This window comes from Paenibacillus sp. FSL R7-0652 (genome assembly GCF_038595045.1).
GTDB lineage: Bacteria > Bacillota > Bacilli > Paenibacillales > Paenibacillaceae > Paenibacillus.
In genome coordinates this window covers 2028089-2085759 of the sequence record NZ_CP152001.1, presented here as the reverse complement: position 1 = coordinate 2085759, position 57671 = coordinate 2028089, and the positions used below count along the sequence as shown (strand labels likewise).

Sequence of the window (57671 nt, the reverse complement as noted above, 5' to 3'; positions counted from 1 at the left end):
GGTACCATGTGCCCAGCTGAATATTCCGCTCAGGTTCATGTTTTAATTCTTCCAGCGAAGTGGGTGGAATTTTCGCCTGTTCCAAAATCCAATTTGCCGTATCCGGCATGAGCTGCATTAATCCGATTGCACCGCGCTTGGATTCTTTGCTCGTTTTGAAATTGGTCTCCACCCTGATAATGGAAGCAACCAGAAACGGATCAACCTCATAGCTTTGAGACTGTGCCCGGATCTCTTCCTTATATTCAATGGGATAAAACCATGCCATCCAGTTCGTATTTAGAAATAACACAAGTACAAAGGAAACAAACATAATCAGCAGTACACGTTTTTTACGCAATATTCTCATAACAGACCCTTACGCGTTAAAAATGATTCAAGCTGCTTCTCTGTCTCGGACCATGAACCGCTGTTATCAATGACAATATCCGCACGCTCTCTTTTGCGTTCAATATCCATCTGTGCGGCAATTCGTGCTTCTGCATCAGCCTTGCTCATCTGATCGCGGTTCATCAGCCGTTCCAGCTGTACAGCTCGGGGTACATACACGACCATAATTTCCGTAAAACCATCCTCAAGCCCCGACTCGTACAGCAGCGGAATATCCGACACCACCAGCTTGTCCGGATGTTTCAATTCGTATGCAGCCGCTCTCTCACGCATTTCCTTCCGGATCGCCGGATGAGTAATGGCCTCAAGCGCTTTTCGTTCCTCAGGGTGCTGAAAAACGATACTCCCCAACTTTTTCCGATCCAGCGTTCCATCCTCATGCAGTATGGCTTGTCCAAACCGCTGAACAGCGGCAGCCAAAACGGGATGCCCAGGCTCCATGACTTCCCGGGCGATAACATCTGCATCGATGAGCAGTGCTCCCTTACTGGCGAGATAGGCGGAAACACTGCTTTTGCCTGTCGCGATTCCGCCCGTTAAGCCTATATTCATCGTCTCACCTCATAACAGCTTTATTACTCCTCAAAACAACTTGAATATTCCCATAATCATTAACAGCAGGGCCGGCAGAATCGAAAGCTTCTGCATCCAGCGCTGTGCTGCGAACCGAAGTCCTACATGCATACCGAGCGACAGAAACGCACCGCTGAACAACGCAATGACCAGAGCCGTCCACAGCGTAGGAAAACCGAGCAATGCCGCTCCAAGCCCAGCACCGAACGCATCTAGTGACAGCGCAATCCCCAGCCACATCGCTTCCTGCGCAGAGATACTTCCTGAGTTATCGATATCCGCCTTCGAAGGGCTGCGCAGAATCTGTATGACCACGCCAAGTTTACGCAATTCCAATGTAAATACCATGCGCTCCACCGATCCATCCGTTGGAGAAGGCTGCACTTCCAGAACCATTAATTGATTCCTGCCTCTGGCTGCAAGCCCAGGATCCGCTGCTGCATTTTCCTGAAGCAGTCTCTCCTTCGACACCGCACTCTCCGCTTCCTCACGTTCTTTGCCCCGTCTAAGAATCAGCTGCAGTAGAGACCACGCACCGATCACAATCAGAATGACAGCTCCAACAACGGAAGCTGCGCCCGGTGTCACGACATGGGACAATAACACCCCCACCTGCATGGACAAAGCGATAACCAATCCCGAACACAGTGAAATAATAGCAATAGATAAGAGCGGAATCTTGGTCCTCCGAAGCCCGTATGTAATTCCAACTCCGAAACCATCTAAACTCACTGCAAAAGCAAGCGCCAGTAATGAAATAAAATGATGCAGCACCCCGGATTCCTCCCCTGTGCGGTACGTGCCAACTGATGATGTCAGTATGGGTATATGCCCGCTTATTTCTGCCATATCAGTATATGGAGGGAGGAATCCAAGGGTGCTATGATTTCATCATTTCATTCATTCAGTTGAAGTTGGAGAGTGGAGATGGCTGACATTTCGGGCAAAAATGCGTCCCGCGTCCACCTACGACACTTTTTTCAATCAACGTGCCGCAGGTGTGGCATGGCTCCGCTTTGCGGCCATAGATTTTCAGCTGATGCTGGAACATGCCCATCTCGCCCTGCCCGTTAACATATGACTTGATGGAAGAGCCTCCTGCATTCACAGCATCCTGCAGCGTAGCCACGATCGCTTCATGAAGCACCGTTAACTGTGCTTCGGTTAATGTCTTTGCAATCGTCTCGGGATGAATACCTGCGCGGAAGAGAGCCTCGTCCACATAAATATTCCCGATGCCTACAACATATGCCTGATTCAGCAGGACCGCTTTGATTTTGGTTGTGCGTTGGCCCACCGCAGCACGGAACGCATCCACGGTAAAAGCCTCATCCAGCGGCTCAAGCCCAAGCTTCATTAGAGGTTTGGATACCAGTTCCTCCCCTGCGGTGAACAGATGCATCGTTCCAAACTGACGTACATCCTTGTAACGCAATTCGGTGCCATCAGTGAAGTGGAAGATGACATGGGTATGTTTCTCCACCTCTTCATTCTGATGGTACACACCGTAACGTCCTTCCATCCGCAGATGGGAGACCAGCACAAGCCCGTCCAGCAAAATACGTAAAAACTTGCCCCGGCGCTCAACACCAATCACGGTGTGTCCTGCCAGTTCCAATGCAAATGCTTCTATATCGTCAGGCCGCTGAATAATCCGCGGCAAATGAACGGTAACATGATCAATCGTTTTGCCTACAATAAGCTGATTCAAAGTTCTTCTGACTGTTTCGACTTCCGGTAGTTCCGGCATGATGTTCTCACCTCCATTATATTATAACGGAAGATGACGCTCAGCGGGACCCCTTCTTATCTATTTTGCCTCGTACCAGTTCTCACCAAAGCTAACTTCTGCTTTCAGAGGTACCGACAGCGGAAGCGCCTTTTCCATCACCGAAGGCACAAGTTCCTTCATCAGCTCCAGTTCATCCGCCGGCACTTCAAACACAAGCTCATCGTGTACCTGAAGCAGCATGCGGCTCTGAAGCTTGCGTTCACGCAGCGCCTCGTCCATCTGGACCATGGCCAGCTTGATGATATCGGCTGCCGTTCCCTGGATCGGTGTGTTCATCGCTGTGCGTTCCGCGAAGGATCGCAGATTAAAGTTGCTTGCGTTGATCTCAGGCAAATAACGACGGCGTTCCAGCATCGTTTTCACATAACCGTCCCGGCGTGCATCCTTCACGATTTCATCCATATAACGGCGTACACCTTGGAAGATATCAAAATACTGATCGATGAACTGTGCCGCTTCTTTCCGCGTAATATTCAAGTTTTGGGAAAGACCGTAATCACTAATTCCGTATACGATCCCGAAGTTAACCGCCTTGGCGGAACGGCGCATGTCGCTATCCACTTCCTCCGGCTTGACGCCAAATACATCGGAAGCAGTTTTCGTATGGATATCCATATCATGTACAAAAGCTTCCTTGAGACGTTCATCATCTGAAATATGAGCCAGCACACGCAGCTCAATCTGGGAGTAGTCGGCTGCCAGAATAGACCAGCCCGGCTCGGACGGTACAAATACCTTCCGAATTTTGCGTCCTTCCTCCATACGGATCGGTATATTCTGCAAGTTCGGGAACTGACTGCTCAGGCGTCCAGTTGCAGCAATCGTCTGGCGATAGAACGTATGCACCTTGCCGTCCCGGTCCGATATCTCTTTGAGCAGACCTTCCACATATGTCGACTGCAGCTTGGCGAGCTGACGATACTGCAGAATATGCTGCACCACATCATTATAAGGAGCCAGCTTCTCAAGTACTTCAGCATCGGTGGAGTAGCCGGTTTTCGTTTTCTTCACCACAGGCAGCCCCAGCTTATCAAACAAAATCTCACCCAGCTGTCTCGGTGAATTCAGATTAAACTCGGTACCAGACAGCTTGTAGATTTCAGCCATCAGTCTGCCAATCTGTTCTTCAAACTCGCTGCCGAGGGCCTGCAGGTCAGCAGTATTGGCCTTGATTCCCTGCTTCTCCATGTCAGCGAGAATACGGGACAACGGCATCTCCAGCTCGTGAAATAGAGAATTCATCTCGTCGCTTTCCAGTGCCTGCTCCTGAAGCGGGATAATTGCGGCCAGCGCAGCAGCTTTCCGGCACAGGAAATCGCCTAGAACATCGGCCTCCGGAACTTTGTATTTGGCTCCTTTACCCAGAACGGTATCGTCTTCCGCCAGGGAAGGTAACCCATACTTGGACGTCAGCCCGCTGATCGTCTGATTGGACTCCGTTGGGTCAAGCAGATAGGCGGCCAGCTGCACATCAAAAGCCGCACCAGCAAATTCAATGCCATGCGCATGCAGAGCCAAATCTACGCGATGCAGATCATATCCACGCTTCGGCTGGTCTGCACTTGCGAGCCACTGCCGTACAGGGGCGGCTGCATTGGACTGCAGCAGTTCTGGCGATATAAATGTATATTGCTCCCCAGCACCTACAGCAAGCCCAACTAATTTCGCCTGATGCGGATTGTCCCCATGTGTTTCCACATGAAGTACATCGATCGAACCCAGTATATCAATCAGTTCAGCTATGTTTTCTTCTGTCGCAATTGTGGATTCAACTGCTGCAGCCGGAACAGCCTCCTGCTCGGAGGCAATGCTGCCGCTGAAAGACAAACGCTCCAGCAAAGATTTAAATTCCAGCTTAGCGAGCGCCGGTCCCGCACTTGCTTCCTTCAGTCCATCAAACTGCATATCTTCCCATGTCTGTTCCAGCGGAACCTCGCGATGAATCGTCGCCAGCTGTTTGCTCATGCGAGCATCCTCCGCGTGAGCTTCAATCTTCTCCTTCATCTTGCCTTTCAGCTCGCCTGTGCCGTTCAGCACCTCTTCCACCGATCCGAACTGGTGCAGCAGCTTTAAGGCAGTCTTCTCTCCCACACCCGGAATGCCCGGGATATTATCGGAAGCATCGCCCATCAGACCTTTCAGATCAATAATCTGCAGTGGCGTCAGGCCGTAACGTTCCTTGATCTGGGCAGGATCATACAGCTCAATCTCGGTAACCCCTTTGCGCGTTAATCCGATATGCACATGCTCGGAAGCAAGCTGCAGCATATCTTTGTCACCCGATACAACGAGCACCTGTCTGCCTGCTTCATCCGCACGTTTCGTCAGCGTTCCGATGATATCATCTGCTTCGTAACCTGCCAGTTCAAACTGTGCAATCCCCATTCCCTGCAGCAGTTCTTTGAGCAGTGGAAACTGTTCGGACAGCTCAGGTGGTGTTTTCTCCCGTCCACCTTTGTATTCCTGATATCCTTCATGACGGAACGTCACTTTGCCCGCATCAAACGCCACCATCACATGTGTAGGCTTGTGTTCCTCCAGCAATCGCAGCAGCATCGTCGTAAAGCCGTATACCGCGTTGGTGTGCAGACCTTTCGAATTCGTCAGGGGTGGCATTGCAAAAAATGCCCGATAAATAATGCTATTTCCATCTATAAGAATAAACTTGTCCATTCCAGCACCTCGCGTATCATATGGTCAGACTGTACTTATCATACCTACTCCCATGATACCATACCCGCCACTTACATCAAAAAACTGCACACCCCTTTTCCACCACTTTTCTTCCGCAAAAAAAGAACTTCCTTCCCAGTCAGCCTGTGCACAGGCCAGCCGGAAGAAAGTTCTCCTCATTTCGATCAATATGATCTTATCTGATATGTCTGTTATTCCTTGCTTGTGCAGCAGGGCCTGCCCAGAACAACTTATTGGTTCAGGTCCGGACGCTGACCCGTAACCAGATACACCGTGCTCTCGCCAATGTTCGTCGCATGGTCACCAATACGCTCAATGTAACGTCCTACCATCATCAGCAGCATAGCCTGTGACGCCTGTGTCGGATGATCGCTCATCAGCGTATAGAGATCCCGAATCATATTGCTGTACAGCTGATCGACCTGGTCATCGGTTTGTGCCATTTTATAAGCCAGATCCGTGTTTTCCTTGAGATACGATTCAATGGACTCATCAATCATGGATTTCACAACTTCGGCCATCCGCGGAATATCCACGAGCGGCTTAATCAGCTCTTGTCCTTCCATCCGAAGAGTCACTTTAGCCACATCCAGGGCCAGATCGCCCATACGTTCCAAGTCGCTGGAGATTTTGAAGGCTACAATAATGCGTCTTAAATCCTTAGCCACCGGCTGCTGCGTAATGATCAGCTTTGAACCCAGCTCCATAATTTTGTCTTCAAGGGCATTGAGATTCGCGTCATTTTTGATGATGACTTGAGCTTTCTCCGCATCCATTGTCTGTAAACTCTCAATCGCACCATCCAGGGCCTCTCCTACATGTTCACCCATCTGTTTAAGCAGGGTGCGCAGCTCTTCCAGCTCCTGATCAAATTCTTTTCTGCGAATCATAGGTTTCAAGTCCTCCTTCTCCATCATCTCCGGGTAAGCCGGGATCGTTCCTGTTCAGCTCGCCTTAACCGAACCTGCCGGAGATATAATCCTCGGTCCGGGAATCTTGCGGTGTGGAGAATAACGTCTCCGTATCAGCTGCCTCCACCACTTCACCATTCAGAAAAAACACGGTACGTCCAGATACACGCGCAGCCTGGTGCATGTTATGTGTAACCATCACGATGGTATATTTATGATGCAGCTCTTTGACCAATTCCTCGATTTTCAGCGTGGAGATCGGGTCCAGCGCCGAAGTCGCCTCGTCCATCAGCAGCACATCCGGCTGTACAGCGAGTGCACGTGCAATGCACAGACGCTGTTGCTGTCCGCCAGACAGACTTAATGCCGATTTTTTCAGGACATCCTTCACCTCATCCCACAGTGCCGCATGAACCAGACTCTGTTCTACGAGTTTATCCAGTTCTGCCTTTTGGGTTACACCGTGCAGACGCGGTCCGTACGCTACGTTATCATAGATGGATTTGGGAAACGGATTCGGCTGCTGAAATACCATGCCTACCCGTTTGCGCAGCGTCTCCACTTCAATCTCGTTACTATAGATATCCGAACCGTTCAGCATAACTTGTCCTTCCACACGAACACCCGGAATCATGTCATTCATCCGGTTCAATGTGCGGAGCAGTGTAGATTTACCGCAGCCTGAAGGTCCGATAAACGCCGTAACGGTTTTCTCCGGCAGATCCATCGATATATTTTTAAGCGCGTGATGCGTGTCGTAGTATAGATTAAGCCGATCAATGTGAATGAGGTCTTTCATAGATGCTCACTTCTCCTTCGCTGCAGGGATCATTGGATTCCCTTTACGTTGAGACCGGCAGCCATCCGGCATGCGAATCGGCTCGGTCATCTTTAATATCCTACCTTAACATTGTAAAAACAGTACCACCTTCATGTTAACGGAATGTAAAAACACCTGAAGAAGACCCAGGCCGCCGTAAGTCCCAGGTCTACTTGCTGTTTGACATTGTTATGCTGCTGCACCAGTCTGCCATTTCCTCTGGACGTGCTGCAAATCATGTTCATAATCATTGCGCAGTCATCGCCTGCAGCTTCAGGCGAATATTCTCCGCGATGTTCCCAGCTTCCCCGCCTTCAGCAGCGATAGTTTCGACGATACAGGATAATGCATGTACCGCATGATTCAGCGTACCGAAAGCAGCTGCTCCTTCCTGCACATACACCGCACTCTCATCGATCTCGGTCCCGCTTGCCTGGATCAGAGATACCGTCTGCTGGGTTAAGCTTTCAATCTCCTGAAGCAGGGAGGACATGTTCTCAGCGACTTCGCGCGTTTGTTTTGCAAGCGCCCGGATTTCTCCGGCAACGATCTGGAATCCCCGTCCATATTCTCCGGCGTGAGCAGCCTCAATCGACGCATTTAGTGCCAGCAGCCCGCTCTGATCGGCCAACGTCCGAATGGAACGTGCCATTCCTGCACCCGTTTTGATGGATTCAAGCATCTGACTGGCATGTCTGCCCTGATCCCCCATATGTTCATGAACCCGACGATAGGATGACTCGACCTGATGGAGACGGCTTTCTCCTTCATTGGATAATACAATAACCTGTCCGGCTTCCCGTACGGTCTCATTAGCCGCCTGAATCAGCTTGGTTACGGCTTGGTGAATACGGGAAATCTCCTGTCCGCTCTCTGTCACTGTACGTATGCGATCTGTGGATGCGGCCTGCTGCAGCTTCCGGGAGATGGACATCACATCACGCATGGTCAGTACCCCGAGCAAGCGATCCTGCTCCGTTACGAGCAGGCAGTCATAGAAGTGCTCCTCATCCCGCCGGAGCGCGGCATCAATAATGGCTGCTGGTTCCGTATGTATATCCACAATAACTGGTGACGCGTTGGCAGCATTCGTAATCGGTTTACGATAAAATAAATCTGCGGCAAATCTTCCGTTAAGCAAACGATATAAAGTTTCCCGCATCAATAATCCTGTCGGCTTCATATATTCATCACACAATACAATGCACGGATGCTCCCGGCCGTCACTCAGCATAGCTGCTGCTTCTCCACAGGTCGTATCCGCTCTGGCCGCTGGTACCTCGCGGCAGTATTCATATAAAGAAACGATGTTCTCATCCCTGATATCATTTGTCGATGTCTCCCATTGCATTTCAGATACAATAGAGCATTGTTCCTGCTCCTGCTCTTGATCTTTATTTTGTATATCATCCAGAATTTCAGGTCTTTCCTCTAACAGCATGGGCATAATTACGTATTCTCCTTTACGTGTTAACTCCGCCCTAAGGTGGGATTATAGGTACAAAGTATCACTTGGATAGTTTCATCCTACTCCCTATTGATAAAGAAAAATCTCCCTTTATGTAAAATGAACGTAAAAATAAAACTCCCCGATCATTTAGCTAGAATGATGGGGAGTTTTTCTTTTGACAACCAATTTATAACCTACACCGCGAATCGAATCAATGTGGACCGATTCGGGATCAAGCTCCAGCTTCTTGCGTAATGAACTGACGTGTACATCTACGGTCCGCTGACCTCCAATATAATCAAAACCCCAGACGGCGTTCATCAAGTCATCCCGGGTCAGTACAACTCCTGGTTTCTTGGCGAGATATAACAGAACCTCGAACTCTTTCGGACGCAGGCTGATCGATTGTCCGCCCAAAGTCACTTCATATTTCAAAGGATAAATTTCAAGTTCACCTAGAATAATGCGCGAACCGTCTTTATCCTCAGGCTGCGGCAGATCTTCACCATTGGAATAACGTCTGAGTACCGCATCTACCCTTGCCAGAAGCTCGGATACCCCAAAAGGTTTCGTAATGTAATCATCCGCACCCGATTTCAGCCCCTGCACAACCTCGGCTTCACCGTTCTTGGCCGTAAGGATAATTACAGGTGTACTCACCCCTTGAACGCGCAGTTTGTTCAGAATATCCAGACCATTCATACCCGGGAGCATCAGATCCAGTAAAATCAAATCGAAATCCTGGGACAACGCCCGGTCATATCCTGCTGACCCATGGTCCTCTGCCGTTACGTCATACCCTTCCTGTGTCAGGTTGTACGTAAGTAATCTCGATAATGTCGGTTCATCTTCTATAACCAGCAAACGCTGCGCCATGATACCCCTTCTCTCTTCATAGGTTGTCTGTTGCCACAACACTTTTTCTATCATAGCACTTATTTGTTAACGCTGTGTAAAGCTAATGACTCATTTTACATTTTGCTCCTATACGCCTACATTTTTTTCTTATTGAAGTAAACTATAATTCTTTTTTGACCGGAGTAAACTAGATTTCTTCCTCCTGGATCAATGGCAGCATGACCCGGAATGTGCTTCCCATGCCCAGCTCACTTTCAACTGACAATTTGCCATGATGCAGCTCGACCAGGTGTTTTACAATGGAAAGTCCCAGACCTGTGCCTCCGGAATTACGGGATCTGCCTTTATCTACCCGGTAGAATCGTTCGAAGATGCGCGGCAAATCTTTTTTCGGTATACCAATCCCGGTATCGGACACCGCAAAAATAACCTGTTCTTCCTCACTCGTCTGATCCATCTTCACCTGAAGTTTTACTCTTCCGCCCTCCGGTGTATAGTTGATGCCATTGGATAACAAATTAATGAAAATTTGCTTCATCTTATCCTCATCCGCTTCGATATACAGTTCCTCCGGCACGTTCATTTCCAGGCGAATCTGCTTTTTCTCTGCAACCTTGGACAGAGTTCCCAGCACCATTTCAAAAAAGGACTGCACATGCACCGGCGAACATTCCAAAGGTGCACGTTTCGATTCAATCTTGGACAGCTCCAGAATATCTCCAATCAACCGGTTTAACCGATCACCTTCGTCATAGATAATCTGCAGGAAAGAACGTTCCGTTTCTTTATCCTGCACACCGCCACTGAGCAGCGTTTCAGCAAACCCCTTCACCGCTGCCACAGGTGTTTTCAGCTCATGAGAGACGTTAGCCACAAACTCGCTGCGCATCGACTCCAATCTGCGAATCGCTGTGACATCCTGCAGCAGAAATAACATCCCGCGATATCCGCCATTGTCTTCCGACATGGGTACACCATCCAGACGAATTAACCGTTCTTCGGGATTAAATATACTTACTTCTTCATGCATACGCTCCTGAACAGCAACACTCTCTTCAATCGTACGTGTCAGCTCGTAATGCCGTTTGAGTTCCGTATAAGGTTTGCCAGTGACTTTCATCGCCTGTATGCCAAGCATGCGCTCTGCTTCCCGATTGACCAAAGCAATCGATTGTGCGGCATCAATCATGACGATCCCGCCGGTCATATTCGCCAAGACACTTTGAAGCAGTGCTTCATTGTCTCGAATCGTTTTGAGCTGGGACTGCAGACTGTCTGCCATGCCGTTAATCGCCAGACCGAGCTGGCCGATCTCATCCCTGCGCGTCACCTTCACTCGGGCATCGTACTCCAGTTTCGTAATCCGGTGTGCAACTTTGGTGATATGCTCAATCGGTGAAGTTAATCCCCGTGCTACCCGGTAACTGACAAATGCCACAATCAGGAAAAGCAGTCCGAGTGCGGCAAACATAATCATCCAACCGCGTTGAAGTCCTTGATCCACCGCCTGCAGACTCATGGACAGCCGAATATATCCGTCGAATTTGCCGCTTGGCATTTCAATCATGTCACTTTGGTCGGAATTTACAGGCAGCGCTACATACAGCATGTCCTGTCCCAACGTCTCGCTGTATCGGATGGACTGCCCAAAGCTCCCCTCCACAGCCGTCCGGATCTCTTCACGATTCAGGTGATTATCCATCGCTGCCGGGTCACTTTCGGAATCACCGATGACGATCCCATCTTTGTTGATAAACGTTACCCGCGAGTCTGTCAGACGGTCCAGTTCCAAAGCCCGATCCGAGTAATACTTGCGCGTCTCTGCAGATGTCGGATCGGAAGCATCATGAAATGGAAACGTTGCTTTCAGCAAGTTAATCTCGCGCACCATCGTCTGCTCCAATGCGGCAATGTGCGTCGTTTTGAAAACTCTGCCCATCGTATATCCGGCCACAATAACGGACAGGCCAATCAGCACCATCATAATCAGGGCCAGGCGAATGCGAAACGGTCTCATTAATCTCTTCCTTCTGGTATATTTTAATAAAGGTGGACACTTCGTTTTTTCAGGTTTTTTCTGTCCTCTCCGTTCATATGTAATGAATAAAATTCATTCAAATGATGAAAAAACAATGATTTATTAATTTAGTTCAGTGCGGTCACCGCGTGTTGTTGGATGTGAAATGACCAGGAATTCTACGTCTTGTTCACTTTGATTTTGCATTTGATGCGGCGCTCCCGGCGGAATTTCTATGCCTTCATGTGCTTCCAGCACATATGTTTCTCCGTCAAGCTCCATACACGCCTCACCACTGAGGATAAAAAAGAATTGGCGGCTCTTTGTATGTACATGTCTTGTCTCTGACGTGCCTGCAGGCATGCGCTCATGAATGACACTGAGAGTCTCACCTTGAACCAGATGCCAGCCATCACACTGAGCTCCCCATATATAGTGCGGTGCTTCTTGTTTGCTTATTTTCATATGAGTGCCTCCCGAATATGTTATCGGGTCTATCATATCACATATGTTCAGATATCTTCCCATGGACAACAGCAAACACCAGCGCTGCCTTCAACCTGATTCCATGCCTTTAAAGATCATACTTTGTATAAAATATCACAGATGTATCAACGCTGATACAGACTTTTGTAAATCATCTATTATCCTGCTTCCAGCTCTTCTCTCAACTCCGCCTCCTATTTTTTAAAAAAAAGGGAATGACAAAAAGACAGAACGCTGCTGCATGTAAGCGTTCTGTCTTCTGCATCAGCCCAGTCACTGCATATGTTCAGCAGTTTCTTTGGACTTACGGCCTAACCGTTCACCACTTCGCCGCCGTTCACATGCATAACCTGTCCGCTGACATAGGACGAGTCATCGGAAGCAAGATATACATAGGCTGGTGCCAATTCATCCGGCTGACCTGGGCGTTTCATTGGCTGTGACGCACCAAATTCACTAACTTTCTTCTCATCAAATGTTGAAGGAATTAACGGTGTCCAGATTGGGCCGGGAGCTACGGCATTTACACGGATACCTTTCTCGATCAGATTCATGGATAGTGAGCGGGTGAATGAGGTAATTGCCCCTTTGGTAGACGAATAATCCAGCAGGGTCGGGCTTCCACGATAAGCGGTAATGGATGTTGTATTAATAATCGTACTGCCCTGTTTTAAGTGAGGCAGTGCTGCCTGTGTCACGTAAAACATGCCGAAAATATTCGTACGGAACGTTTTTTCCAGCTGCTCTGGCGTAATATCCTCCAGATGCTGCTGCGGATGCTGTTCTGCCGCATTGTTTACAATGATGTCGAGTTTACCAAGTTCATCCACCGTCTGCTGCACACTTTTCTTGGCAAAGTTCACATCGCCGATGTCACCTGCGATCAGAATACATTTGCGGCCTTCCTGCTCCACCTGACGTTTCGTTTCTTTCGCATCCTCATGCTCACTCAAATATACAATCGCCACATCGGCGCCTTCTTTCGCATACGTAACGGCAACAGCTCGTCCAATCCCGCTGTCCCCTCCTGTAATTAAGGCCACCTTGTCCAGCAATTTGCCAGCCGCCTTGTACTGCGGTTTCTCAAATTCCGGTTTAGGGGTCATTTCGGACTCGATCCCTGGACGCTGATCCTGATGCTGTGCAGGCATCGTTTTTTGATTTTGCTGGGTTGTGCTCGACATTATACATTCTCCTTTCGAAATGAACATGCTGAAATGAAAAAGACTCGGACCTGAGCAGCATTCTTCCTTATCTTTCGTTCGTCATAAGTCTCATTCTGTAGGATGGCAAGAACCGACTAGAATATTCTTCTGCGGTTTGAAAACCAGATCATCCATAAGCTGCTTCTAATCGTTATTTACCACTTTAATGGAAAACTAAACGATAGAATCTTTACAAGGTTAAATCATGGTCAAAATCATAAATGTTCCGTTTTTTTTCAATTCCACCTTTTTCATGCTTCAAAGTGTATTCCTAAGCAGGTGGGGCTGATGTACAATGGAAAATATACTTGACGATTATATTCTAAATTGACATGGAGATCTGAACATGGAATCGCATATTAATTCATACATTACACTCGTGACCACTTCAGCAGTATTGAATCTGTTCCTGTGTATGTATACCTATTTCAGAAGAGCTCATTTTCCAAATGCCAGCATTTTTATACTGTACACCGCCTCCTTGTCGGTCTATACCTTCGGCTACGCCATTGGTCTTGCCAGCAATACGCTGGAACAGATGAAGTTCTGGAATATCGTACAGTACATCGGCATGCCGGTCTCTGCCCCGCTCGGTCTGATTTTGATGATTCGATACACTGGAAGGAAATTATCCAAATGGCTGACGTCAGCGCTGTTCATCATTCCTTCCATAACCGTTCTCCTGGTTACTACGAATGATTGGCATCACCTTTATTACAAAAGAGTGTGGCTGCGTGAGGACAGCACAATTCCTGTCATGGCAATGGATATCGGGCAGTGGTATGTCGTGCATGGTGCATTTACATTTTCTTGTCTGTTATGTGCTGGCCTTATTTTAATTGCACAATGGCGGCACACCAAAAAAATGTATCGTCGGCAGCTGCTTACATTAATTGTTTCACAGATTATTCCGATGGTTGCGGCATTTGTATACTTAATCGGCGTGACTCCGCTTGGTCTGGACCCTGTGCCTGTACTGATGTGTGTTACATCGTCTATGTATATTTGGGCTATTCTTTCCTCCAGGCTTCTGACCATTGTGCCCATCGCCAAAGAGAGCATTTTCGAAAGCATGCGTGAAGGAGTTATTGTGCTGGACAGCTCGTATCGTCTCGTGGACTTCAATAAGTCCCTGCGGCTGATGCTGCCTGAGATCGAAACAACGATGATTGGACAACCTCTGAATGACATCTGGCTTAAGCTCGCAGGAGGAACTTTTCCTGTTGAATACGGACGGGAAGGACTGCAGACCGACCTTTACTGGCAGCTGGATGGTGAAACGGTCTGTTACCAAGTCAGGACGTCGTATGTGTTCAATCACAATGCTGAAGTTGTAGGCATTCTTATTATGGTCATTGATATTACCGAACAGCGCTTTTTACAAGAACAGCTGAAGCAGCTTGCTTATTTCGACGGTTTGACCAAGATATACAATCGGACTCAATTTTTGAACAAAGGAAGGGAACTGCTTCAGGAGGCACAGCTCAGCCTTAAACCCATCTCATTTATACTCTTCGATATCGATCACTTCAAACGGATCAACGACACCTACGGACATGATGCGGGGGACCAAGCCTTGATTCACGTCGTATCTGTGTGCAATCGCTATTTGAGCAGCGATATGTTGTTTGCCCGTTACGGTGGAGAAGAGTTTGTGATCGCCCTGCCAAACATGCCTCTTGTGGAAGCTCATGGTCTCGCAGAACAGCTGCGAATCGCATTACTGCATCAACCGCTGGATCTGCAAAATCAGTCCATTACACTGACATCCAGCTTCGGGGTGGCTCAGTGCAGTCATGAAACGGATACATTGGAATCTTTGCTGCGTAATGCCGACCATGCCCTGTATGAGTCCAAACGGGATGGGCGAAATGCGGTGCGGGTTCATGCCGAGACTGTCAGTCAGCGTTGATTCTGTGAGGTGCAGGCGGTTTAGGCAGGTTCAAAGAGTCAAAGAGATATTCTCCACTGCAGCAAGGTTTGGAAAGCATAACAAACAGACAGCCCCTTCAGGCTGTCTGTTTGTTACGCTTTCTGTTTCGTTGTTTGATTAGGAACTGCTGGTACGCCTGCTCCGTAAAATATTGAACTAACTTCATATTTGCGGAGCTGCACACTTATCTGCTTCATAGACTAGGCTGTCCACTTATCCTTAAGAGTGCAAACGCTTCAGCTTAAATTAACAATGAAGCAGCCTACGCACAAACAACCTCACTGCTTCACTTTGGAAACTGCTCTTAAGCTTGCTTTCAGTCAGCTTCTTAGAAAATTTGTCTTTCCACCATCAGATACACCATAATAAGCAGGAATACCGCAAGCAGCGTGCTGAACATACGGATTTTGCTTTGATATGGAGTTACATCCTTATTATTTTTCACACCTTCTGCGGCAAGACGCAGCGGTTTCCCCATAATTCCGCCAATCGCTGCAATAGCCAGAAGCAGTACCACAACAACAGCCATCCAGATATGGGAGTAATCACCCTTGGTCATCAGATAACCACCTGTAAGAAGCTGGATAACAAGTGCATACTGCGCAATTTTGTTCAACGAACGAAGTGACGCAAATGCTCCCTCCTGTGCTGGCAAGCTTAATGTGCGAATTTTGCCGACCACGAAAGGCAGGATCAGATAGAATCCCATGGCCAGTGCTCCGACGATATGGAGCAGATACATAATCATTGTCAAAATTTTCAACCTCCTCAACATTTTCGCTGTGCTGTATATCACATTTTATTATACTGGGGAACTTATCCAAAGAAAAGAAAACCTCCGCGTTTACGGAGGTTTTCTTAATTTACTTGTTCAAAAAGTCTTCAAACTTAAATATTGACGATCGAAATGACATTTCGTACCGAGTCTGCAGAGGTATCAAGCGCTGCTTTCTCTTCGGCAGTCAGCTCCAGTTCGAAGATCTTCTCGATGCCGCTGCCCCCCAAGATGGTCGGCACACCCAGAAACAAATCATTATATCCGTACTCGCCTTCAAGATAAGCGATAACTGGAATAATGCGTTTCTTGTCTTTCAAGATGGCCTCGGTCATCTGAACCAGTGAAGCCGCGGGAGCGTAATAAGCACTGCCGTTACCCAGCAGGTTCACAATCTCACCACCGCCTATGCGGGTACGCTGCACAATCGCTTCAATGCGATCCGCCGGGATCAGAGTATCGATTGGAATACCGCCTACACTCGAATAACGAACGAGCGGTACCATATCGTCACCGTGACCACCAAGTACAAAGCCGCGTACATCCTCTACCGATACATTCAACTCCTGCGCAATAAACGTGCAGTAACGAGCCGTATCAAGCACACCCGACTGTCCAATCACGCGGTTTTTCGGAAAACCGAGCGTCTGATACGCTGCATACGTCATGGCATCCACCGGGTTGCTTAGAATAATGACAATAGAATCAGGGCAATATGTTTTCACATTTTCACACACGGACTTCACGATACCTGCATTCGTATTCACCAGATCATCACGGCTCATGCCCGGCTTGCGGGCAATGCCGGCGGTAATGATCACAATGTCCGAACCGGCTGTATCCTCGTAGTTGGAAGTTCCGACGATATGACTGTCGAACCCTTGCACAGGACTTGCCTCCAGCAGATCGAGTGCTTTACCCTTGGTCGGATTCTCCAGTTGAGGAATATCTACCAGTACAACATCCCCGAGTTCCTTCTGGGCAAGCATCAGTGCAGTTGTAGCACCAGTAAAGCCGGCACCAACGACTGTGATTTTTTTGCGCTGAATAGTCACGATTCACATCTCCCCTTACAGGTTTTTGTTACAGGTTGCTAATGATTTGATCTGCGAATTCGGAACATTTCACTTCCGTTGCGCCGTCCATCAGACGTGCAAAGTCATAGGTTACCGTTTTATTGTTGATGGATGTTTCCATGCCTTTATAGATCAGGTTAGCCGCTTCCTGCCAGCCCAGGTGCTCAAGCAGCATTACGCCGGAGAGGATTACCGAACCAGGGTTCACGACATCTTTATCTGCGTATTTAGGTGCAGTACCGTGTGTTGCTTCGAAGATAGCATGTCCAGTTACATAGTTGATGTTCGCACCAGGTGCGATACCAATTCCGCCAACTTGTGCTGCGAGAGCATCGGACAGATAGTCACCGTTCAGGTTCAATGTAGCGATAACATCAAATTCACCCGGACGAGTCAATACTTGCTGCAAAGCGATATCAGCAATAGCATCTTTAACGATGATTTTGCCAGCATCCTCAGCTGCTTTTTGAGCCGCATTAGCTGCATCTGTACCGTCTTTTTCTTTGATTACATCGTATTGTGCCCAAGTGAATACTTTGTCGCCAAATTCTGCTTCAGCCACTTCGTAACCCCAGTTTTTGAAGGCACCTTCAGTGAATTTCATGATATTACCTTTGTGTACCAAAGTAACGGTTTTGCGGTTATGGTCAACAGCATATTGTACCGCTGCACGAACCAAACGTTTCGAACCTTCCTCAGATACAGGTTTGATACCGATACCGGAAGTTTCAGGGAAACGAATTTTGTTAACACCCATCTCCTGCTGCAGGAACTGGATCACTTTTTTCACTTCCGCAGAACCTTCAGCGTACTCGATACCTGCATAGATGTCCTCTGTGTTTTCACGGAAAATAACCATGTCAACCAGCTCAGGACGTTTAACCGGAGAAGGTACACCATTGAAATAACGTACAGGACGCAGGCAAGTGTACAGGTCAAGTTCTTGACGCAGTGCCACGTTCAGGGAACGGATACCGCCGCCGATTGGCGTAGTCAGAGGTCCTTTGATGGCTACGATGTACTCACGAATCGCTTCGAGCGTATCGTTCGGCAGCCACTCTCCGTATGTATTGAATGCTTTTTCACCAGCAAACACTTCATACCAAGCAATTTTTTTAGTACCGTTATATGCTTTCTCTACCGCTGCATCCAGAACGCGTACAGATGCTTTCCAGATGTCACGGCCTGTACCGTCACCTTCGATAAATGGAATGATTGGATTATTAGGTACTTGAAGCGTACCGTTGTCAATTTGAATTTTTTCGCCTTCAGTTGGGAGTGCAAATTTTTCCAATTTCATAATTACAATTCCTCCTAAGTTTTGGTTTCACAGTATGAAGCATACCACATTTTTGCAGGAAGGAAGGGCTGTCTCTACTCGGCAGTACAGCCTCATATTCACAAGCCCCTCACCTCATCTATATGATTATACTGTTTTTGCTGTCGTTTAGCGAAGATCGATAGAAACATACTTTTGATCCGTTGGACCTGTGTACTCGGCACGCGGACGAATGATGCGGTTATCTGCAAGCTGCTCCAGAATGTGCGCTGTCCAACCGGACACACGGCTGATCGCAAAGATCGGTGTGAACAATTCCTGATCAATCTTCAGCTGCGTATATACTGAAGCGGAATAGAAGTCGACATTGGGCTTCAATCCTTTTTGACCTGTCACGATTTCCTCAATCTTCACGGACATCTCATACAAACGGGTATCGTTGTTCATCTCACCCAGTTCTTTGGACATCTTCTGCAAATGCTTCGCACGCGGGTCACCGTTCTTGTACACGCGGTGTCCGAAGCCCATGATTTTCTCACGGTTATTCAATTTCTCCTGAATAGCCGCTTCCAGACGATCCGGTGTACCGATCTCGTCCAGCATTTTCATAACAGCTTCGTTTGCGCCACCATGCAGCGGCCCTTTAAGTGCACCGATCGCAGAAGTTACGCCTGAGTAAATATCAGATAGGGTCGCTACCGTAACGCGGGCAGCAAATGTTGAAGCATTCAGCTCGTGATCCGCATGCAGAACAAGTGCCTGATCAAGTGCTTTTACCGCCGTTTCGGAAGGTTCTTCTCCTGTCATCATGTATAAAAAGTTCTCAGCGATGGAAGCGCCTTCTTTTGGAGCGACAGGCTCCTGCCCCTTACGAATACGTGAGATCGCCGCTACAATTGTTGGCAATTGCGCCTGCAGCTTCACTGCTTTGTTTTCGTTCGCGGCTTCTGTCATCTCGTCGGCTTGCTCATCATAGAGCGCAAGTGCGGAGACTGCAGAGCGTAGAGCTGCCATCGTGCTGATGTTTTTTGGATACAACTTGATTTGGGCGATCAATTCGCTTGGAATCGGCGCGTAATCGCTCAGACTTTTACGAAGTGACTTCAATTCATCTGCTGTCGGCAACTTGCCAAACCAGAGCAGATAAGCAACTTCTTCAAAACTCGCATGTTCAGCCAAATCATCGATATCGTATCCACGGTATGTAAGCACACCGTCTACAATAGAGCTGATCGAAGAGGTTGTTGCAACGATGCCTTCCAGACCTTTGGTAGCTGTCATATTACATCTCTCCTTTAATAAGCGAAATCAGGAATCATTCTAAGTCATATCAGTGCCGAAATGCACCTAACCTCTTTTGTAAACCGTTTCATTTTAAAAATGACCTAAGTTGTCAAAATTCGGTTTTCTTATCTGTCAATCGGTATTTACTTATATCATCATACTGGATTTTGTCGTTTATGTGAACATGATGAGAGTTCATTCGCACATCAAACATATTTATCGGAGTGATAAAGCATTTTTGAAAACCTTTACACAAGCAGGGTTTACATTTAATGTGTATTCAACAATTCATTCGGCAGCCGTAGTGGATTGCTATAATTAGGCAGCTTCAGGCATACGCTAGGCAGACGATCCTCCATAAACCATACGGTGTACTGCTGCAGCAAGTTCGTTTTGCGTTTCAAAAGCTTATGATTGCTCTATATTAATTAAGATAAGCTCTTGACTGAATAAAGGAGAGTTGATAATTGGATCGAATCATTCTCAAACGTCTGCTTCGCGGTCTATGGGTTATTATCGCTGCCCTTCTGATCGCCGCAGCCATATATCTGCTGTTCCCGCTGTTATATCCTTTTGTCATTGCCTGGATTATTGCTTATGCCATGAATCCGCTCGTGAAGCTGCTCCAGAACAGACTACGTTTCCCGCGCTGGCTTGCAGTCACCTTGTCACTGATATTATATTTTGGTGCAATTGCTGTCATCTTGTCTGCTGCCGTCACCCGCATGGTTAAGGAAGTCATCTCGCTAACCACCAGCTTCGATCTGCATGTAGACGAAATCAAAGAAACGTTTGTACGCTGGACACAGAACGATACCATTCAAAGTTTGATTACGCAGATTAACGATTTCTACAAAGAAAACCCGAACTATCAAGAAACCATTAACAGCAATATCAGCAAAACAACGGAGACCGTCGGAACAGCGGTAAGCGACCTTGTCACTGGTTTTTTCAACCTGATTCTAAACCTGCTGACCTCCCTGCCTAATATGGGTGCAGTTCTCATCGTGGTGCTGTTATCTACATTCTTCATTAGCAAAAGCTGGACACGGCACAGCATAACGGTCTCCGGCTGGGTTCCGTCCGCTGTTCGCAAACCGATCTCTGATATCTGGAATGATCTCCAAAAAGCACTCTTTGGTTATGCACGCGCACAGCTTATCATGATCTCGATTACAGCTCTTTTCGTCATGATTGGACTGCTGATCCTGCAGGTCAACTCCGCCTTCACAATCGCGCTGCTCATCGGTCTGGTCGATCTGCTTCCTTATCTCGGGGTTGGGCTGATTATGGTGCCTTGGGCTGCATATTTGTTCATGAACGGAGATCTCTACCTCGGCATCGGCATTAGTGTCATCTATCTCATCCTGCTCATTGCCCGGCAGATCATTGAACCGAAGGTCCTTGCCAGCAGTGTTGGCCTTGACCCCCTTGCTACGTTAGTGGGTATGTTTGTTGGTTTGAAGCTGTTTGGAGTGCTCGGGCTGATTATCGGTCCGGTGAGTCTGGTTATCCTAGACGCTTTTAACCGCGCTAATGTGCTGCGCGATTTGAGAACCTACATCATCAACGGCAGAGTCCGATGAGGGCCAATGAGCCTGATTCAGGGGTTAGACATGTTCGGTAATACGCAGACTGCGCCAAAAAAGCTCCGTTCCGGCAAAACAGATCTGCGGAACGGAGCTTTTGGTGTGAAGATGCATGTTTTCTAATACCAGAGATTCATGCTTGGAGTTCGTGCATGACTTCTAAACATGCATTTTATAGATGCATCAATGTTCACTTCGGACGCCGGTAAAACGTAATGCTGCCATTTCTCATCTTTTTTTCCAACCAGCCCAGGAAGAACAGCCGGTATACCGGACGTGTTAACGGAAAAACCAATGTAAAACCAATCAGATCGGTCACAAAACCAGGTATTAACAGCAGGAAACCACCGACAAATACAAAAAGACCATCGACCATTTTACGGCCAGGCACCTTACCACGTTCCATCTCCATCTTGGCATCCATTAATACCTTTCGCCCTTCAAACTGCAGCATGGCTATACCAATCAAGGACGTGAGTATCATGAGAAGCAGTGTTTTTCCGGCCCCGATCCAGTCACTCATCAGAATGAAACCAAACAACTCAATGACCGGAATAATTAATAGTAATGCCCACATCCATTTTCGCATTGCTAGGTTACTCCTTTCCTGAAAGCCACACTTTTGCGAGCACGCTGTAAAGCTCAGGAGCTGTTTTATCCAGCCTGACTGGCTTCCAGTCTGTATTCACCCATACATGCTGGGTAGAACCGGTCACCAATCGTTCACCCGGAAGGGATTCGTTATGAGACCATACCCGCTCCCCGGCGTCGAGCGGAACATCAGGTGCTTCAGCCATACGTCTTATGTCATACTCGTAACTCAAACGCAGGCCGCTAAAGGCGGCAATTCGAGTAAAGATGATAATCTCGTCATCATACCGTGCAGGTTTGTGATACTTCACATCCAACCCGGTTACAGGAAGCAGTAATCCCTGTTCCTCCATTTTACGATATGTATACCCCATTTGGCGAATCATCTCCGTACGGCCGATCTCAAACCAGTTCAGGTAGTTCGCATGGTAGACAACTCCCATCTGATCGCTTTCCTGATAACGCACACGTAGACGGGCCGTATACCAATCACCACTGCTCTCTTTTTGCACCTAATCCGCCTCCTTAGCTCTACCATTCATACGCATGAAGTCGCAGAATCGTGTCATGAAGATGGAAAAAAAGCAACGGGACATCTAGCCCCATTGCTTCTCTCCTGTTACTTTCCAAAACACTCGAACTTAAGCGTTGTTCGGGATTTGGCTTACTTTGATCAGGTTCGTAGAACCCGAACGGCCCAGAGGTACACCCGCTGTAATCACAACCAGGTCTCCTTCTTTGACCAGACCGGATTTCACGCCGCCTTCAATTGCATTTTCAAACAAAGCATCCGTAGAATCAACCAGTCTACCTTTAACTGGTGTTACACCCCAAGCAAGTGCCAGACGACGGGACGTTCTGTCTTCTGTCGTCACGGCAATGATCGGTGCTTCTGGACGGTATTTAGAGATCATACGTGCCGTATGTCCGGATTCCGTGGAAGTAATGATCGCTTTTGCGTTTAAATCTTGAGCGGAAAGAGCAACGGATTGGCTGATCGCTTCGGTTACAGTCGTTTGCTGTGCAACACGTTGTTTCAAGTACAGCTCTTGGTAAGGCAGAGCGGATTCCGCTTTTTCAGCAATACGGGACATGGTCAGTACAGATTCCACCGGGTATTTACCAGCAGCTGTCTCACCAGACAGCATGATTGCGTCAGTGCCGTCAAAGATCGCATTTGCTACGTCACTTGCTTCTGCACGAGTCGGACGCGGGTTGCGCTGCATGGAATCCAGCATTTGTGTAGCTGTAATAACCGGTTTACCTGCAACGTTACATTTTTCGATCATGCGTTTCTGTACCAGAGGTACTTCTTCAGCAGGAATCTCTACACCCAGGTCTCCACGAGCAACCATCAGGCCGTCAGACACTTCAAGGATTTCGTCCAGGTTGTCAACACCTTGCTGGTTTTCAATTTTGGAGATAATTTGAATGTGACCTGCGTTGTGTTTCTCAAGCAATTCACGAATTTCAAGAACGTCGCTGGCTTTACGTACAAAAGAAGCCGCGATGAAATCGATTCCCTGCTCAATACCAAACACGATATCGTTAGCGTCTTTTTCAGTGATACCCGGCAGCGAGATCGCAACACCCGGTACGTTAACACCTTTTTTGCTTTTGATTGTACCGCCGTTAACGATACGGCATTTGATTTCAGTGCCCTGAACTTCTACCACAGTCAGTCCGATCAGACCGTCGTCGATCAAAATGGTCGATCCAGCTTCAACATCCTTAGGAAGGTCTGCATACGTAATGGAAAGACGATCTTTGGTTCCCAGAATTTCTTCTGTAGTCAAAGTGATGTACTCATCCTGTACCAGTTCAATCGGCTCCACTTCGAGTTTACCTGTCCGAATTTCCGGTCCTTTGGTGTCCAGCAGGATTGCTACGGTTTTGTTCAGCTCTTCACATGCTTGGCGAATCGCTACGATCCGTCCGCCGTGCTCATCGAAATCACCGTGGGAGAAGTTCAGACGGGCTACGTTCATGCCAGCCATAATCAGTTTCTTGGTATTCTCCAGGGATTCACTGGATGGACCAATCGTACATACAATTTTCGTTTTGCGCATTTTGGGTTTCCTCCGATTTTAAAGGTCTATCTTTATATCTCTATTTTTCTTTTTCCAACTATTTAATTTACTATACTTTCGATCATTTGTATAGGAAATTCGTCACATTATTCTGCATTTCCCGACAAATTTCTCACAGGCTCTGCTTGGAGCGGCTGTTCTGATGCTTCTACCTGAATGGAATCTGACCCCGTTTGTGAGGCTGCTTCGTCCATAGACTCGCTCTCTACCGCAGATTCTGCCGCAGGGGCTGGTGCTTCAAACGTCACGGAACCGATTTTGCGGAATTTCTCATAACGATCCTGTTTCAGCTGTTCTGCACTCCATCCCTGCATCTCATGCAGATGTCGAACGAGAGCTTCGAAAATTGCTGATGCAGCTCCATCATAGTCCCGGTGGGCCCCGCCGCGCGGTTCGGGAATAATCTCTTCGATGACTTCCATCTCCAGCAGGTCTTTCGCCGTAATTTTCATCGCTTCCGCTGCCTGATCTGCCTTGGATGCATCTTTCCAAAGAATCGAAGCCGCGCCATTAGGAGAAATCGCCGAATAAATGGCATGTTCAAGCATGAGCACACGGTTACCTACAGCCATAGCCAGTGCACCGCCGCTTCCACCTTCGCCGATGACAACAACGATGACAGGAACCGAGAGTTTGGCCATCTCCATCAGGTTCCGGGCAATCGCTTCCGATTGTCCTCTCTCTTCTGCAGTATTACCCGGATACGCTCCTTTAGTATCAACAAACGTAATAATCGGACGTCCAAATTTGTCTGCCTGTTTCATCAGACGCAGCCCTTTACGGAAACCTTCGGGATGAGCACTCCCAAAGAAGCGAGCGATGTTATCCTTCGTATCTTTTCCGCGCTGCTGTCCGATAACCGTTACGGTTTGTCCATTCAGCTTGGCAAGTCCGCCAATAACCGCGAGATCGTCGCCAAACATACGATCACCGTGCAGTTCGATAAAGTCAGTGAAGATCAGCTGGATCAGATCCAGGGCGGTTGGACGCTGCTGGTGACGAGCCAAATGCATTTTTTGAGCTGCCGTAATCCCTGTGTAAATCTCTTCTTCCAGTCTATGATAACGTTCCTCCAGACGGGCGATCTCTTCGGTAAAATCGATCCCTTTTTCCTGTCCGAACTGAACGAGTTCTTCAATTTTTTTGCGCATCTCAATCAGAGGCGCTTCATATGGCAAACCACCCGCCATTTAGACCCCTCCCTTTTCACTGTGCATATCGAGAAGCTTGCCAAGGGTTGTCCGAAGTTCTTTCCGGTGAACAACCATATCCAGCTGGCCATGCTGGAGGTTGAATTCTGCGGTTTGGAAATCATCCGGCAGCTTCTGACGAATGGTCTGTTCAATAACAATTCTGCCTGCAAAACCGAATACAGCGCCAGGTTCAGCGATAATAATATCGCCAAGGCTCGCGAAACTAGCCGAGACTCCGCCTGTCGTCGGATCGGTAATAACGGAAATGTAAAGCCCGCCCTGTTCGTCCAAACGGGCCAAAGCTGCACTTGTTTTCGCCATCTGCATCAGACTCAGGATGCTCTCCTGCATCCGAGCGCCGCCAGAAGTAGAGAAAATAATCAAAGGAAGTTTCTTCTCTATGGCATGTTCAACCGCACGGGTAATCTTCTCCCCTACAACGGAGCCCATGCTGCCTGTGAAGAAATCAAAGCTCATCACAGCGACAACGACAGGCAGCCCTTCAATCGTGCCTTCTCCTGTAATTACGGCTTCCTTTAAACCCGATTTCAGGCGCTGCTGCTCCAGTTTGTTACTGTATCCCGGAAAGCCGAGCGGGTCTACCGATACCATATCGGCATCATGCTCAACAAAACCGTCTTCGTCCAAAACCATCGCAATACGTTCCATCGCATTGAGGCGCATATGGTATCCGCACGCAGGACATACCTTCAGGTTTTTCTCCAATTCCTTGCTATATTGAATCGTGCCGCATTTGCTGCACTTGTTCATCAGCCCTTCGGGAATTTCACGTTTTGGGCGCTCCACGGCTTCCTGACGTTCACCTGGAACCGCACGCTCGGAAGGTATGGTAGCGTACTTCCGTTTCTTTTGAAATATATCTTTGAACACAACTACACCTCTCCAGCCATTGATTTGATGGCCGCAGTTTGCAGTCGGCTGCATACAACAGCCTGATCTGCATGCTGCGGTGAACCGCTTACGCTTATAACTCATGCAATGCCGTAGAACCTGCCCGACATCCACAACTAAAAAAGCCGTCGGCACAAGGCAAAAATCAGCGGTTTCTCTCCGCACAATTGATGCAGCCTGCAATAACCGATTAACAAAAAAAGAAGGAAGGACAGCAGCATACACACATGCAAGTCGATTCCTCTCTCCGCTTCCGCGGTCAGTCCCTTATGTACCGATGGTACTTTTTTGTCATCTGCCAAGGCACTTCAATATCGAGTGAATCAGGAATGCAAAATAGAATTTAACACTTCCTGAACCTCTTCCAACTCCCCAGAAGGGACGCGAATCTCATATTGCTGCTTGGATAAACTGATGGGACGGGTCTGTACCAGAAAACCTTCTTCCGAAAGCTTGGTCTTGATCTTGTCCGCAACCTTTGCTGTCGGCGCAATGTAAATCACCGTCCACATGCCATGTCCGCCCCCTAAGCTAATGTTCAGAGCCCGTATATTGGACTAATGATACCATACCTCCGTTTTTTTCTGCAAGGAAGGGTTGGGGACCTTTAGGGAGAAAATCGGATTATTCGAGACATTGGTCCGTATCCGGCAGGCTAGATGGTTATAGGAATGTGATTTAATTCGCAGACATAATTAAAAGGGAAGGAACCCTGCGGGGCAGCCACGGCCGCCCCTGATTCTCTTGGGCAGGTTGATAGGATAACCGCTAAATACTGAGCTTAATTACTGTATTTTACAGGTCGGAGGGGTATTTCTTGGCTTTAATATTTTTGTGAGCAATCCGGGCAGAGGCTGCAGCCGCAAGACCTGCGACCAGATCATCCAGAAAGACGTGAACAGCCGAATGGTGTTCATTCAGATCATGAATAACGCCTATTTTTTCTTTGTCAAGGTAACCAAAACTGGTTAAACCAATCATGCCATACACATGGGTTATCCCCAAAGCCAGAGTCTCGTCCACTCCGTACAGGGACTCATCTGCTTCCATAATAGCCTGCAGCGGCTGAGGCAGAAGCTTTTTTTCAGCCAGTTCGTCAAGTGCAATGCCGGTATACAGCGTATACTGTACCTCTCTTTTTTGCAAAACGGATTTTACGCTGGTTACACAGTCGTCCATGGTCAGTTCCGGGTGGTACCCCTTTTGCAGACGATATACAATTGCTGCGATGGCATCAATCTGTACACCCCGCCGAGCCAGCATGGCTTCCACGATCTCATATGACATATCTCGACCTCCCGCATCAATCCCCCGAGGACCTCAAGGTCCTACGGTGTTCTCAAGTGTATGCAGCAGTCTCCCAAAATGTTCATAAAATGTGTGAATGTACACCTTCAAGCCGAAACAACTGGTTCTGTTACCATATCTATTCCATCAAGTGCAGGTAAAAAAAGAATGTCCGTCGTTCCAGATCTTGAACGGCGGACATCCGGGCTGAAGGCGGGGGCATCACCTGCTTCAGCTCTTATTTGATTTTGACTGTCCCTTCACCGAGCATCTTCTCCATTTCGGAGAACAGTGCTGGTGAAGGTTTGATCCGGTAGGCGTCGCTCAGGGCGAGCAGCTTCTGATGCTGCTCGTAGAAGAGCACGGTCGCCACCGGGCCGGGATGCTGCTGAAGCAGCTCTTTGAGACGCACCAGCAGCTCGGGTTTTTCGGCCTGCGGGGTGAGCTTCACGAACACCCGCTGCTCGGCCCCGCGCGGCGTGCTGCCCGGCCCCGCGCTGCCAGCCGCAGGCGCTGCACTGCGCGTGCGTGCGCCAGCTGCGGCGGTGCCTGTACCTGCCCCGCTGCGCTGCGCTGCGGTTCCCGCGCCCACCGGCCGCTGCGGCGAAGCCGCCTGCGCCGGGCGCGAAGCGCCGCCGTCGCCGGGCCTGCCGCGGCGCTCGCGGCGCGCGCACGCTGCTGTTCCAGTGCCGCCGGTGTCAGCGGCGCCACTTCCTCAGCCAGCAGCTTGAACCCTTCGTCCTGCTGCTGCACCTTGGCCCGCACGACAAGCAGTTCACCTTTCCCGACATGCTGTTGGCTTCGCCGCCATACCTCGGGAAAGAGAACCACTTCACAGCGTTCGACTTGGTCTTCCAGCTCCATGAACGCCATAGATTTGCCCTGTTTCGTCGTAATCGACTTCACGGACACCACCATCCCTGCGGCGACGGCCATCGTATCGTCAGCCGCCTCCGTCAATTCCATGATCCGGTCAGCTCCACTCGATCCTAGTAGATCTTCGTAATCATCCAGTGGATGACCGGACAGATACAGACCGAGCAGTTCACGTTCCAGCTCCAACTGCTGGCTCGCCGAGAACGGCGGGATTTCAGGATATTCAATCTCCCAGTTGGGCGTCTCAACAAAATCAAACAGCTGAATCTGCAGATCCTCACGTTCCTTGCGCCATTTCAGGGCTGCTTCTACCGTCTCATCCAGCATAGCCAGCAGCTGCGCACGGTGACCGGGCAGACTGTCAAACGCACCTGCCTGAATCAGCGATTCAATAACACGTTTGTTGCACACCCTCAGATCTACTCGCCGACAAAAATCGAGCAAGCTGTCGAAAGGTTTTTCCTGCCTTACAGCCATAATGCTTTCCATAGCCTGCGTACCCACATTTTTCACGGCAGCGAGCCCAAAACGAATTGCTCCGGAAGACAATAAGATATCGGCCTGATCTCCGCCTCCTGCTGCATTCGCAGCAGCGGCATCCTGACCATTTTCAGAAAGTAATTCAGTTTCCTCATGCTGCTTCTGTCCATGGGTCTGATCGTGGTTCTGCTTATGCACGTCATCCTGCTCCTGATGGGCCTGCACTTTGTCGGAGGCAGAAACGCTTACCAGACCCGGGTCTGACGGGTGCTTCGACGCTTTGGAGTCAGGCAAAGTCGACGACGCCTGCCAACCGTCCCCGTTCCCTTCATTTACGCTGACAAATACATCATCCCGCATAAATTCGCCATCATTCGGCATGGGTCCAGGATCATCCGGTAAAGGTGCCTCACCATACTCAGCATGTTCATCATCATTAAGATTGGAGACACCGTAACTCGTTTCATGCCCTTCCGCGGACCTTTCTCCAGTCCCTGTTTCCACACCCTCAGCGCCGTTCTGGTTATCTTTCTCCGTCTTACCTGATCTGCTGCTTTCACCCATCTCCTTCACAGCAGACAAGCCAAAAACAGGTGTAAATAAAATGCCGCTCTCATTCACATCCGGCGGAAGCACATCAATCTGCATGTGACGGCATTCGACAACATATTCTGCAACCTTCCGATGGCTGCCCATAACAGCGGTAAGCATAGAGGCCATGAAATGAACGGGATAATGCGCCTTCAGATATGCAGTTTGGAATGCAAGCACACCATATGCCGCTGCGTGAGCACGCGGAAAGCCGTAATTGGCAAATTTGACGATCATATCGTAAACAAGATCTGCTTCAGCTTCGCTGTATCCCTGTTTCAGACTGCCCTGAACAAAGTGGCCTCGTTCCAGATCGAGTACTTCTCTTTTTTTCTTGGAAACGGCTCGACGAAGCAAATCCGCTTCTCCCAGAGAAAAACCTGCCATACGGGATGCGATCTGCATGATCTGCTCCTGATAGACGATAATACCGTACGTATCTTTCAGAATTGGCTCCAAATCACCGTGTGGATAATCCACTTCAATCTGCCCGTGTTTGCCTTGAATATACTTCGAAATAAACTCCATCGGACCTGGACGATACAGCGCCAGTACGGAAATAATATCTTCAAACACACTTGGCTTCATTTCCTTCAACACCCGGCGCATACCTGCTGACTCCAACTGGAATACACCCATCGTATCGCCGCGTCCCAGCATCTCATAAGTGAGTGAGTCATCGTCAGCAATTCGTGCGAAGTCGGGGATTGCTTCACGCTCCCCTATCCAGCGCAGACAGCGTTCTATAATGGAGAGGGTGCGTAGGCCGAGAAAGTCCATCTTAAGCAGCCCGATCGATTCCAGATTTTCCATGGAGTACTGCGTCAAAGCTGTTCCTTCGCTGCCTTCCTGCAGTGGAACGGCATCCGTCAGCGGATCTCGTGAAATGACGACACCCGCAGCATGCGTGGAAGCATGACGAGGCATGCCTTCCACCTTCATTGCCATATCGAGAAGCTCACGTGTCTTGGGTTTGGTCTCATACAGCGCCTTCAGCTCCGGCGCAGCTTCCATTGCTCGTTCAATGTTAATGCCCAGCTGTGCAGGAATCAGTTTCGCAGCCTTGTCCACTTCCCCATAAGGCACATTCAGCGCCCGCCCAACATCTCGGACTGCAGCCCGGGCTGCCATTGTTCCAAACGTAATAATCTGGGCAACATGGGCTTTGCCGTATTTATCTGCCACGTAATCAATAACCTCGTCACGCCGCTCATCACTGAAGTCGATATCAATATCGGGCATCGATATCCGCTCAGGATTCAGAAATCGTTCGAAGAGCAGATTATATTTCATCGGGTCAACATCCGTGATACGCAGTGTATACGCAACGAGACTGCCTGCAGATGAGCCCCGTCCGGGGCCCGTCACAATGCCCTGACTATGGGCATAAGCGATAAAATCCCACACGATCAGGAAATAATCCGAGAACCCCATACTGTCGATAACGCGCAGCTCATAGTCCAGCCGCTGCTCCAGCTCTGCTCGAAGCGCTGCGTCATTCCAGCGGTCCGTCTCTGCGTAACGTGCGGTCATGCCCTCTTGACACAGCTGACGCAAATATGCGGATGGTGTCAAGCCATCAGGCATCGGTCGGTATTCGGGCAAAATGGATTTGCCGAATTCCAGCTTCAGCTCGCAGGCATCCGCAATACGCACCGTATTAGCAACAGCTTCCGGCACATGAGGGAACAGACGGGCCATTTGTTCTCCGCTCTTCAAATACAGCTGGTTCGTTCCGATCCGCAAACGCGTTTCATCATCTACTGTTTTGCCTGTACCGATACAGATCAGCACATCCTGCAGTTCTGCATCCTCTTCAGACAGATAATGGGCGTCATTTGTCGCCACAAGCGGGATTTCCAGCTCCGCTGCCAGCTTGATCAGCTGGGGGTTGACTCTTTTTTGCTCCGCCAGCCCGTGATCCTGCAGTTCCAGATAAAAGTCGGGTCCAAAAATATGTTTGTAACGCATCGCTGCACGGCGCGCCTCTTCTTCACGTCCATGCAGCAGATGCTGAGGTACTTCCCCACCCAGGCAGGCGCTCAAGCAGATGATGCCCTCGTGATGCGCAGCCAGACTTTCCATATCAATACGCGGTTTGTAATGAAAGCCCTCCAGATGCCCTATCGAGCTCAGCTTCATTAAATTCCGGTAACCTGTCATATTCTTTGCCAGCAAAATCAAATGGTAGATTGGCTGGTCTTTGCGGCTTCCCCGCTCTTTCCGGGAACCTGCCGTCATGTATGCCTCGCAGCCGATAATCGGTTTAATTCCACGTTCCATGCAGGCTTTATAAAATGGGATTGCACCGTACATCACGCCATGATCGGTCAGCGCAAGTGTCGTCATTCCCAGATCAGCGGCTTTATCCACGAGATCCGGAATACGCGCAGCGCCGTCCAGCAAACTGTATTCACTGTGAACATGCAAATGCACAAAAGAACTCATGTTTTAACTTCCTTTCCCCGCTTACAGTGGCAGCACGCTGCACCTCAGCAGTGTGCTGCCCTAATGTACGTATAACGAATAATTCGAAATAAGACTAACATGCGTCTATATGAATGATTTCAGCTCGAATTTAAATCTCTCACATTATAAAAAGAGTTTATTATTCTATTTTATCATAACGCCAGGGGGCTCGCCCATACAATAGAAGTACAAGCTGCTCTCCCTGCTGCTCATCCAAGACAGGAGGTGTGCGGCTGGGTCTGAAAGGGGTGTTTCCAGTGAGCACTTTTTTGTCCAAAGCCATCCTTGATTTTTTTATTGCATTTGGAATTGTGTTGGGCGGTGCAATGCTCGGAGGTATAGGTGCGGTCATTTCTCTCCAGCCTCCCACACAAACCATGCTCGATATTTCCGGCAAGATCAAAATATGGGCTCTTGCTGCCGCTGTGGGTGGTACGATCGATCCGATGCGTGTGATTGAGAGCAATTTTCTGGATGGCAATCTGTCACCGGCAGTCAAACAAATCCTGTATCTGATCTCGGCCTTTATGGGGGCACATATGGGAACGGAACTGGTGAAATGGGTGTGCGGAGGGGGCCGGAGTTAATATGATCCGTGATGACCCTGCATGAGGCTGCCTCCCTTCTCCCGTTACCGTCCCCTGATGCGCATGACTGCCGTATTTGTGCTCGGAATAATCACTGGATGTGTCGTGTACAATGGTGTATTTCACCTCAGTTACAACAAGCTGTGGCTGAACAATCAGGAGCTGCAGCTGCAGCTGCACCAGAACGAGGAGGATATCAAAACACTGAAAAAATACAGCAAACGCCAAACGGTCATCAAGGAAATCAAAGTCCGTGCAGAAGAGTCTGATCGAGGTCCGGACGAGGCCTCTCTGAAACTGATGCTGCAGAAACTCGGGGATGAACTCGAGGTTCTGCGGGGAAGAGATGTATTCAACATTGACGAATACAGCAAAATGACACGCATCATGCTTAACCAAAAAATTTATAAGGTCAGGGAAAAAGAGTATTCCGTGCAGGTCAAGACGATGCTTGTCATGGAAGGTGTCCTGCAGGTTTGGGTACAGATTCGGATGCACGTTCCGGCATAGACCTGGGAAAACTATAAAAAAACTGCCCTTGTCTGCATGTGCACATGCTACAATAAGGGCAGTATATGTTTCTCAGAAAAGGAGCTGCTTCTGCGTGTTGATTGAAGTATTCAAGTATGTTCTCATCGCCCTCTTCGCGATTGCGATGATCTGTTCTGCAGTGAACAGCATCCGTTCACGCCGGACCTCTGACAAAAATGATGCAGGCTTATATCGTTCCTGGACAAATATCTGGATGGGGTGCATGCTCGTCATTCTCTCCTTGATCCTGATGTTTGTGTTCACAGGCTCTACACTTTCGGTCGTTGTGGAAGCGCTTTTCCTGGTGATGGGGGCCTACAACGTGTTTGCCGGAATTCGGAACCGCAGTTATTACGCCAGGCTCAGACAGCATTCCGGAGATATCCCTGCATAGCGTCTTCCCATTCAGGTGATCTGGATAATCCAAATCCAACCAAAAAGAGAGCGCCTCCGAATTATAGGGTGGATAAGACAAGCCGTGTGCATTCAACATTTTAACGATGAATGCGTATGCTGCGCTGTGGATTTCTCACAGCAGATCAACGGTCCGTCTGACACCAGATCGGGATGCTCTCTTTTTCTATGCGCTCTGTACTTCACCATATTCGCCTTATATGTGAAGTATTATTATTAACCTATGCATGATCTATGGACTGAAGGGTCATGACTGCTTTACATACCACACTGCCCTCGCGAGAGATGACAATATCCATTTTGCATGTCCGTCGGCTCATCTCCAGAATCATGGGGCGCACCATAATCTGATCCTCAATCTGCACCGGACGGACAAAATAAGTCGTTACATTATCAACCACATGGTCGTTGCCGGTGACGTCCCAAGCTGCTCTTCTTGCTGCTTGTGTCATGACATTCAGCAGCACACCTTCCGAGATCGTACCGAGATCCGTAGCCATCTGGGGGATGATAAAACCATGGAACAGCAGTTCATTCTGCTCTCCGCGTTCCTCGGCAAATCCATTCCAGATCAAATGATCAAACGTCTCGCCAAGCTGGGGCTGCTTCTGAGCATCCCGCATAGCCTGCAGCACTTCCTTGCGTGTGACGGAAGCAATCAGCTTGCGGTTGCGGTCCACAATCGGCAGAAAATCGATCCCTTCCCAGGTCATGATCTGCGCAGCAGAAGCAAGAGACGTTTGCAGGGAAGCGGTGACCGGGCGGCGGATTACACATTTTTCAATGCTTTGATCAGCCTGCAGCTCACTAACATCCTTCAAACTTACGATCCCGATGACCCGGTTCCACTCATCTACAACTGGGAAACGATGCTCTCCGGTCTCCGACACCAGCGTATGAAAGTCTGCGGCAGAACTCGTTACTTTGAGTACCTGCAGCCGAGGTTTTTGCCCGATGATATCCTCTACGAGCATGATTTTTTTCTTAATCAGCCGGTCAAAAATGGCTCGGTTAATCATCGAAGCTACGGTAAACGTATCATGTCTGGAAGATATAATAGGCAGTCCAAGCTCATCAGCCTTCAGCCTCACGTCTCTGCTTGTGCCAAAGCCGCCGGTAATCAACACACCAGCCCCCTGCTCCAGTGCGAGTGAATGTGCATCCTCCCTGTTACCAACAATCAGCAGACTTCCAGCATCAATGTAACGAGCCATCGCCTGTTCTTTCATCGCCCCGATCACATACTTGTGCAGCGGCTTCGGCAGCCCCTCGTTCCCTCCCAGCACATGCCCTTCTACAATGGTGACAACATCGGCAAAAGTCAGCTGCTCCGACATGCCTCGAGGTCTTTTTTCAATTCGCACGGTTCCAATTCTCTCTTTGGTTACAACCAGTCCGAAATTCTCCGCCTCTTTGACCGCGCGATAAGCAGTTCCTTCACTTACGCCCAATTCACGCGCGAGTCCGCGCACCGAAATTTTGCTGCCTACCTTCAACTGTTCAATATGCTGGAGAAGCTGTTCATGCTTCGTGACGTTTTCTTCCTGTCCGTCCATCTGTACCACCCCCAAGGTTGCATCTGTACTATACTGTATCTATTATAACACGATTATAGGAAATTAACCCCATCCCTGCCCCAGACCTGAATCTTCAGAAAACACAATGCGCCTGCTTACAAATAAAGACCGAAATCCTTATTGATCCAGGATTTCGGTCTTATTCCGGTGCAGTCCATGACTCATATTACGCTGGACTCATTCCGTTCCTGCTTGTCCAGCAGTTTCATCTCCCACTGCCGCAGCTTCGCCCGGCGCACAGCTTCCAGCGCACGTTTCTTCTCTTCATCCACACCAAGAATGAAATGCAGATGAGCACCTACGATTAACAGGGAAAACAGCACCCATACGATGCCAAAAATATTAACCCAGTCCATTCCGCCCGCAAAGGATATGCGTGGAAGTGCAATCACCAACATTGACAGTGCAATCAGCAGATAGATCACATGTTTTGTTTTTTTCAACCTCTTCACTATTCACAGCTCCTTCGTTCCATATATAGCTAGTCTATGAACGATTCAGAGGGAATATGAGAGGATCAGAGAAAAAAACCGGACAGATTAGTGCTTATCGAGCTAATCCCTTAGGCTTCAGCTCCGCCGTACAAATGAGCCAGGCTGTCAGCGATAATTTTGTTTACATCCTCGATAATTACACTAAGGCGGCGCTCTGCATCAAACAGGCGGCGGATGTTCAGGTTCAGACTCAATACCTCGAAGAGCTTCTCCATTTTTTCCATCTCGTCCGGTGCCGGCATATCTCCGCTCATCATGCGCTGCTGCAGTTCCATCTGCTGGTTGCGGAAGTTATCCAGCATCGCTTTGGCCTCTGGATCAGCCTCAATCAATTTCATCGCAGAGGTAATCTCTTCCACCTCTCCGCTTTCTCTCAGTGCTTTTGCCAGATCATTGGCTTTGTCATAAATATTCACTATAATTCCTCCTCTAATTGTTGTTCTTCCGTGCCGGAACACGCAGTGTATGTTCTCAAACAAAAGGTTCTGGATCAGGCCGCCCAAAAACGCCCTGAATCAAACACATTTAATTCCGGTTGGGTCAATCACCAAGGGGTATATGTCCTCATATGATGAAGCACATGCCATGTTCAGATGCCGTTCAACTTCAAGATCAGACATCAAGCTGCCGCCCGGAAGGAGATCCGTGATGTCCACTAAAAAAGTAACGATACAGGTTACCGGCTCGGGCATCCTGCAGGACGACGTCATCATGCTGGGCGAAGGGGTCCTCAAGGCTCTAAAGATTCCTTCGGGAAGACCTCTTCAGCTGCAATTCGGTTCTTACCGCCGCGAAGTTACTGTTATTCCGGTTCCCCGGTATGACGGATTACGACTCAATCAGACGGTAGCCAGCAAAACCGGCCTTGTCCCTCGTTCGGTCCTGAGGGTATCTTACCGTGCTTCCAGCCATACGCTTCGCCTGGGACCTTACATCAGCGTTATGGTAAGCCGGGATTACCCCGAACAGCCCGATCGGCCCTTTGGCTCGATTACGATGTTCTGCCAGGAATTAGTGCACGCCTGCAGGAAGCAGGGCGCCTATGTATCCTTTTTCACACCGGAGGACATCGGAGCAGTAACCGGCTATATGAAAGGCTGGGTGTATAGTGACGGCTGGAAAAAGACCGTTCTGCCTGTAGCAGATGTGGTCAATAATCGGCTGACGTCCCGTAAACTCGAGAACAAACCTAGCGTACAGCATTTTATGAAAGAAGTAAAATCGCTTTACGGCACACACACCTTCAATGAAAAGTTTCTGGACAAAAACGAGGTGTTTGACGCACTCAAGTCCATCCCGACACTCAAACGGGTGCTGCCCGAGTCTCATCTGCTCAAATCATCAGCGACCCTTAAGACGATGTGCCAGCGTTATCCGGTTATTTTTCTGAAGCCGGTGCGCGGCTCACTGGGTAAAGGCATTATCCGGGTCTCCCGTCAGCCAGAAGGAGGATATCTGACTCTGGCGACAAGTGTCGGAGGTACCCGCAGACAATCGTATGCTTCTCTGGATAAACTGTATGCCAGCATGTCTGGAAAAATGAAAACAACGCGTTATCAGATCCAGCAAGGACTGACCCTGATTGATCACAGCGGCAGACCCGTTGATTTCCGTGCGCTCGTGCAGAAAAACAAGACAGGTAAATGGAGCGTAACCTCTATCGTTGCCCGGATTGCCGGAGGCAGTCACTATGTCTCCAATCTGGCGCGAGGCGGAAGCCTCAGCACTGTTAAAGATGCCGTAGCCAAAACACAGCTGTCCAGTTCCGCCAAAGCTTCGGCATATGCAGGACTTCATACGGCTGCGCTGGAAATCGCCAAAGGCATTGAGAGTGCCATCCCTGCCCACTTTGGTGAACTCGGTATTGATCTGGCCCTGGATACAAGTGGCCGTGTATGGCTGCTTGAGGTGAATTCCAAACCATCCAAAAATGATAATACACCGCTGAGCGAGAGCAAAATTCGCCCTTCGGTCAAAGCTATGCTTGAATACTCCACCTATCTGGCCGGTTTCTAAACATTCATTCCCTAACGGAGGTGCAGCTTGATGTACACATCATCACCAAAGAAGGACACGATGGCGGTTCTGGTACGCGAAGCGGAAGGCTCACCTCTCTTCACGGATGAACGATTCTGCCGTCAGCTCTGTGTGGAAAGCCCACGATACGGGATACGAGTTGTCGTTATTCCGATTCCGGCCGACCTCGCCGTAAGCAGCATTCGCAGAGGATACGTATATCACCAGAAGCAGTGGAAGAACATTCGTATTCCTTCCCTCGATCTGGTGATGAATCGCTGCCTGCGTCCTCTCTCCAGAGGTGCAAGGCAGCAGTTAGAGATGTATTTACCTCTTGGCTGCAGCCTTTATCAGCGATCCTGGTCATCGGCTCTTCCCGGCAAATGGGAAGTTCATCGCGTTCTATCCAGGTCAACCACGCTTCGAGGACTGCTTGCTCCAACTTCCAGGGCCAGGCGGCCTGTTCCCTGGGAAATATGGCTTGCACGCTGGCCCAAAGGTTTGTTTTTCAAACCCGCTTCAGGAACTCATGGCAGGAATACCTTTCGCCTATCTAGGGGAGAAACGCCATCTGCCTGGATTGTGGAAGGTCGTACTGCGAGCAACGAAAACTTTTGCATCACATTTCATCAAGCGGAAGACGTATCTTCCTGGCTGGAATCACATCAGGCTGTACAAAAGATGATTGTGCAGCCTTATCTGGAGCTTAGCCATCAAGGAAGGGCTTTTGATATACGGGCGCTGGTTCAAAAAAATGGGCAGGGCCGCTGGGCACTGACGGGATGCATGGTTCGGGAAGGTGCTGAAGGCTCTCTCACCTCCAATCTTCATGGTGGCGGTAACGCCTATCCCGCAGAAGCATATCTTATCGAACGGTACGGAAAGGTCCGGACTGCATCGCTGCTGCTGCAGATCAGACATTACGCCGCTCTCATCCCTCCGCTGCTGGAGAGCCGCTTCGGCAGACTTGCGGAACTCGGACTTGATTTTGGAGCCGATGCAGACGGACAGCTGTGGCTGATTGAAGTAAACTCAAAACCAGGCCGCACCTCATTTGCAGAAGCACAAGATGAACACATGCATGCCCTGACATATACACAACCGCTTGCTTATGCCCGTTATCTGCTGCAGCAGTATGTTCTCGCGGACGTTTCGCGTCCAATGAAAATGCCGAATTCATCCAGCAAAGCTGGCCTGAAACGTATCCCGATTCCAGGCGGCTGAGGTTTGTAATGCCCGCTTGCCATGGAGCACAAGGATGTTTTTCAGGATAGGAGGATAAATCATGAGTTTGACCTTTTGTAATCTGCATTTCACCCAAAAACCCGAAAAAGTGGTGTACGTATCCAATGCTTTAATGAAAAGCCTCAATCTGTCCGGCAAAAAGACGATACACCTGCGTTTTGGACGTGATCGCGTGCCCGCCACGATCAAGCCCATTCGCAAAGCCGGTAAGCATCTGTATCTGGCATCAGGCATCCGTAACTTGATGAACGTTCCCAAACGCGGAAGCATCTATCTTCGCAACCTCCAGAATGATGAAGTGCAGCTTGGCCCACTCATCGGGGTGCTGTCGGACGGTTCTTCTTCAAGCTCTAATCCGTTTGGTTCGCGAACAGGTTTTATCAAGCAGCTGCTTCGTGAAGGAAGCCGCAAATCGTATATCTATGCTTTCACCCCGAGAGATATCAACTGGCAGAACGAGACGGTCTCCGGTTACTTTCTCAATGAGAGCGGCACTTTTTTCCGCAGAACCGTACCCCTGCCAGATGTTGTCTACAATCGTTTACCGAGCCGCCGCTCCGATTTTTCACCAGCGATCAATCAGCTGCGGGAACGGTTTATCCGCCGCAAAATCCCTTTTTTCAACTGGAGTTTCTTCAATAAATCGGATATTTACAAACTGCTGGAGAACGAACCGACCGCAGGGCGTTATATCCCGGAATCCATCACCAACCCAACGGTCGAACAGATGAAGGAGATGCTGGAGCGGCATCAGTTCGTTTATTATAAACCAACCGCAGGCAGTCTCGGAAACGGAATCTATCGTTTAACCTATTCGCCCAAACGTGGATATTTTGCACGTTATCGCAAGAAAGGCGGCAATGCCCTGCTGCGCTTTGGCTCGTTTAACAGTCTGATGCGCATGCTTCAAGGCAGACATGGCAAACAGCTGCGCGGTTATGTCGTGCAGCAGGGAATACGGCTGATCGAGATTGACGAGTGCCCTATTGATTTTCGTTTCCATATGCATAAAAACGGAAACAATCAGTGGGTTGTAGTCGGCATCGGCGCCAAGAAAGCAGGACGAGGAAGTGTCACCACACACATCAAAAACGGCGGCTCTCTGATGACGCCTGAACAGGCGCTCAGCCGCAACTTCGGGGACCGTGCGGGCGAGGTTCTGCAGCAGGCCAAATCCGTCGCTATTACACTGGCCCAGGCGATTGAATCCCAGCACCAGCATCTGATTGGTGAGATTGGCTTTGATCTGGGCATTGATCAGGAGGAACATGTATGGATGTTCGAAGCGAACGCCAAACCCGGGCGCTCCATCTTCCGTCACCCTTCACTCCGGCTGGAGGGAAAATCTTCGGTGGAGCACATTTTGGAGCACTGCCTGTATTTGAGCAAATTCCGGAAGAAGGAAGACATTTGATGAGCCTCCATGATGATTTCAAACCTGTGATCGCCGTGCTCACCATGCATGATCAACGGCGCATGTTCAGAGGAAATCATCAAAACTTTCAGGATATTCTGCAAACAGGTGAAAGCATGGGATATGTCGTTTATATCGTGACCGTTCGGGATCTTGATGTGACCGGACCTACCGTGAAAGGATATACGTACAACAAAGGGAGCGGCAAATGGACTTCACAGCCGTTTCCCCTCCCTCATGTTTTGTATAATCGTATCCCTAACCGGGAAGACGAACGCAAGCCTTCAGTACAGCGAAAAATTGAAGAGTGCCGACAGTCCGGTATCGAGCTGTATAATCCGTTTTTTTTCAACAAATGGAACCTGTTCGAGTGGCTGAAAAAATCCAAGTCCACCCAGCAGCTGATTCCGCATACCCGGCGGATGCGCAGCGCTTCTTCACTCGGTACCGTGCTGCGCGCCTATCCGTATCTGTATCTCAAACCCGAGAGCGGCAAAGCAGGCAAAGGCATCATGATGCTCAAATTCCAGGAAAAAGAAAAGCTGCCTTACCGACTTAAAATACAGAATACCCGGAGAAGTATGACCTACAAGGCGGCCACGTTAAGCAAGTTATGGGCACGAATTCGCAAAGAAACCGGACATACGCCTTATATCATGCAGCAGGGAATTGAGCTGGCTTCCTCGCACAAGCGCCCTTTTGATCTTCGTGTACTTGTGCAGAAAAATGGCAAGGGACAGTGGAGCGTTACCGGAATCGGAGCAAGGCTCGCAGGCTCCCGCAGCATTACAACTCACGTGCCTCGCGGCGGAAGTGTCGAAGATCCGGAGGAACTGCTCACAGAGTTGTTCGGAGAGGAGATGACAGCGGCTTTAATGAAGCGGGTCAAGTCCACCTCATTAATGATCGCAAGACAGGTTGAACGCGGATCAGGACATACACTTGGTGAAATGTCCATGGATCTGGGCGTCGATGACCTGGGCGAGATCTGGTTCTTTGAAGCCAATGCCAAACCGATGAAATTCGATGAACCACAGATCAGACGGCGTTCACTGGAACGCATTTTCCAGTACAGCGCTTATCTTGCCCGTCAGTCTGTGCAATGACGGACAGGAATACTGTATATAAAGAAGGTGATTGTTTGTGTCCTCACCTGTTCTGGGCATTATGACGTTGTATCTGAATGAACACCGCGCTCTGGAAGAACGAAGCATCTATCGCCGAATGATTCTCGAAGGGCGCAAACGGGGACTCGATATTTATGTGTTTACACCTGCTGATGTGCATTCCAGCGGCAAACGAATTGAAGCGATGGTATACGACGAAAAAAAGGGCTGGTCCAGGGAATGGCGCGCATTCCCGGATCTGATCTTTGACCGATGCCGCATTCAGCGCAACCATCGTTTCCAGCAGCTGCTGGTATTTCGTCAAAAATATGGACATCTGCTCTTCCTGAACCGCCCGCTGCGCAATAAGTGGACCATTCATCAGACCCTTTCCGAGAAAGCCGTCTTCCGGCAGCATCTGCCGGAAACGATATTGTTTCAGGACATGTCCGATGTAAACCGTATGCTCAAGACTTCTTCACTGATCTATCTAAAACCGATCAACGGTACGGGCGGGCGCGGCATTCTGCGCGTAGAGCGCAGCAGCAAGGAACCCAGTACGGTGCTTGTACAGGGACGGGATCAGAAAAGGCGCATAATTACACCGCGCAGGGTCCATCTGTCCAGGCTTGGTCCACTGCTTGAGCATTGGAACATGAAAGACAAATATCTCGTGCAAAAAGGAATCCAGCTCCAGCTCCCGAACGGAAGAGTCCATGACTACCGCATGCTGGTGCAGAAAAATGGAGAAGGCGAGTGGGAACTTACAGGCTGTGCAGGGCGCATGGGCGCAGAGAAAAGTGTAACCTCGAACCTCCATGGCGGCGGTCAGGCGGTTGCCATGCAGCGATTAATGAAGCAGTGGATTCCTGAAGAGGAGCTTCGGCAAGAAGTGACTGCAGCTGCCGAGAAATTCGGGATTGATGTAGCTGCATTTCTGGAGGATACGTATGGGGATCTGTGCGAGCTTGCGCTGGATCTGGCGATTGACAAGAGCGGACATATCTATCTGCTGGAGGTCAACCCCAAACCGGCTCGCGAGGTCTTTGCCCGAATTGGTGAACGAAGCATCTATTATAAAGCGATCACACAACCGCTGGAATATGCCTTGTGGGTGTACCGCAACCGACCTGCCGAAACAGTCAAAAAACCTGTTTCTCCCAGGCCCGCTGCTTCTAAACCAGCGCGGGTGAAGCGAAAACGGAGAATCAAATAAGTCAGCTGTTCAGACGGGTTGGGACATACAGGCCAAAAAAACAGGATAGAAGGTTGAGTATCTGAACCTTCTATCCTGTTTTCATCAATTCAAGACCCATCCCCTGTTTTCATCAATTCAAGACCCATCCTGTTTTCATCAATTCACGTCCTTTGGAGCGCTAAGTCCAGGTTACCGTGTGCTCATCCATCACGATCCGGGCTTCCCTACCTTGGTACACATACGACAGCGTAAACCTCATATGATCTGGCTCCAGCATATATTTTGTCACGTTCACAGTCTCTTCTGATTCGTCAGCCGGCAGGCATACTGCCGCAACTCCCACTTTGCCTGAGAATTCGGCTTTGCCCTGAATGACAGCCGTTTCAGACTTTGCGCCGTACACTTCAGATACCCAGCCCGACTGTTCTGTCACCTCGAACGATTCACTGCCATCTCCTTCCATCAGAAATCGAATGCACAGCTTGACGGAGGACTGGTCAAATCGGATGCCTGCCCGCTGTTTGGCGTAATCGTCTTTGTTCAGTACAAGCCTTGCTTCCGGATGCAGATGAAACCGCTGCTCCAGTGTATGGAACTTCTCGGCTTCCAGCCAGTCCACGATCAGAAATAAAGGTACACTTTTGCCTGCAAGCACCCAGCGGCGATGGCTGACCGGATCAGGCAGGTGCGTATATCCATCTTGGGAAGCATCCATAAAGTGATAGTTTGCGTGACTTTCATAGCGATGTGTTGTCGCTTCTGCCTCAGGTTTACCCCATTGTTGAGTAGACAAATAGGGTGTCTGATCTGTCCCGTCTACAGTAACTGTATTATGTGCCCTTGTGCTTTTGAAATAATGGCGCCACTGCCCTTCTTCATACGTATAACGTCCGGTATCCGTGAAGAACAATCGGTTATTCCACATCCATTCGATGTTTAAGGCATCAGCATGACCATGAGCACCGCCCATGGATGCTGCATCAAAGAACAGGTATTGACGCTCATCCCTCATCACATAATATCCGGTCTGTGGAAAAGTCCGGCTTGTCAATGAACGTGAAGTTCCAGACTGCAGCCGAACGCACCGCTCATATTTTGCCACACCCACTAACCAGAGGCACTCGGAACTGTCGGTACCGCGGGCCATGAGATCCTCGTCTCCCAGAATTGCCCCCAGCAGCGTCAACCGCTGACGCCCGTCACTAAGCCAGTCTGAATCTCCAATGCCCGTCGATTGATGATCCGGTCTGATCATAGCTTCAGTGAATGAAGCCATCCTGCGCAGACATTCTCCATACCATGCTGAAAACGGGTGTCCCGAAATTCCCGCCAGCAGATACGGTGTACCAAACATCTCAATGCTGGCATTATGATAATGCGTATTTAACTCTACCTGAATGCCCTCTTCGTTCAATTGATGCAGCAGACACAGCTCCAGCCGCTCCGCAGCCACTTGACGCCAATATGGACTGCGCGGATGCTCCTTATAGAAAGCAGCAATCATAAACAACCCCTGCATATGCATAATAGCGTGATTAATCTCTGTGCTGCCGAGATAATGCGTCAGGAACTCTGCATGCTCCTCAAGCCCTTGCAGAAATTCGGTTCGAAATGCTTCGTCCAGCTGCGGGCTTGATTCCATATATTTGTACGCGGTAATCCAAGACTGCACACGCAGACCTGTTTCAAGCAAACGCCAAGGACCCGGTTTCTGAAAATAAACGGCCTCATTATACGGAAGGCCAGCTGGCACTGGATTTTGTTCTCTCCAGGTACGGAAATGATCTATAAATGCAGTCACATATAACGGATTGCCTTTCATTAAGTAAGCTTTGCCCAAATCCAGCATATGCCAGTGCCTGTTAATCCCCCAAGTGAACTCCAGATCATTGGTCGGATTATGAAGCCAGTCCACTGGCGTCCCGAGTGGAATCCAGTTGGTCAGATCATTCGTATATGGCACCATAAATTCATTCAGAACAGCCCGGTTGGCAATCGTCACTGAATTCCGGGCTTCATCCGGAAAGTGTTCCCGGTAATATCGAGCCGCCTGTTCCAGTTCATCCGCAGAAAGGTAAAAATCGCTCATTGCTCTTCCTCAAGAAAATCCTGACGGAATGGCGTGAACACATCCAGTATGACTGCATCTTCCAGCGCCTTTACCCCATGCGGCACATTTAAGCCAGCATAGAAGCTGTCCCCCGCTTTTAGAATACGTGTTTCATCACCTACCTGAACCTCAAAGCTTCCCTTCACAATATAACTGACCTGCTCGTGCGCATCATGGGAGTGGACTTCGCCAACTCCACCTTTGCTGAACGTCACCTCGACCATCATCAGTGTGCCGCCCATACCCAAAATTTTACGCGAACTTGTCTCATTAATAACATGCGCTTCTACGGATTGCTGGTTAATGATCATTTGATTTTCCCCTCTCACACTAAACTGATCTTTCAACAAATATGCACGGCTCTCTCATTAAATATAAACGGCCGCAGTATTTAAACAACGGCCTCCCTGTAAGGTTTTACTCTTCTTTGGACAGTTTACCTTGAAGCTCCGATGAATCAAACGAAGGATCGGCCGCAATTTTAGTCAGACCTGCTGCTTTGCTTTTCTCAAGTGCTGCATTATAACGTGTGTTCAGATCCTTGATTACGCCATCCAGATCACCGCCAGTGAATACATAAGCGGAGAAGGCCTCAGCCCATTTCATGCCTTCAAGCGAGCTCTCTGTAATGACACTTGGATTGGCAGGGAAGATCGCGTCAACTTTTTTCGGCAGGAAACCTTCAATGCCTGGAATGCTCGGTTTCTTATCAGAACTGAGTACCGCAGGAATCAGGGAGATACCGTACCCTTTTTCGTAATACTCACCCTGCAGATCGGTACTGTATACATACTCCATGAATTTCCATGCTGCTTCCTTGTTCTTTGAGTCTGCATTGATGCCGATATAGGAACCACCAATAACTTGCGAAGCCCCTTTAATCGTACCATCCTCTGTTGGCACAGGAGCTGCACCCCAGTTTTCTTTGGTTGGGAATTGATCTTTGTAAACACCTGGCTCACCGGAGTGATTGATGTACATCCCGATTTTGCCTTGGGCAAACTGCGCTCTCAATGGATCGATATCCAGGCTCTCCACACCCGGAAGCATACTGCCATCTTGATTCATCTGACGAAGGGCCTCGGCAATCGACTTGTACATGTTGAAGTCAAATTGACCTGTCTTGTAGTTAAAACCGTCGATACCTTCGTTCGTACTTGCACCAGCAATCGTGTTTGCCGCTCTCCAGAAACCGCTGCCACTTTTGAATGGGCTGGCAAAGCCATAGATGCCTTCACTTTTACCTACTTCGGTAATTTTCTTCGCGTCTGCTACCATTTCGGCAATGGTTTTAGGCGGTGAAGCAATGCCTGCTTTTTGGAAAATATCTTTATTGTACACCAGTCTCCAGATCTGGCCTGTGTTCGGAAGGGTATAGACTTTTCCATCAATTGTATTTTTATTTTCGATCAGGCTGTCCTTGAATGTTTCCTTCATGGCATCACTCATATACCCGTCGATTGGAGCTAGATACCCCTTTTGATAGTACGTTTGGAAATCGTCGATCTGAAACACATCAGGAGCTTGTTTACTCGCAAAAGCGATATCAACGGCCTGCGGATAATTGTCACCCATGACGGTCATTTCCACTTCAATGTTATCTTTGTTAGTCTGGTTGAACTGCTCAATCTTGGATTTCATAAAATCAGCATCGTGCCGATCCGGAGTCCAATAGACCACTTTCGTTTTGCCGTTACTCTGTTTTCCGCCGCCAGCTGCAGCCCCGCTGCCCGTTGTCATTCCACTGTCTGTCGAACAACCGGCTACCGTTAATGCAAGCACAGCACTTAGTGCAGTCATCATCCACTTCTTAACCATTGAAATGCCCCCTTATGCTTGTCTGGACAACCTGTTTGGTTCCCCGTTAACGTAATGATAAACGTTCCACTTCTATCAAAGTGAGGGACATTCTGACTATGCAAGGTGGGAAAAATGACGATCTCTGTCTTATCCGTTCTCGTACATCTGCCGGAAGTGTGTCGGGGTCATACCGCAGTATTTCTTGAAAAGACCGCTGAAATAGGGCCTGTCCTCATAACCCAGCATCTGGCATATTTCCTGTACCTGCACTCCCGCAACCAGCAGCTCCTTGGCCTTTTCCATTCTTAACTTTGTAATATATTGAATAAGCGTCATACCCGTCTCCTTCTTGAACGCATTCGCAAAGTAACTTGGACTTAAGTGAACCGACTGGGCACAAGTCTGCAATGTGAGATTTTCGGACAGATTCATACTGATAAACTCTTGCGATTTGCTGATGGCCTGTTTGACATCAGTAAGCCTTTTCTTATCCATAATCTCACAGCCCATACTGCTGAAATGCTTGATGTAATCTCCCCAGCCGTCAAACGTCAACGACCGCATCGCTTCCAGCACGGTCAGATCTGCTTCCAGACGAAGCCGTTCTTCTTCCGTGATTTCATCACAGAACGCACGGTAGATCGCAAATGCAAGTCCTGACAACAGACGGATCATCGTCAGCGGCTCGGGTAAACCTTTGGCGTTCTGCCAGACTTTCAAAATATCATCGATAATTCGGTGACAAGAACTTTCATTCCCACATTTCAATGCGTAAAATAGCTCCTTTTCCTTTTCCAATGGATAGACGGGAACCACCGTATCCTGATTTTCCAGCTCTGCATACTGAAAAATGCAGTTCCCTTCACTGTAAAAACGATAGGATATCGCTTTATCCGCATTGGCATAGGATATCCAGATTTCTTGGGGTCTGCGGGCGATCGTGCCGACTCCAATAGATATGGTCTTTTTGCTGTACTGCTTCACATTGTGACGGCATTGCTCCATAAGCTCGAATACCTCAATCTGGTCGGATATATTAAATATAGCTGCCAGCCGGTAACGATTTTCACGCAGTACTACGCTTCTCGTATACCGGTTCAATGTTTCACTGACAATATTCTGAACCGCAAATGGAACGATCTCTGCATCCAGATGCATCGTCGATCCGTAACGTGTATAGCCATCAACCTCAATGACCATGACATTGAGGTTGGAAGAATCCAGCTCAATGTCAAGCTCATCCCACCGGCCTTCATTCAGAAACCCACCAATCTCATGCCGAAGCAAACCTAGGAGATAACTGTGACGTTCATACTCGCTGCTGCTAACCGCTTTCTGTTTCAGCTTTTGAAGCTGCTGCGACTTCGCCTGTTCATTCTCAATAACTTGTCTCACTTTCGTTACAGCACCCAAGATTTCTTCAGGGGTAAACGGTTTGAGCAGATAATCGAAGGCTCCGAGTTTGATCGCTTCCTGAGCATATTGAAAATCAGAGTAGCCGCTAATAAAAATAAACTTGGATCGCAGTCCAACATCCATTGCCCGTTTCATGAGTTCAAGTCCGCTGAGCCGAGGCATTTTGATATCCGTAATGACAATGTCTGGATGCTGTTCAACCAGAAGTGACCAGCCTTGCTCTCCATTGTTCGCTGTGCCAACGATTTGAACCTCATGTTCCTCCCAGGGGATGGTGGAAACGATGCCCTTGACCACAGCCTGAATATCATCCATCACACACATCGTCAGTTGCTTCATACGTACGTCCCCTCCTAGCTGATCGGAATGGTGATAACCACTGTAGTCCCCACGTTTATTTCACTATGAAACACAAGCGAAGCTTGTTCACCGTACTGCAGATGTAATCGGTCAACCAGATTGGATATGGCATATCCTTTCCGATGACCCTCTGCTGCTTCTTCTGCATTCATTTTCGCTGCATCCATACCGCACCCATTGTCCGTGACCTCCAAACGAAGTGTATCTTCATGGCGATCCATTCGAATAAGAATAAGCCCGAGATCTTCCTTATCATTAAAACCATGCAGGATCGAATTTTCCACCAGAGGCTGGAGCAAAATTTTTAAAATTTCGATCCCCTTGCAGGACGCCTCTGCCTCAATCCGGTATTCAAACAAGTCCTCGTAGCACTGCTGCTGCAGCTGCATATATTGCTCGACATGTTTGATCTCCTGCTCCACGGTCGTGATGTCTTTCCCATCATTCAAACCAAGTCTGAAGAGAAGGGACAGAGAGACAATCATGGCGCTGACATCCTTCTTCTCTCCACTCTCGCTCTTCCAGAACATCGTATTTAATGTGTTATACAGAAAATGGGGATCTACCTGAGCTTGAAGCGCCTTAACTTCCAGCCGCCGCTTGTCCTGTTCCGTGTCACGTATTTCTTCAAACAAAATCTGAATCTGGTCCAACATCCGGTTAAACCGATGGCCCACGGCACTCACTTCATCGTCATATTTGCTGCGAAACCGCACGTCCAGGTCATTGTACTCCACCTCAACCATAAGACGGCGCAGCTTGTTCAGCGGTTTCAGAAGCGCAGAAGACAGCAGGTCGGACAACCCGAGCGCAAGTAAAATACAGAACATCATAATCAGGATGACCAGCCAGCGGATCTTCTTCAGTGGAGATAATAAATCGGACTTGGACTGAACGCTGACCATAACCCAGTCCTCATTCATAGTTAGAGCCGAGTAGTTCACCAGCATGTCTTCTCCATGTTCATTGGCATAGGTGAAATCACCCGCACCACGATTCAAGCGCTGTGCAAAGCCAGACTCCGTTACAAGACCAAATGTCCACGATCCTGGACGAATGACTTCACCTCCGTTTTTATGGAGCAAAAACAACTGTATCTGGCTGTTCATCAAATCCTGATTCAGAATGTCCCTCATCGCGGCTTCCTTCATATTGACAACCATATACACTTCCGAAAAAGTATGATTATCAATGACGATGGGTTTAAGCAGCAGGGATAACACATTGCCGCGGGACTGGAACAACGCGCTGGAATGTGAACCAAACCACATCGTGTTCCAGCCAGGCTGCTTTACAACCTCTCCATACTCCTTGTCAAATGCGCTGCTTTGATTCGGAAAATCTTTCGTCGAGAAAAAGCTGCCAATGGGTGTCTTCAAATAGGCCGTATCAATTAGCGGCTCTACCAGTTTCAACTGAGCAAACGCGGTTTGAAGCAGAGATAAATTTTGATAATAACGTTTATCATTGTGATTACGCACATCCTGCATCACCTGTGTGAATGTGTCACTCAGCATGAACGAATAGGACGAAACGACGATGTGACGCAGATGTTCATCCATGACCTGAACAGACTTGTTCAGAATGCTTTGTTTTAATTCAAGAGCATTCCGTTCTATGCTCCTTGCAGCAAATAGATAAGAGCAGATGCCCGTCACACTGATACACAAAACAACGAGAAAAATATAGATAAGCTGTATCCGTTTTTTCAGAGACATTTTGTAGAAATATGACATCATAGGCGGTCGCTCCTTGAACAAGGGCTGGCCCTGTCCGCTGTAATTAAAAAGAGTATAGCACAGCGGAATCTGCACGGAATACCGTTCCCCGAAATCTCTTCCTAGCTTTACCGCCCTAGCCTTTGACAGCCCCCAGCGTCACCTGCATAAATGATTTATTCGCAAAGATATAGACGACTAACAGCGGCAAAATGGACAAACAAGCTCCAGCCATCATTAACTGCACCTCGGCTGCAGCTCCGATGCCGTAGCGCAGGTTGGCCAGACCAACCGGCAGTGTCTGCAGTTTGGGATTGCTCATCGTGAATACAAAAGGAAGAATATACTCATTCCATGAGTTCTGGAACACACCCAATCCGGCAACAGCCAGGCCCGGACGCAGCAGCGGCAGAATAATACGCCAGTAGGTCGTGAAGAAATTACAGCCGTCAATCATCGCAGCCTCATCCAGTTCCCGGGGGATGCTCTTGAAGAAACCAACCAGAATAAAATAGGTGGCTGCATGGGCACTAATTAATATAATAATGACACCCCACAGTGAATTATTCAGACCCAGCTTGACCATAAGATCAAATTGAGGTCGGAGTACAACGGCACCAATTGAAATAAACAGCGTGGATGCCATGAGAAGGGTATAAGCTTTTTTGCCTTTAAAATTCACCCGATCCACTGCATAGGCTGCCATGGAGGATACGAGCAGTGTACCGATCGTTGCTGCGATACTCACAAAGATGCTGTTCATCGTAAAACCGGAAAAATTCGCAGTTTTCCACGCCTGAGCGTAGTTCGTGAATTGCCATATTTTCGGCCAGATCGTTGCTCCTCCGGTAAGTTCCTGGTTCGTTTTGAACGATCCTAACAGCACCAAAATAATCGGGAACAGAGACAAGAGAGCAATGATCAGGAGAAATATAAAGAGAATGGTACGCTTAGTCCAGCGAGCCCAGCGGAATGAATTCAATTTCGAAACTGCAGGTGCAAGCACAGTTTGAGTCATCTTGGTTTCCTCCTGTTCGTAATTAGTATTAGTAAACATCATTAAGCTTTTTGGAAATCTGGAAGTAAATGAGCGTCACTGCCCCTACAATGAGAGCTGTCGTGAAGCCGACTGCACTTCCGTAGCCGAGCTGCTGCAGAGACTGTGTATCGGCTGAAACAGGGAACAGCAGTTTGAACAGATACAAATACATGACCTCTGTTTTGCCATAAGGTCCGCCCTCAGTCAATACCATAATGCTCTCATATCCTTTAAGTGCCGTGGTGATGGCGAGCATAATAATCATCTGCATCACCGGTCCGAGCAGCGGAATCGTTACATTACGCAGTTTCTGGAACTCGCTCGCTCCATCCAGCGATGCTGCCTCGTACAGTTCCTCCGGAATGCTCTGCAGACCCGCAATGAACAACAACATATAGTTCCCCACAGCACCCCAGATGGCAATAATGATCGTTGTGAGCATCGCGTGATTCGCATCAAGCCAGCCAATCGGCGCGGAAATGATGTGATACTTGAGCAGCAGCTGGTTCAGGATACCGTTATATGAATTGAAAATGATGAAAAAGACAATCGCCATAACAGATGCACTAAAAATCGTTGGAAGATAAAAAACAGCTCTGAACAAGGAGCGTCCACGCCATTTGCGATTCAGAATAATGGCCAGAATCAGGGACAGCGGAATCGTGATGACGAGTTTACCCAGTGCGTATACACCAGTATTTTTGACAGAATCCCAAAATTGTCCGTCACGGATTACCCGTCCAAAGTTATCAAGCCCAATAAATACCGGTTTGCCGATGCCTTGATAATCATAGAACATGTAGCGCAGCGCCCATAACAACGGATAGATTCCGAATACCAGTGTGAGAAAGAGACTCGGGATGATGAAGATGTAGGCGTTCAGTTTGGATGGTTTCATCAGAATCAGACCCCCTATAGCTTTTGAATGAAAGTATAGAGGGATTTACATCACATGCGGGATAGGGAAATCAACTTTCTAAAGGGGAGGATGTGACTGCGTGAGCAGAGCAAAAAAACCCGCACAGGTGCGAAAAACACCCATGCAGGTTTATGATAAAGGGATACTATATCCAGGTTTAAGCCGAGTTAACAACTTATTCTGCTTCTTCATACAGGCGGAGCAGGTCGGTGAAATCCGAGATCAGCGCATCGGATCCGGCAAGTTCTTCATCACGGCCAAATCCTGCATAAGCACAACCGATAACGGTCTGGTTGTTCATTTTACCTGCTTCGACGTCGGACGATCGATCGCCTACCATCCAGGCATCCTGAATCCGGTGTTTCTGCAGCAGAATCTGTACCAAATCAATTTTGGAAGGTGTCTTGTACTGACCCGCACTATACACTCCTTCAAACAGCGGCATGATTTCATGTGCGAATGCTACGCCTTTGACATAATCCTCAAGACCGTTGCTGGCAACAAACAGGCGGATACCTTGGGCTTTCAGCGCTGTCAGCGTTTCCTTCACGCCAGGATACAGTTTGGAGTCGCCTCCATCAAGTCCTTCAATCTCCAGTTGGAGCAGCAGTTCGTCTGCCCGACGGTGAGCCGCTTCGGATGCCTCAGGCATAACCACTTTCCAGATATCCTCAAGCAGCATACCCAGACTTCCCAGCATCCGCTCTTCCGGCGGCGTTTCTCCTTCAAAATGTCCCTCGGCACGCAGTGTATCAAACAGCTGCTGATAGGCAGGCAGAAGCAGGGTTTCTGTCTGGAACAGCGTACCATCCATGTCAAAAATCATCGCTTCCGGTTTACGTAAACCGTTATTTGTCGTCATATTTAAACTTCCTTTCTGAGTGAGATTCGTCTAGTGGCTGCCCCGAAGTGCTTCGAGTACTTGTTGTGCCTCATACCCGTCATGGAATGTATATATTCTGCCAGGCTTACCTTGAATCCGTGCAATCACATGTTTGAGAACAGGCAGCTCGCTGGATGAGTCCAGTACTTCCACTGGAGACAGCGGTTGTCCGATGGGTCCGCTCAACAGTTCCTCCCAGTTTTCAAGTGCAATGGTGCCTTCGGTTCCATACACAACCATGGATACGCGCTCCTCACCGGCAAAATGAGAGATTCCCTGTACATGAACGCGGGTTCCATCCTGTACTTCAAGCACAGCTTGTACTTCCTGTTCGCATGAATCCGGCTTATCGTCCGGATAAGTTACTTGAGCGTTCAGCAGGCTCAGCCGTCCGAATACCGTCTGGATCATATGAATCCAGTGAATGCCCACCTCTAAAATAAAGCCACCTTGATCGCGACTCATAATCCAGTCATTCTGCTGCCATGAGCGCGGCCACTGCGGGAATTGCAGAATCAGGTCCATTTTTCGAATGTCACCCACTGCATGTTGATTAACCATCTCCTGCAGCTTCAACACAGCAGGCTCATGCGGCATCGAAAAATGAACAGCATGAACAACACCAGCCTGTTCTGCGGCTTCCACCATCCTGCGCGCTTCGTCCAGACTGTTTGCCAGCGGCTTTTCACAGAATACATGAATACGGCGTTTAAGCACCTCCATCACGACCGGATAATGATACTTGGGCGGCACGGCAATGTAAACGAGGTCAATCTGCTGCTCATTCAGCAGCTCTTGGTAAGTAAGATATGTTTTCACTGATGGATGGGATGCGGCAAAATCCTGTAAACCCTGCTCATTCGCATCACACACCGCCGTAATTTCCACAGGCGTGTCCATCGGTGTATTCTCCACTTGATCAATCATATGTAAACCCATCTTGCCCAGGCCGATCACAGCCATTTTCAATACTTTCATACCCTTCCCTCCAATTCAACTTTCAGTATAGCAGAAATTCCGGGTTAGTTACGCTGTCTGTTTATCACATCATTTCATTATTGCATCATTGCGTTAATATATGTAGGTAATTAGTTGCATCATTTATTTCTATTTTATGAAATCGGATTCATAAAATTTGAAATGTTCACAACTTAAGCCGCAGGAAGTTTGGATCAGGAAAAACGTTGACAAAAAACCACAAAAAAAGATACGATTCCTAATGCAAAGGAATTCTTCCTTTTACAACCTTAGACAAATACTCGCATGTACGATTGCACAAGCCGCCTGGTTCTAAAAACCTATTACTTGAAGCGAGGTGTCCACGCGTGAGAACTGTTGCGGACTATTTAGCAGAAACGCTGCGTAATTTGGGTGTCACTCATGTATTTGGTATTATCGGAAAATCAATCTGTCCTGCCCTTCTGAAAATGGTAGATTACGGTCTGGAATTTATTCCCGGCCGCCATGAGGCCAGTTCAGGCTTTGCTGCATCCGGCTACGCATTGCAGACTGGTCGTCTGGGTGTAGCATTTGCCACCTCCGGTCCGGGAGGAACCAACCTGCTTACTGCAGCGGCCCATGCCAAAGCAAATAATCTTCCCGTTCTATTCCTTACCGGCCATCAATCCATTCAGGAATTGGGCATTCCCCAGTGTCAGGATTCCTCTTCTTATCTGGCTGATCTGTCTGAAATGTTCAGACCGGCCACGCTGTTCAGTAAACTTGTAGAGCGCGGGGATCACTTCGGAACGATTCTGAATCATGCCATTTCGATTGCACTAGGCCCCAACAAAGGCCCGGTCCACCTCTGCCTACCTTTTGATGTACAGACTGAGCAGCTTCCGCACTTCCGTATGGCTATTCCTGAACCTGAGCCACTGCTCAGCATCTCTAATTTGAAACGAATACTGCCTTTAACCCAGCAAGCTCAGCGTCCCTTGATTATTGCAGGGAAAGGTGTAACTCGTTCGGGAGCACACGAGGAGCTGCGCCAGCTGGCTGAGGCATTGAATATCCCAGTAGTGACAACCCCCGGCGGGAAAGGAGCTATTGCTTGGGATCACCCCCTGTATCACGGCCCTTGCGGCGTAGGTGGTTTCCCGCATGGAGACGAAATGCTGAATCAAAGTGATCTATACCTTGTTCTCGGATCGAGGCTAAGCGATATGACTCTCTGTAACCTCAAACCGGATAACCATCCGGCACAGCTGATTCAAATGGATACGGACCCAACATTCGTCGGAAAAATTCTTTCTTCTCAGACTTTACATATTACAGGAGACATCAAGGACAACCTGCAGTACCTGCTGAGCATCCTGCCGTCCGTTCCTGCTTCCTCACCTTATGAAGGTGCCCTCGAACCGTTCCCGTATCAAGTCCCGCTGCCGGATCTGCCGCATTTGTCACTCGCTTCCGTACTGGATCAGCTGAGCGATCTGCTGCCTTACCATCACAAATTGTTTGTGGACGATGGAAGCCATGGCTTTCACGCCGTGCAGCGCTACAAAGTGAAGAAACCCGGCAGTTTTATATTTGATGCCTATTTTGCCTGCATGGGCAATGCGATTGGCATGGCTATCGGTGCCAAAGCAGCCGCGCCCGAAGAGACGGTTGTATGCATCACCGGAGACGGATGTTTTATGATGCTGGGTACGGAAATTAACACAGCCGTTTGTAAAAATCTTCCGGTCATTTTTATCGTAGTCAACAATAAACAGCTGGATATGGCACTGAAAGGTATGGAAAAAACAACGGGACGTATCGACGGTACCTTGTTCGAAGTTCCGATGGATGCGGTTAAATTTGCCGAGTCACTTGGAGCGGCAGCTTTCCGTGCAGAGACTTTAGCGCAGTTTTCCGCTGCACTGGAAGCGGCTTTGAAACTGAAACAAACGGCTGTTATCGAGCTGCTGACGGATCGGGACGAGATCCCGCCAACAGCCCATCGAGTTGTTAATTTGGATTAGGAGGCAGGAATGATGAGTGAACAGATAACACAGGGGTTAGATCGCTTCGCCAAACGTTCCGGGGAATATGGTGCAAGAGCTCTGGCACCAATCAAAGAGCATTTTCCGGAACTGTCCGAGTTTATTATGGGAACAGCATATGGTGATATTTTTCAGCGGACAACTATTACCGATCAGTGGAAAGAAGTTGCTATTATTTCGTCATTAATTACGCAGGGACAGTTCGAGCAGCTCGGAGTTCATTATGCCATGGCTCTAAGCGTTGGCGTTACGGTTGAAGAGCTTAAGGGTATACTTCTTCATCTGGCACCATGTGTAGGCGCTCCGCGTATTATCAGCGCATTTAATGTACTGCTTGCCACACTTGAGGAAATCCAATAATTCATCGTTCTACATTTTTATACAAAATTCGACCTGATTATTGATCTTTTTACATTATTACCTTTATAATATGGGTAAATTATCCTTCCGACCTGTCACAATCTGGTCCCCCTCTTTTTAGGGTCCAATGGACGGTATCATTCCATAGAGGATAGCTTTTACTCATCTTACAAAGGAGCGAGAACATGTAATGGGAAAATTTATATTAAATACGGATGCTTCAAAGAAAGTGCTGCACATTGAACTGGAAGGTTCTTTTTCTCAAGAAGACGGTCTTCGTTCAATCTCGGCATACCAAGATACGATTGCTTCAATCAACACCAAGGATTATGACCTGGATATCGATTGCAAAAGACTGAACGTGACTGCCCCCGAGATTGTACCTCTCCTTGAGGGATGTCTTGCCATGTTTAAGAAGGATGAATACAAAAAGGTGGTATTGACGCTGGAGAACAATGCCATACTGAAAATGCAGCTTGCCAGACTTGGACGGACCGTAGGATTGGACAATCTGGAAATTGTTTCAACGTAACAGCCCAGCTCACCTAACATTTTTGCTGCAGCTCTGCCTTTCCACTTAAAAGGAGGATGACGATGGCTGGAATTCGTATTGTAGATATCGATATATATCACCCCGAAACCAAGGTGCACAACGACTTTTATATTGAACACTTTGATGCAAGAGGGGTAGATATTCGTGGTTTGTTAAAAGCACTCGGGCGTGATTCACGTTACAAAATTGATCGTGATGACGAAAATTCACTGACAATGGCCTTCGAGGCTGCCCGAAACCTGCTGGCTAAAACCGGATTATCCGGACAAGATATCGACTTGATTGCGTATGCAAGCCAAACACCGGAATATATTTTTCCTACGAATTCCTTAATGATTCATCATCTGATTAGCGGAGCATCTCACGCCATCTGTATTGACAGTAATGCCAACTGTGCGGGGATGACCGCAGCTTTTGAACAGGTCAGCCGGCAGATGCTTGGTAACCCGCGGATTAAACGGGCTTTGATTATCGGCTCGGATTATATTGCTCCTCACGCAAGTCCGGATGATCCGGTCTATTATGCGAATTTCGGGGATGCTGCTGCAGCCGTTATTGTCGAACGAGATGAACATTCCATTGGTTTTATTGATTCCATCTATCAAACAGATACCTGTGTGTATGAAAATTCATTATTTCCTGCGGAAGGGCTGGCCAAGCTTGGAAGCACAGGTGTAGATGCCGGAGCTTTTCACGTGAAATTTACACCCTTTGATGACTCGATCTGTGTCGATGCCGCTTCTGAATCCATTCGAACTTTGCTGGCACGGAATGAAATACAGCCGGACGAGATTAAAGCCGCCTGTTTCTCCCAGCTTTCCATTGCCAACATCCGCGCAGTTTCGGAAAATATCGGCATAGCTGATGATATTGCGGTCTATGTGGGAGATGAATTTGGATACACCTCCACCAGCAGTCCGTTTATCGCACTGCACCGAGCCATTACTTCCGGTAAAATACAGCGCGGCGACAAAGTATTATTCTGGACCGTTGGCGCCGGGTGGCAAAATGTTGCCATGGTCGTTGAATACTAGAGCACTTATTCTGTACTTATTTTAAATCTGCAGGACGATTTTTAGGGTAAACGCCCTTTCATTCGTCCTTTTTTTGATTTTATTTTCCCAGTAACATTTCGTTCGGGTTACGGTTGATTACGAATCAAAAAGCAGCCCTTTTTCGGACTGCCTGTTCTTCATCTCTGGTTTCATACTTTTTTAGGTCAGGTCAAAATATTTTTTTCGTCTCCCGGTCATCCTTGAGAATTTCAACGGCTTCCCGGAACCGCAGCGAATGCACAATTTCGCGTTCCCGCAAAAACTTCAG

Annotated in this window: 53 protein-coding genes (2 of these 53 running past the window's edge); 14 read left to right on the top strand and 39 right to left on the bottom strand. The window is 48.5% G+C overall.

The window, feature by feature from the left end; all coding sequences use genetic code 11:
- From MKY97_RS09590 to MKY97_RS09535, 12 genes are all read right to left on the bottom strand, one after another.
- Positions 1–349, bottom strand: partial view of a lytic transglycosylase domain-containing protein gene (locus MKY97_RS09590; RefSeq protein WP_342555218.1) — the 5' portion only. 215 nt of this gene lie to the left of the window's left edge; only the first 349 of its 564 coding nucleotides appear in the window; its start codon is at positions 347–349; its stop codon lies off the left edge, out of view.
- Positions 346–942 (bottom strand): dephospho-CoA kinase, encoded by a 597-nt coding sequence (gene coaE, locus MKY97_RS09585; RefSeq protein WP_342555217.1) that lies wholly within the window; start codon positions 940–942, stop codon positions 346–348. The genes MKY97_RS09590 and coaE overlap by 4 nt, the downstream gene beginning before the upstream one ends.
- 30 nt (positions 943–972) lie before the next feature.
- Positions 973–1737: an MntP/YtaF family protein gene (locus MKY97_RS09580; RefSeq protein ID WP_342555216.1), complete on the bottom strand. Its 765-nt coding sequence runs from the start codon at positions 1735–1737 to the stop codon at positions 973–975.
- A gap of 130 nt (positions 1738–1867) precedes the next feature.
- Positions 1868–2713, bottom strand: a complete 846-nt coding sequence (mutM, locus tag MKY97_RS09575) for a DNA-formamidopyrimidine glycosylase (protein WP_342555215.1) — start codon at positions 2711–2713, stop codon at positions 1868–1870.
- Between the two features lie 60 nt (positions 2714–2773).
- Positions 2774–5428, bottom strand: a complete 2655-nt coding sequence (polA, locus tag MKY97_RS09570) for a DNA polymerase I (RefSeq protein WP_342555214.1) — start codon at positions 5426–5428, stop codon at positions 2774–2776.
- A 251-nt stretch (positions 5429–5679) separates the two neighbouring features.
- The gene (gene phoU / locus MKY97_RS09565) at positions 5680–6339 is read right to left on the bottom strand and encodes a phosphate signaling complex protein PhoU (RefSeq protein ID WP_342555213.1); all 660 of its coding nucleotides are present in this window, start codon (positions 6337–6339) and stop codon (positions 5680–5682) included.
- Between the two features lie 64 nt (positions 6340–6403).
- Positions 6404–7159, bottom strand: a complete 756-nt coding sequence (pstB, locus tag MKY97_RS09560; RefSeq protein WP_342555212.1) for a phosphate ABC transporter ATP-binding protein PstB — start codon at positions 7157–7159, stop codon at positions 6404–6406.
- Between the two features lie 268 nt (positions 7160–7427).
- Positions 7428–8627 carry a methyl-accepting chemotaxis protein gene (locus tag MKY97_RS09555; protein WP_342555211.1) on the bottom strand — a complete coding sequence of 400 codons (1200 nt, stop codon included), beginning with the start codon at positions 8625–8627 and terminating at the stop codon, positions 7428–7430.
- Between the two features lie 150 nt (positions 8628–8777).
- On the bottom strand, positions 8778–9506 hold the full coding sequence (locus MKY97_RS09550; RefSeq protein WP_342555210.1) for a response regulator transcription factor: 729 nt from the start codon (positions 9504–9506) through the stop codon (positions 8778–8780).
- 169 nt (positions 9507–9675) lie between these two features.
- On the bottom strand, positions 9676–11505 hold the full coding sequence (locus tag MKY97_RS09545; protein ID WP_342555209.1) for an ATP-binding protein: 1830 nt from the start codon (positions 11503–11505) through the stop codon (positions 9676–9678).
- Positions 11506–11628: 123 nt separating this feature from the next.
- The gene (locus MKY97_RS09540) at positions 11629–11970 is read right to left on the bottom strand and encodes a cupin domain-containing protein (RefSeq protein ID WP_342555208.1); all 342 of its coding nucleotides are present in this window, start codon (positions 11968–11970) and stop codon (positions 11629–11631) included.
- Positions 11971–12302: 332 nt separating this feature from the next.
- A complete protein-coding gene (locus MKY97_RS09535; protein ID WP_342555207.1) occupies positions 12303–13175 on the bottom strand; it encodes an SDR family oxidoreductase in 873 nt (290 codons plus the stop codon).
- Positions 13176–13542: 367 nt separating this feature from the next.
- Here MKY97_RS09535 and MKY97_RS09530 point away from each other — a divergent pair, with 367 nt between their 5' ends.
- Positions 13543–15108: a histidine kinase N-terminal 7TM domain-containing protein gene (locus tag MKY97_RS09530; RefSeq protein WP_342555206.1), complete on the top strand. Its 1566-nt coding sequence runs from the start codon at positions 13543–13545 to the stop codon at positions 15106–15108.
- 349 nt (positions 15109–15457) lie between these two features.
- On the opposite strand, the gene MKY97_RS09525 is transcribed toward MKY97_RS09530, so the two are convergent.
- The 5 genes from MKY97_RS09525 to MKY97_RS09505 all read right to left on the bottom strand — a co-directional run bounded on the left by MKY97_RS09525 (position 15458) and on the right by MKY97_RS09505 (position 19947).
- Positions 15458–15883 (bottom strand): hypothetical protein, encoded by a 426-nt coding sequence (locus tag MKY97_RS09525; RefSeq protein WP_342555205.1) that lies wholly within the window; start codon positions 15881–15883, stop codon positions 15458–15460.
- A 134-nt stretch (positions 15884–16017) separates the two neighbouring features.
- Positions 16018–16959 (bottom strand): malate dehydrogenase, encoded by a 942-nt coding sequence (gene mdh / locus MKY97_RS09520; RefSeq protein WP_342555204.1) that lies wholly within the window; start codon positions 16957–16959, stop codon positions 16018–16020.
- A gap of 28 nt (positions 16960–16987) precedes the next feature.
- On the bottom strand, positions 16988–18280 hold the full coding sequence (gene icd / locus MKY97_RS09515; RefSeq protein ID WP_342555203.1) for an NADP-dependent isocitrate dehydrogenase: 1293 nt from the start codon (positions 18278–18280) through the stop codon (positions 16988–16990).
- Positions 18281–18427: 147 nt separating this feature from the next.
- Positions 18428–19540: a citrate synthase gene (gene citZ, locus MKY97_RS09510; protein WP_342555202.1), complete on the bottom strand. Its 1113-nt coding sequence runs from the start codon at positions 19538–19540 to the stop codon at positions 18428–18430.
- Between the two features lie 272 nt (positions 19541–19812).
- A complete protein-coding gene (locus MKY97_RS09505) occupies positions 19813–19947 on the bottom strand; it encodes a hypothetical protein (protein WP_342555201.1) in 135 nt (44 codons plus the stop codon).
- Between the two features lie 63 nt (positions 19948–20010).
- Between MKY97_RS09505 and ytvI the strand changes: the two genes are divergently transcribed.
- Complete coding sequence (ytvI, locus tag MKY97_RS09500; RefSeq protein WP_342555200.1) at positions 20011–21129, top strand: sporulation integral membrane protein YtvI; 1119 nt, start codon at positions 20011–20013, stop codon at positions 21127–21129.
- Positions 21130–21322: 193 nt separating this feature from the next.
- Here ytvI and MKY97_RS09495 read toward each other — a convergent pair whose 3' ends face one another.
- The 9 genes from MKY97_RS09495 to MKY97_RS09455 form a co-directional block, all read right to left on the bottom strand.
- Positions 21323–21721, bottom strand: coding sequence for an FxsA family protein (locus tag MKY97_RS09495; RefSeq protein ID WP_342555199.1), 399 nt, complete (start codon positions 21719–21721; stop codon positions 21323–21325).
- 7 nt (positions 21722–21728) lie between these two features.
- The gene (locus tag MKY97_RS09490; protein WP_342555198.1) at positions 21729–22235 is read right to left on the bottom strand and encodes a thioesterase family protein; all 507 of its coding nucleotides are present in this window, start codon (positions 22233–22235) and stop codon (positions 21729–21731) included.
- A 129-nt stretch (positions 22236–22364) separates the two neighbouring features.
- On the bottom strand, positions 22365–23792 hold the full coding sequence (gene pyk, locus MKY97_RS09485; RefSeq protein ID WP_090920229.1) for a pyruvate kinase: 1428 nt from the start codon (positions 23790–23792) through the stop codon (positions 22365–22367).
- Positions 23793–23899: 107 nt separating this feature from the next.
- A complete protein-coding gene (locus MKY97_RS09480) occupies positions 23900–25003 on the bottom strand; it encodes an acetyl-CoA carboxylase carboxyltransferase subunit alpha (RefSeq protein ID WP_342555197.1) in 1104 nt (367 codons plus the stop codon).
- Positions 25004–25897: an acetyl-CoA carboxylase, carboxyltransferase subunit beta gene (gene accD, locus MKY97_RS09475; RefSeq protein WP_342555196.1), complete on the bottom strand. Its 894-nt coding sequence runs from the start codon at positions 25895–25897 to the stop codon at positions 25004–25006. It abuts the gene before it with no gap.
- Between the two features lie 344 nt (positions 25898–26241).
- Positions 26242–26430 carry a glutamate decarboxylase gene (locus MKY97_RS09470; protein WP_090920220.1) on the bottom strand — a complete coding sequence of 63 codons (189 nt, stop codon included), beginning with the start codon at positions 26428–26430 and terminating at the stop codon, positions 26242–26244.
- A gap of 283 nt (positions 26431–26713) precedes the next feature.
- Entirely contained in the window at positions 26714–27205 is a 492-nt protein-coding gene (locus tag MKY97_RS09465) for a phosphatidylglycerophosphatase A (RefSeq protein ID WP_342555195.1), read from the bottom strand.
- Positions 27206–27443: 238 nt separating this feature from the next.
- Positions 27444–27656 (bottom strand): hypothetical protein, encoded by a 213-nt coding sequence (locus tag MKY97_RS09460; protein ID WP_342555194.1) that lies wholly within the window; start codon positions 27654–27656, stop codon positions 27444–27446.
- Positions 27653–31600, bottom strand: a complete 3948-nt coding sequence (locus MKY97_RS09455) for a DNA polymerase III subunit alpha (protein ID WP_342555193.1) — start codon at positions 31598–31600, stop codon at positions 27653–27655. Before MKY97_RS09455 ends, MKY97_RS09460 begins: the two co-directional genes overlap by 4 nt.
- A gap of 278 nt (positions 31601–31878) precedes the next feature.
- Here MKY97_RS09455 and MKY97_RS09450 point away from each other — a divergent pair, with 278 nt between their 5' ends.
- From MKY97_RS09450 to MKY97_RS09440, 3 genes are all read left to right on the top strand, one after another.
- Complete coding sequence (locus tag MKY97_RS09450) at positions 31879–32208, top strand: YtrH family sporulation protein (RefSeq protein WP_342555192.1); 330 nt, start codon at positions 31879–31881, stop codon at positions 32206–32208.
- Between the two features lie 21 nt (positions 32209–32229).
- A complete protein-coding gene (locus MKY97_RS09445) occupies positions 32230–32718 on the top strand; it encodes a hypothetical protein (RefSeq protein ID WP_342555191.1) in 489 nt (162 codons plus the stop codon).
- A gap of 94 nt (positions 32719–32812) precedes the next feature.
- Entirely contained in the window at positions 32813–33133 is a 321-nt protein-coding gene (locus MKY97_RS09440) for a YtpI family protein (protein ID WP_342555190.1), read from the top strand.
- A 241-nt stretch (positions 33134–33374) separates the two neighbouring features.
- Here MKY97_RS09440 and MKY97_RS09435 read toward each other — a convergent pair whose 3' ends face one another.
- From MKY97_RS09435 to MKY97_RS09425, 3 genes are all read right to left on the bottom strand, one after another.
- Positions 33375–34709 carry a DRTGG domain-containing protein gene (locus MKY97_RS09435; RefSeq protein ID WP_342555189.1) on the bottom strand — a complete coding sequence of 445 codons (1335 nt, stop codon included), beginning with the start codon at positions 34707–34709 and terminating at the stop codon, positions 33375–33377.
- Between the two features lie 182 nt (positions 34710–34891).
- Positions 34892–35182 carry a hypothetical protein gene (locus tag MKY97_RS09430; protein ID WP_342555188.1) on the bottom strand — a complete coding sequence of 97 codons (291 nt, stop codon included), beginning with the start codon at positions 35180–35182 and terminating at the stop codon, positions 34892–34894.
- A 110-nt stretch (positions 35183–35292) separates the two neighbouring features.
- The gene (locus tag MKY97_RS09425; RefSeq protein WP_342555187.1) at positions 35293–35640 is read right to left on the bottom strand and encodes a YlbF family regulator; all 348 of its coding nucleotides are present in this window, start codon (positions 35638–35640) and stop codon (positions 35293–35295) included.
- 232 nt (positions 35641–35872) lie between these two features.
- Between MKY97_RS09425 and MKY97_RS09420 the strand changes: the two genes are divergently transcribed.
- The 5 genes from MKY97_RS09420 (at position 35873) to MKY97_RS09400 (ending at position 42221) form a co-directional block, all read left to right on the top strand.
- On the top strand, positions 35873–37240 hold the full coding sequence (locus MKY97_RS09420) for a YheC/YheD family protein (protein WP_342555186.1): 1368 nt from the start codon (positions 35873–35875) through the stop codon (positions 37238–37240).
- Positions 37241–37270: 30 nt separating this feature from the next.
- The gene (locus tag MKY97_RS09415; RefSeq protein WP_342555185.1) at positions 37271–38464 is read left to right on the top strand and encodes a YheC/YheD family protein; all 1194 of its coding nucleotides are present in this window, start codon (positions 37271–37273) and stop codon (positions 38462–38464) included.
- A gap of 61 nt (positions 38465–38525) precedes the next feature.
- Positions 38526–39899: a YheC/YheD family protein gene (locus tag MKY97_RS09410; RefSeq protein ID WP_342555184.1), complete on the top strand. Its 1374-nt coding sequence runs from the start codon at positions 38526–38528 to the stop codon at positions 39897–39899.
- Complete coding sequence (locus tag MKY97_RS09405; protein WP_342555183.1) at positions 39899–41005, top strand: YheC/YheD family protein; 1107 nt, start codon at positions 39899–39901, stop codon at positions 41003–41005. The genes MKY97_RS09410 and MKY97_RS09405 overlap by 1 nt, the downstream gene beginning before the upstream one ends.
- Before the next feature lie 37 nt (positions 41006–41042).
- A complete protein-coding gene (locus tag MKY97_RS09400; protein WP_342555182.1) occupies positions 41043–42221 on the top strand; it encodes a YheC/YheD family protein in 1179 nt (392 codons plus the stop codon).
- Positions 42222–42381: 160 nt separating this feature from the next.
- Here the strand turns inward: MKY97_RS09400 and MKY97_RS09395 are convergent, their stop codons facing one another.
- The 9 genes from MKY97_RS09395 to MKY97_RS09355 all read right to left on the bottom strand — a co-directional run bounded on the left by MKY97_RS09395 (position 42382) and on the right by MKY97_RS09355 (position 53426).
- A complete protein-coding gene (locus tag MKY97_RS09395; RefSeq protein ID WP_342555181.1) occupies positions 42382–44292 on the bottom strand; it encodes an alginate lyase family protein in 1911 nt (636 codons plus the stop codon).
- Positions 44289–44624: a cupin domain-containing protein gene (locus MKY97_RS09390; protein WP_342555180.1), complete on the bottom strand. Its 336-nt coding sequence runs from the start codon at positions 44622–44624 to the stop codon at positions 44289–44291. Before MKY97_RS09390 ends, MKY97_RS09395 begins: the two co-directional genes overlap by 4 nt.
- A 106-nt stretch (positions 44625–44730) precedes the next feature.
- On the bottom strand, positions 44731–46131 hold the full coding sequence (locus MKY97_RS09385; RefSeq protein ID WP_342555179.1) for a sugar ABC transporter substrate-binding protein: 1401 nt from the start codon (positions 46129–46131) through the stop codon (positions 44731–44733).
- Positions 46132–46260: 129 nt separating this feature from the next.
- Positions 46261–47868 (bottom strand): helix-turn-helix domain-containing protein, encoded by a 1608-nt coding sequence (locus MKY97_RS09380; RefSeq protein ID WP_342555178.1) that lies wholly within the window; start codon positions 47866–47868, stop codon positions 46261–46263.
- Between the two features lie 14 nt (positions 47869–47882).
- The gene (locus tag MKY97_RS09375) at positions 47883–49628 is read right to left on the bottom strand and encodes a histidine kinase (protein WP_342555177.1); all 1746 of its coding nucleotides are present in this window, start codon (positions 49626–49628) and stop codon (positions 47883–47885) included.
- A gap of 115 nt (positions 49629–49743) precedes the next feature.
- The gene (locus MKY97_RS09370) at positions 49744–50625 is read right to left on the bottom strand and encodes a carbohydrate ABC transporter permease (protein WP_342555176.1); all 882 of its coding nucleotides are present in this window, start codon (positions 50623–50625) and stop codon (positions 49744–49746) included.
- 28 nt (positions 50626–50653) lie between these two features.
- Entirely contained in the window at positions 50654–51544 is an 891-nt protein-coding gene (locus MKY97_RS09365) for a sugar ABC transporter permease (protein ID WP_342555175.1), read from the bottom strand.
- Positions 51545–51740: 196 nt separating this feature from the next.
- Positions 51741–52427: an HAD hydrolase-like protein gene (locus MKY97_RS09360; protein ID WP_342555174.1), complete on the bottom strand. Its 687-nt coding sequence runs from the start codon at positions 52425–52427 to the stop codon at positions 51741–51743.
- Positions 52428–52457: 30 nt separating this feature from the next.
- Positions 52458–53426, bottom strand: coding sequence for a Gfo/Idh/MocA family oxidoreductase (locus tag MKY97_RS09355; protein ID WP_342555173.1), 969 nt, complete (start codon positions 53424–53426; stop codon positions 52458–52460).
- A 347-nt stretch (positions 53427–53773) separates the two neighbouring features.
- Here MKY97_RS09355 and MKY97_RS09350 point away from each other — a divergent pair, with 347 nt between their 5' ends.
- The 4 genes from MKY97_RS09350 to MKY97_RS09335 all read left to right on the top strand — a co-directional run bounded on the left by MKY97_RS09350 (position 53774) and on the right by MKY97_RS09335 (position 57382).
- On the top strand, positions 53774–55414 hold the full coding sequence (locus MKY97_RS09350) for a thiamine pyrophosphate-binding protein (protein WP_342555172.1): 1641 nt from the start codon (positions 53774–53776) through the stop codon (positions 55412–55414).
- Between the two features lie 9 nt (positions 55415–55423).
- On the top strand, positions 55424–55795 hold the full coding sequence (locus tag MKY97_RS09345; protein WP_342555171.1) for a carboxymuconolactone decarboxylase family protein: 372 nt from the start codon (positions 55424–55426) through the stop codon (positions 55793–55795).
- Positions 55796–55985: 190 nt separating this feature from the next.
- A complete protein-coding gene (locus MKY97_RS09340) occupies positions 55986–56327 on the top strand; it encodes a hypothetical protein (RefSeq protein WP_342555170.1) in 342 nt (113 codons plus the stop codon).
- Between the two features lie 62 nt (positions 56328–56389).
- A complete protein-coding gene (locus MKY97_RS09335; RefSeq protein WP_342555169.1) occupies positions 56390–57382 on the top strand; it encodes a 3-oxoacyl-[acyl-carrier-protein] synthase III C-terminal domain-containing protein in 993 nt (330 codons plus the stop codon).
- Positions 57383–57572: 190 nt separating this feature from the next.
- Here MKY97_RS09335 and MKY97_RS09330 read toward each other — a convergent pair whose 3' ends face one another.
- On the bottom strand, positions 57573–57671 hold the final stretch of the coding sequence (locus MKY97_RS09330; RefSeq protein WP_342555168.1) for a manganese catalase family protein. 471 nt of this gene lie beyond the right edge of the window; the window shows 99 of its 570 coding nt (coding positions 472–570); the start codon falls outside the window, past its right edge; its stop codon occupies positions 57573–57575.

What these genes read in the sequence shown, in the direction of transcription:
- mutM (WP_342555215.1), bottom strand. Translation starts at nt 2,713, where the DNA reads ATGCCGGAACTACCGGAAGTCGAAACAGTCAGAAGAACTTTGAATCAG.
- MKY97_RS09405 (WP_342555183.1), top strand. Translation starts at nt 39,899, where the DNA reads ATGAGCCTCCATGATGATTTCAAACCTGTGATCGCCGTGCTCACCATG.
- MKY97_RS09465 (WP_342555195.1), bottom strand. Translation starts at nt 27,205, where the DNA reads ATGTCATATGAGATCGTGGAAGCCATGCTGGCTCGGCGGGGTGTACAG.
- MKY97_RS09555 (WP_342555211.1), bottom strand. Translation starts at nt 8,627, where the DNA reads ATGCCCATGCTGTTAGAGGAAAGACCTGAAATTCTGGATGATATACAA.
- MKY97_RS09410 (WP_342555184.1), top strand. Translation starts at nt 38,526, where the DNA reads ATGAGTTTGACCTTTTGTAATCTGCATTTCACCCAAAAACCCGAAAAA.
- MKY97_RS09470 (WP_090920220.1), bottom strand. Translation starts at nt 26,430, where the DNA reads ATGTGGACGGTGATTTACATTGCGCCGACAGCAAAGGTTGCGGACAAG.
- citZ (WP_342555202.1), bottom strand. Translation starts at nt 19,540, where the DNA reads ATGACAGCTACCAAAGGTCTGGAAGGCATCGTTGCAACAACCTCTTCG.
- icd (WP_342555203.1), bottom strand. Translation starts at nt 18,280, where the DNA reads ATGAAATTGGAAAAATTTGCACTCCCAACTGAAGGCGAAAAAATTCAA.
- MKY97_RS09380 (WP_342555178.1), bottom strand. Translation starts at nt 47,868, where the DNA reads ATGAAGCAACTGACGATGTGTGTGATGGATGATATTCAGGCTGTGGTC.
- MKY97_RS09340 (WP_342555170.1), top strand. Translation starts at nt 55,986, where the DNA reads ATGGGAAAATTTATATTAAATACGGATGCTTCAAAGAAAGTGCTGCAC.
- MKY97_RS09360 (WP_342555174.1), bottom strand. Translation starts at nt 52,427, where the DNA reads ATGACGACAAATAACGGTTTACGTAAACCGGAAGCGATGATTTTTGAC.
- MKY97_RS09385 (WP_342555179.1), bottom strand. Translation starts at nt 46,131, where the DNA reads ATGGTTAAGAAGTGGATGATGACTGCACTAAGTGCTGTGCTTGCATTA.
- MKY97_RS09540 (WP_342555208.1), bottom strand. Translation starts at nt 11,970, where the DNA reads ATGAAAATAAGCAAACAAGAAGCACCGCACTATATATGGGGAGCTCAG.
- MKY97_RS09355 (WP_342555173.1), bottom strand. Translation starts at nt 53,426, where the DNA reads ATGAAAGTATTGAAAATGGCTGTGATCGGCCTGGGCAAGATGGGTTTA.
- MKY97_RS09445 (WP_342555191.1), top strand. Translation starts at nt 32,230, where the DNA reads ATGAGGCTGCCTCCCTTCTCCCGTTACCGTCCCCTGATGCGCATGACT.
- polA (WP_342555214.1), bottom strand. Translation starts at nt 5,428, where the DNA reads ATGGACAAGTTTATTCTTATAGATGGAAATAGCATTATTTATCGGGCA.
- pyk (WP_090920229.1), bottom strand. Translation starts at nt 23,792, where the DNA reads ATGCGCAAAACGAAAATTGTATGTACGATTGGTCCATCCAGTGAATCC.
- MKY97_RS09420 (WP_342555186.1), top strand. Translation starts at nt 35,873, where the DNA reads ATGTCCACTAAAAAAGTAACGATACAGGTTACCGGCTCGGGCATCCTG.
- MKY97_RS09395 (WP_342555181.1), bottom strand. Translation starts at nt 44,292, where the DNA reads ATGAGCGATTTTTACCTTTCTGCGGATGAACTGGAACAGGCGGCTCGA.
- phoU (WP_342555213.1), bottom strand. Translation starts at nt 6,339, where the DNA reads ATGATTCGCAGAAAAGAATTTGATCAGGAGCTGGAAGAGCTGCGCACC.
- MKY97_RS09435 (WP_342555189.1), bottom strand. Translation starts at nt 34,709, where the DNA reads ATGGACGGACAGGAAGAAAACGTCACGAAGCATGAACAGCTTCTCCAG.
- MKY97_RS09415 (WP_342555185.1), top strand. Translation starts at nt 37,271, where the DNA reads ATGTACACATCATCACCAAAGAAGGACACGATGGCGGTTCTGGTACGC.
- MKY97_RS09455 (WP_342555193.1), bottom strand. Translation starts at nt 31,600, where the DNA reads ATGAGTTCTTTTGTGCATTTGCATGTTCACAGTGAATACAGTTTGCTG.
- MKY97_RS09550 (WP_342555210.1), bottom strand. Translation starts at nt 9,506, where the DNA reads ATGGCGCAGCGTTTGCTGGTTATAGAAGATGAACCGACATTATCGAGA.
- MKY97_RS09365 (WP_342555175.1), bottom strand. Translation starts at nt 51,544, where the DNA reads ATGAAACCATCCAAACTGAACGCCTACATCTTCATCATCCCGAGTCTC.
- MKY97_RS09345 (WP_342555171.1), top strand. Translation starts at nt 55,424, where the DNA reads ATGATGAGTGAACAGATAACACAGGGGTTAGATCGCTTCGCCAAACGT.
- MKY97_RS09480 (WP_342555197.1), bottom strand. Translation starts at nt 25,003, where the DNA reads ATGGCGGGTGGTTTGCCATATGAAGCGCCTCTGATTGAGATGCGCAAA.
- MKY97_RS09390 (WP_342555180.1), bottom strand. Translation starts at nt 44,624, where the DNA reads ATGATCATTAACCAGCAATCCGTAGAAGCGCATGTTATTAATGAGACA.
- MKY97_RS09545 (WP_342555209.1), bottom strand. Translation starts at nt 11,505, where the DNA reads ATGAGACCGTTTCGCATTCGCCTGGCCCTGATTATGATGGTGCTGATT.
- coaE (WP_342555217.1), bottom strand. Translation starts at nt 942, where the DNA reads ATGAATATAGGCTTAACGGGCGGAATCGCGACAGGCAAAAGCAGTGTT.
- MKY97_RS09495 (WP_342555199.1), bottom strand. Translation starts at nt 21,721, where the DNA reads ATGCGAAAATGGATGTGGGCATTACTATTAATTATTCCGGTCATTGAG.
- MKY97_RS09375 (WP_342555177.1), bottom strand. Translation starts at nt 49,628, where the DNA reads ATGATGTCATATTTCTACAAAATGTCTCTGAAAAAACGGATACAGCTT.
- pstB (WP_342555212.1), bottom strand. Translation starts at nt 7,159, where the DNA reads ATGAAAGACCTCATTCACATTGATCGGCTTAATCTATACTACGACACG.
- MKY97_RS09530 (WP_342555206.1), top strand. Translation starts at nt 13,543, where the DNA reads ATGGAATCGCATATTAATTCATACATTACACTCGTGACCACTTCAGCA.
- MKY97_RS09335 (WP_342555169.1), top strand. Translation starts at nt 56,390, where the DNA reads ATGGCTGGAATTCGTATTGTAGATATCGATATATATCACCCCGAAACC.
- MKY97_RS09535 (WP_342555207.1), bottom strand. Translation starts at nt 13,175, where the DNA reads ATGTCGAGCACAACCCAGCAAAATCAAAAAACGATGCCTGCACAGCAT.
- MKY97_RS09370 (WP_342555176.1), bottom strand. Translation starts at nt 50,625, where the DNA reads ATGACTCAAACTGTGCTTGCACCTGCAGTTTCGAAATTGAATTCATTC.